The 57,671-nt window shown below is 34.7% G+C and carries 62 protein-coding genes and 2 riboswitches (1 of these 64 running past the window's edge); of the genes, 9 read left to right on the forward strand and 53 right to left on the reverse strand.

The genetic code is table 11. The annotated features are described in order from the left end of the window. Positions 1 to 178 precede the first annotated feature (178 nt). Positions 179 to 276: riboswitch (purine riboswitch) on the reverse strand. 80 nt (positions 277 to 356) lie between these two features. The 4 genes from groL to J2Z80_RS06585 all read right to left on the reverse strand — a co-directional run bounded on the left by groL (position 357) and on the right by J2Z80_RS06585 (position 4,293). Further along, positions 357 to 1,982, reverse strand: coding sequence for a chaperonin GroEL (gene groL / locus J2Z80_RS06570; protein ID WP_209453692.1), 1,626 nt, complete (start codon positions 1,980 to 1,982; stop codon positions 357 to 359). A 13-nt stretch (positions 1,983 to 1,995) separates the two neighbouring features. Then, the gene (gene groES / locus J2Z80_RS06575; protein WP_013298561.1) at positions 1,996 to 2,280 is read right to left on the reverse strand and encodes a co-chaperone GroES; all 285 of its coding nucleotides are present in this window, start codon (positions 2,278 to 2,280) and stop codon (positions 1,996 to 1,998) included. A 199-nt stretch (positions 2,281 to 2,479) separates the two neighbouring features. Continuing rightward, positions 2,480 to 3,550 carry a hypothetical protein gene (locus J2Z80_RS06580; protein ID WP_209453693.1) on the reverse strand — a complete coding sequence of 357 codons (1,071 nt, stop codon included), beginning with the start codon at positions 3,548 to 3,550 and terminating at the stop codon, positions 2,480 to 2,482. Between the two features lie 557 nt (positions 3,551 to 4,107). After that, a complete protein-coding gene (locus J2Z80_RS06585) occupies positions 4,108 to 4,293 on the reverse strand; it encodes a hypothetical protein (protein WP_013787494.1) in 186 nt (61 codons plus the stop codon). A 298-nt stretch (positions 4,294 to 4,591) separates the two neighbouring features. Here J2Z80_RS06585 and J2Z80_RS06590 point away from each other — a divergent pair, with 298 nt between their 5' ends. Further along, a complete protein-coding gene (locus tag J2Z80_RS06590; RefSeq protein WP_209453694.1) occupies positions 4,592 to 5,833 on the forward strand; it encodes a S8 family peptidase in 1,242 nt (413 codons plus the stop codon). A gap of 13 nt (positions 5,834 to 5,846) precedes the next feature. On the opposite strand, the gene J2Z80_RS06595 is transcribed toward J2Z80_RS06590, so the two are convergent. From J2Z80_RS06595 to J2Z80_RS06610, 4 genes are all read right to left on the reverse strand, one after another. Continuing rightward, positions 5,847 to 6,386: a hypothetical protein gene (locus J2Z80_RS06595; RefSeq protein WP_245301195.1), complete on the reverse strand. Its 540-nt coding sequence runs from the start codon at positions 6,384 to 6,386 to the stop codon at positions 5,847 to 5,849. A gap of 73 nt (positions 6,387 to 6,459) precedes the next feature. Next, a complete protein-coding gene (locus J2Z80_RS06600) occupies positions 6,460 to 7,251 on the reverse strand; it encodes an ABC transporter ATP-binding protein (protein WP_209453695.1) in 792 nt (263 codons plus the stop codon). Positions 7,252 to 7,266: 15 nt separating this feature from the next. Next, positions 7,267 to 8,127 carry an ABC transporter permease gene (locus J2Z80_RS06605; RefSeq protein WP_209453696.1) on the reverse strand — a complete coding sequence of 287 codons (861 nt, stop codon included), beginning with the start codon at positions 8,125 to 8,127 and terminating at the stop codon, positions 7,267 to 7,269. 25 nt (positions 8,128 to 8,152) lie between these two features. Continuing rightward, on the reverse strand, positions 8,153 to 9,142 hold the full coding sequence (locus J2Z80_RS06610) for an ABC transporter substrate-binding protein (protein WP_209453697.1): 990 nt from the start codon (positions 9,140 to 9,142) through the stop codon (positions 8,153 to 8,155). Between the two features lie 310 nt (positions 9,143 to 9,452). Here J2Z80_RS06610 and J2Z80_RS06615 point away from each other — a divergent pair, with 310 nt between their 5' ends. The 5 genes from J2Z80_RS06615 to J2Z80_RS06635 all read left to right on the forward strand — a co-directional run bounded on the left by J2Z80_RS06615 (position 9,453) and on the right by J2Z80_RS06635 (position 14,049). Further along, a complete protein-coding gene (locus J2Z80_RS06615) occupies positions 9,453 to 10,634 on the forward strand; it encodes an ABC transporter substrate-binding protein (protein ID WP_209453698.1) in 1,182 nt (393 codons plus the stop codon). 78 nt (positions 10,635 to 10,712) lie between these two features. Then, the gene (locus J2Z80_RS06620; RefSeq protein ID WP_209453699.1) at positions 10,713 to 11,597 is read left to right on the forward strand and encodes a branched-chain amino acid ABC transporter permease; all 885 of its coding nucleotides are present in this window, start codon (positions 10,713 to 10,715) and stop codon (positions 11,595 to 11,597) included. A gap of 9 nt (positions 11,598 to 11,606) precedes the next feature. Then, complete coding sequence (locus J2Z80_RS06625; RefSeq protein WP_245301196.1) at positions 11,607 to 12,563, forward strand: branched-chain amino acid ABC transporter permease; 957 nt, start codon at positions 11,607 to 11,609, stop codon at positions 12,561 to 12,563. Next, positions 12,544 to 13,344: an ABC transporter ATP-binding protein gene (locus J2Z80_RS06630; RefSeq protein ID WP_209453700.1), complete on the forward strand. Its 801-nt coding sequence runs from the start codon at positions 12,544 to 12,546 to the stop codon at positions 13,342 to 13,344. The genes J2Z80_RS06625 and J2Z80_RS06630 overlap by 20 nt, the downstream gene beginning before the upstream one ends. A 3-nt stretch (positions 13,345 to 13,347) precedes the next feature. After that, entirely contained in the window at positions 13,348 to 14,049 is a 702-nt protein-coding gene (locus tag J2Z80_RS06635) for an ABC transporter ATP-binding protein (RefSeq protein WP_209453701.1), read from the forward strand. Positions 14,050 to 14,085: 36 nt separating this feature from the next. Here the strand turns inward: J2Z80_RS06635 and J2Z80_RS06640 are convergent, their stop codons facing one another. From J2Z80_RS06640 to J2Z80_RS06690, 11 genes are all read right to left on the reverse strand, one after another. After that, positions 14,086 to 14,502, reverse strand: coding sequence for a HutP family protein (locus J2Z80_RS06640; protein WP_209453702.1), 417 nt, complete (start codon positions 14,500 to 14,502; stop codon positions 14,086 to 14,088). A gap of 47 nt (positions 14,503 to 14,549) precedes the next feature. Continuing rightward, positions 14,550 to 15,236, reverse strand: a complete 687-nt coding sequence (locus tag J2Z80_RS06645) for a DUF554 domain-containing protein (RefSeq protein WP_209453703.1) — start codon at positions 15,234 to 15,236, stop codon at positions 14,550 to 14,552. Continuing rightward, positions 15,237 to 16,133 carry a DNA-3-methyladenine glycosylase family protein gene (locus J2Z80_RS06650; RefSeq protein WP_209453704.1) on the reverse strand — a complete coding sequence of 299 codons (897 nt, stop codon included), beginning with the start codon at positions 16,131 to 16,133 and terminating at the stop codon, positions 15,237 to 15,239. A 97-nt stretch (positions 16,134 to 16,230) separates the two neighbouring features. Beyond that, positions 16,231 to 17,079 (reverse strand): Asp23/Gls24 family envelope stress response protein, encoded by an 849-nt coding sequence (locus tag J2Z80_RS06655; protein ID WP_209453705.1) that lies wholly within the window; start codon positions 17,077 to 17,079, stop codon positions 16,231 to 16,233. Positions 17,080 to 17,194: 115 nt separating this feature from the next. Further along, the gene (locus J2Z80_RS06660) at positions 17,195 to 17,338 is read right to left on the reverse strand and encodes a hypothetical protein (protein WP_209453706.1); all 144 of its coding nucleotides are present in this window, start codon (positions 17,336 to 17,338) and stop codon (positions 17,195 to 17,197) included. A 178-nt stretch (positions 17,339 to 17,516) separates the two neighbouring features. Next, complete coding sequence (locus J2Z80_RS06665; protein ID WP_209453707.1) at positions 17,517 to 18,368, reverse strand: sensor histidine kinase; 852 nt, start codon at positions 18,366 to 18,368, stop codon at positions 17,517 to 17,519. 21 nt (positions 18,369 to 18,389) lie between these two features. Next, on the reverse strand, positions 18,390 to 19,121 hold the full coding sequence (locus J2Z80_RS06670; protein ID WP_209453708.1) for a LytR/AlgR family response regulator transcription factor: 732 nt from the start codon (positions 19,119 to 19,121) through the stop codon (positions 18,390 to 18,392). Positions 19,122 to 19,399: 278 nt separating this feature from the next. Then, positions 19,400 to 20,659 (reverse strand): Nramp family divalent metal transporter, encoded by a 1,260-nt coding sequence (locus J2Z80_RS06675; protein WP_209453709.1) that lies wholly within the window; start codon positions 20,657 to 20,659, stop codon positions 19,400 to 19,402. A gap of 41 nt (positions 20,660 to 20,700) precedes the next feature. Then, positions 20,701 to 21,360 (reverse strand): redox-sensing transcriptional repressor Rex, encoded by a 660-nt coding sequence (locus J2Z80_RS06680; RefSeq protein ID WP_209453710.1) that lies wholly within the window; start codon positions 21,358 to 21,360, stop codon positions 20,701 to 20,703. A 79-nt stretch (positions 21,361 to 21,439) separates the two neighbouring features. Then, positions 21,440 to 22,162 (reverse strand): OmpA/MotB family protein, encoded by a 723-nt coding sequence (locus tag J2Z80_RS06685; RefSeq protein WP_209453711.1) that lies wholly within the window; start codon positions 22,160 to 22,162, stop codon positions 21,440 to 21,442. Beyond that, a complete protein-coding gene (locus J2Z80_RS06690; RefSeq protein ID WP_209453712.1) occupies positions 22,149 to 22,967 on the reverse strand; it encodes a motility protein A in 819 nt (272 codons plus the stop codon). Before J2Z80_RS06690 ends, J2Z80_RS06685 begins: the two co-directional genes overlap by 14 nt. A gap of 126 nt (positions 22,968 to 23,093) precedes the next feature. Here J2Z80_RS06690 and J2Z80_RS06695 point away from each other — a divergent pair, with 126 nt between their 5' ends. Then, positions 23,094 to 24,986, forward strand: a complete 1,893-nt coding sequence (locus tag J2Z80_RS06695) for an ABC transporter ATP-binding protein (RefSeq protein ID WP_209453713.1) — start codon at positions 23,094 to 23,096, stop codon at positions 24,984 to 24,986. A 9-nt stretch (positions 24,987 to 24,995) separates the two neighbouring features. On the opposite strand, the gene J2Z80_RS06700 is transcribed toward J2Z80_RS06695, so the two are convergent. The 29 genes from J2Z80_RS06700 to J2Z80_RS06840 all read right to left on the reverse strand — a co-directional run bounded on the left by J2Z80_RS06700 (position 24,996) and on the right by J2Z80_RS06840 (position 50,938). Further along, positions 24,996 to 25,946 (reverse strand): D-2-hydroxyacid dehydrogenase, encoded by a 951-nt coding sequence (locus J2Z80_RS06700; protein ID WP_209453714.1) that lies wholly within the window; start codon positions 25,944 to 25,946, stop codon positions 24,996 to 24,998. A gap of 154 nt (positions 25,947 to 26,100) precedes the next feature. After that, a complete protein-coding gene (gene tsaD / locus J2Z80_RS06705; protein ID WP_209453715.1) occupies positions 26,101 to 27,114 on the reverse strand; it encodes a tRNA (adenosine(37)-N6)-threonylcarbamoyltransferase complex transferase subunit TsaD in 1,014 nt (337 codons plus the stop codon). 11 nt (positions 27,115 to 27,125) lie between these two features. Beyond that, positions 27,126 to 27,572: a ribosomal protein S18-alanine N-acetyltransferase gene (rimI, locus tag J2Z80_RS06710; RefSeq protein WP_209453716.1), complete on the reverse strand. Its 447-nt coding sequence runs from the start codon at positions 27,570 to 27,572 to the stop codon at positions 27,126 to 27,128. A 19-nt stretch (positions 27,573 to 27,591) separates the two neighbouring features. Beyond that, positions 27,592 to 28,275, reverse strand: a complete 684-nt coding sequence (tsaB, locus tag J2Z80_RS06715) for a tRNA (adenosine(37)-N6)-threonylcarbamoyltransferase complex dimerization subunit type 1 TsaB (RefSeq protein ID WP_209453717.1) — start codon at positions 28,273 to 28,275, stop codon at positions 27,592 to 27,594. Next, positions 28,275 to 28,733, reverse strand: coding sequence for a tRNA (adenosine(37)-N6)-threonylcarbamoyltransferase complex ATPase subunit type 1 TsaE (tsaE, locus tag J2Z80_RS06720; protein ID WP_209453718.1), 459 nt, complete (start codon positions 28,731 to 28,733; stop codon positions 28,275 to 28,277). The genes tsaB and tsaE overlap by 1 nt, the downstream gene beginning before the upstream one ends. 123 nt (positions 28,734 to 28,856) lie before the next feature. Continuing rightward, positions 28,857 to 29,441: an ECF transporter S component gene (locus tag J2Z80_RS06725; protein WP_209453719.1), complete on the reverse strand. Its 585-nt coding sequence runs from the start codon at positions 29,439 to 29,441 to the stop codon at positions 28,857 to 28,859. Between the two features lie 62 nt (positions 29,442 to 29,503). Further along, positions 29,504 to 29,630, reverse strand: a riboswitch (FMN riboswitch). A 63-nt stretch (positions 29,631 to 29,693) separates the two neighbouring features. Continuing rightward, on the reverse strand, positions 29,694 to 30,650 hold the full coding sequence (arcC, locus tag J2Z80_RS06730) for a carbamate kinase (protein ID WP_209453720.1): 957 nt from the start codon (positions 30,648 to 30,650) through the stop codon (positions 29,694 to 29,696). Positions 30,651 to 30,760: 110 nt separating this feature from the next. Then, positions 30,761 to 31,702 carry an ornithine carbamoyltransferase gene (gene argF, locus J2Z80_RS06735; protein ID WP_209453721.1) on the reverse strand — a complete coding sequence of 314 codons (942 nt, stop codon included), beginning with the start codon at positions 31,700 to 31,702 and terminating at the stop codon, positions 30,761 to 30,763. A gap of 38 nt (positions 31,703 to 31,740) precedes the next feature. Then, positions 31,741 to 32,898, reverse strand: coding sequence for an amidohydrolase (locus J2Z80_RS06740; protein WP_209453722.1), 1,158 nt, complete (start codon positions 32,896 to 32,898; stop codon positions 31,741 to 31,743). Positions 32,899 to 32,991: 93 nt separating this feature from the next. Then, positions 32,992 to 33,669 carry a TVP38/TMEM64 family protein gene (locus J2Z80_RS06745; protein ID WP_209453723.1) on the reverse strand — a complete coding sequence of 226 codons (678 nt, stop codon included), beginning with the start codon at positions 33,667 to 33,669 and terminating at the stop codon, positions 32,992 to 32,994. A gap of 36 nt (positions 33,670 to 33,705) precedes the next feature. Beyond that, positions 33,706 to 34,449 (reverse strand): bis(5'-nucleosyl)-tetraphosphatase PrpE, encoded by a 744-nt coding sequence (gene prpE, locus J2Z80_RS06750; RefSeq protein WP_209453724.1) that lies wholly within the window; start codon positions 34,447 to 34,449, stop codon positions 33,706 to 33,708. Between the two features lie 36 nt (positions 34,450 to 34,485). Next, entirely contained in the window at positions 34,486 to 36,624 is a 2,139-nt protein-coding gene (locus J2Z80_RS06755; RefSeq protein WP_209453725.1) for a Tex family protein, read from the reverse strand. Positions 36,625 to 36,704: 80 nt separating this feature from the next. Then, positions 36,705 to 37,803, reverse strand: a protein-coding gene (prfB, locus tag J2Z80_RS06760) for a peptide chain release factor 2 (protein ID WP_349292585.1) whose coding sequence is annotated in 2 segments (ribosomal slippage) — positions 36,705 to 37,733 and positions 37,735 to 37,803 — 1,098 coding nt in all. Because the reading frame shifts where the segments join, the coding sequence is not laid out codon by codon here. A gap of 25 nt (positions 37,804 to 37,828) precedes the next feature. Further along, positions 37,829 to 40,516, reverse strand: a complete 2,688-nt coding sequence (gene secA / locus J2Z80_RS06765; protein WP_209453726.1) for a preprotein translocase subunit SecA — start codon at positions 40,514 to 40,516, stop codon at positions 37,829 to 37,831. A 171-nt stretch (positions 40,517 to 40,687) separates the two neighbouring features. Next, positions 40,688 to 41,095 carry a bacteriohemerythrin gene (locus J2Z80_RS06770; protein WP_245301198.1) on the reverse strand — a complete coding sequence of 136 codons (408 nt, stop codon included), beginning with the start codon at positions 41,093 to 41,095 and terminating at the stop codon, positions 40,688 to 40,690. Positions 41,096 to 41,152: 57 nt separating this feature from the next. Continuing rightward, positions 41,153 to 41,665: a transcription repressor NadR gene (locus J2Z80_RS06775; RefSeq protein ID WP_209453727.1), complete on the reverse strand. Its 513-nt coding sequence runs from the start codon at positions 41,663 to 41,665 to the stop codon at positions 41,153 to 41,155. Between the two features lie 43 nt (positions 41,666 to 41,708). Next, entirely contained in the window at positions 41,709 to 42,272 is a 564-nt protein-coding gene (locus J2Z80_RS06780) for a DUF5317 domain-containing protein (RefSeq protein WP_209453728.1), read from the reverse strand. Then, a complete protein-coding gene (locus J2Z80_RS06785; protein WP_349292583.1) occupies positions 42,262 to 43,530 on the reverse strand; it encodes an HD-GYP domain-containing protein in 1,269 nt (422 codons plus the stop codon). The genes J2Z80_RS06780 and J2Z80_RS06785 overlap by 11 nt, the downstream gene beginning before the upstream one ends. 213 nt (positions 43,531 to 43,743) lie before the next feature. After that, on the reverse strand, positions 43,744 to 44,385 hold the full coding sequence (locus J2Z80_RS06790) for a hypothetical protein (RefSeq protein ID WP_209453730.1): 642 nt from the start codon (positions 44,383 to 44,385) through the stop codon (positions 43,744 to 43,746). Between the two features lie 126 nt (positions 44,386 to 44,511). After that, positions 44,512 to 45,051, reverse strand: coding sequence for a ribosome hibernation-promoting factor, HPF/YfiA family (gene hpf / locus J2Z80_RS06795; RefSeq protein ID WP_209453731.1), 540 nt, complete (start codon positions 45,049 to 45,051; stop codon positions 44,512 to 44,514). 153 nt (positions 45,052 to 45,204) lie between these two features. Further along, on the reverse strand, positions 45,205 to 45,927 hold the full coding sequence (locus tag J2Z80_RS06800; protein WP_209453732.1) for an amino acid ABC transporter ATP-binding protein: 723 nt from the start codon (positions 45,925 to 45,927) through the stop codon (positions 45,205 to 45,207). Then, a complete protein-coding gene (locus J2Z80_RS06805; protein ID WP_209453733.1) occupies positions 45,914 to 46,576 on the reverse strand; it encodes an amino acid ABC transporter permease in 663 nt (220 codons plus the stop codon). The genes J2Z80_RS06800 and J2Z80_RS06805 overlap by 14 nt, the downstream gene beginning before the upstream one ends. Before the next feature lie 27 nt (positions 46,577 to 46,603). After that, positions 46,604 to 47,380 carry a basic amino acid ABC transporter substrate-binding protein gene (locus J2Z80_RS06810; protein ID WP_209453734.1) on the reverse strand — a complete coding sequence of 259 codons (777 nt, stop codon included), beginning with the start codon at positions 47,378 to 47,380 and terminating at the stop codon, positions 46,604 to 46,606. A gap of 192 nt (positions 47,381 to 47,572) precedes the next feature. After that, positions 47,573 to 47,767, reverse strand: coding sequence for a zinc-ribbon domain-containing protein (locus J2Z80_RS06815; protein WP_209453735.1), 195 nt, complete (start codon positions 47,765 to 47,767; stop codon positions 47,573 to 47,575). A 143-nt stretch (positions 47,768 to 47,910) separates the two neighbouring features. Beyond that, a complete protein-coding gene (gene flgN, locus J2Z80_RS06820) occupies positions 47,911 to 48,378 on the reverse strand; it encodes a flagellar export chaperone FlgN (RefSeq protein WP_209453736.1) in 468 nt (155 codons plus the stop codon). A gap of 6 nt (positions 48,379 to 48,384) precedes the next feature. Beyond that, entirely contained in the window at positions 48,385 to 48,771 is a 387-nt protein-coding gene (gene fliS / locus J2Z80_RS06825; protein ID WP_209453737.1) for a flagellar export chaperone FliS, read from the reverse strand. Positions 48,772 to 48,807: 36 nt separating this feature from the next. After that, on the reverse strand, positions 48,808 to 50,337 hold the full coding sequence (gene fliD / locus J2Z80_RS06830) for a flagellar filament capping protein FliD (RefSeq protein WP_209453738.1): 1,530 nt from the start codon (positions 50,335 to 50,337) through the stop codon (positions 48,808 to 48,810). Positions 50,338 to 50,348: 11 nt separating this feature from the next. After that, complete coding sequence (locus J2Z80_RS06835) at positions 50,349 to 50,678, reverse strand: flagellar protein FlaG (RefSeq protein WP_209453739.1); 330 nt, start codon at positions 50,676 to 50,678, stop codon at positions 50,349 to 50,351. A 77-nt stretch (positions 50,679 to 50,755) separates the two neighbouring features. Continuing rightward, positions 50,756 to 50,938 carry an aspartyl-phosphate phosphatase Spo0E family protein gene (locus J2Z80_RS06840; protein ID WP_209453740.1) on the reverse strand — a complete coding sequence of 61 codons (183 nt, stop codon included), beginning with the start codon at positions 50,936 to 50,938 and terminating at the stop codon, positions 50,756 to 50,758. A 215-nt stretch (positions 50,939 to 51,153) separates the two neighbouring features. Between J2Z80_RS06840 and J2Z80_RS06845 the strand changes: the two genes are divergently transcribed. Continuing rightward, positions 51,154 to 52,428, forward strand: a complete 1,275-nt coding sequence (locus J2Z80_RS06845; protein ID WP_209453741.1) for a putative DNA modification/repair radical SAM protein — start codon at positions 51,154 to 51,156, stop codon at positions 52,426 to 52,428. 35 nt (positions 52,429 to 52,463) lie between these two features. After that, on the forward strand, positions 52,464 to 53,198 hold the full coding sequence (locus tag J2Z80_RS06850) for a TIGR03915 family putative DNA repair protein (RefSeq protein ID WP_209453742.1): 735 nt from the start codon (positions 52,464 to 52,466) through the stop codon (positions 53,196 to 53,198). Here the strand turns inward: J2Z80_RS06850 and J2Z80_RS06855 are convergent, their stop codons facing one another. The 5 genes in view from J2Z80_RS06855 to neuB are tightly spaced (at most 35 nt apart) and all read right to left on the reverse strand, a layout consistent with a single transcriptional unit that may run on beyond the window. Then, positions 53,199 to 54,500 carry a C40 family peptidase gene (locus tag J2Z80_RS06855; RefSeq protein ID WP_209453743.1) on the reverse strand — a complete coding sequence of 434 codons (1,302 nt, stop codon included), beginning with the start codon at positions 54,498 to 54,500 and terminating at the stop codon, positions 53,199 to 53,201. A 35-nt stretch (positions 54,501 to 54,535) separates the two neighbouring features. Then, positions 54,536 to 55,246, reverse strand: coding sequence for an acylneuraminate cytidylyltransferase family protein (locus J2Z80_RS06860; protein ID WP_209453744.1), 711 nt, complete (start codon positions 55,244 to 55,246; stop codon positions 54,536 to 54,538). A 1-nt stretch (position 55,247) separates the two neighbouring features. Beyond that, complete coding sequence (locus J2Z80_RS06865) at positions 55,248 to 56,309, reverse strand: nucleotidyltransferase family protein (protein WP_209453745.1); 1,062 nt, start codon at positions 56,307 to 56,309, stop codon at positions 55,248 to 55,250. Continuing rightward, positions 56,309 to 56,971, reverse strand: coding sequence for an acetyltransferase (locus J2Z80_RS06870; protein WP_085111710.1), 663 nt, complete (start codon positions 56,969 to 56,971; stop codon positions 56,309 to 56,311). Before J2Z80_RS06870 ends, J2Z80_RS06865 begins: the two co-directional genes overlap by 1 nt. A 32-nt stretch (positions 56,972 to 57,003) precedes the next feature. Beyond that, a protein-coding gene (gene neuB, locus J2Z80_RS06875; protein WP_280953178.1) for an N-acetylneuraminate synthase crosses the window boundary here: on the reverse strand, positions 57,004 to 57,671 show its 3' portion. 394 nt of this gene lie beyond the right edge of the window; only the last 668 of its 1,062 coding nucleotides appear in the window; its start codon lies beyond the right edge, outside the window; it ends in the stop codon at positions 57,004 to 57,006.

Raw genomic sequence — 57,671 nt, forward strand, 5'->3', positions numbered from 1 at the left:
CTTCGATATTTAATTTTTAAAAAGTCATCAAAAGATGGCTTGTTTGCTATGCCATTTTATTCTTATTGCAATTTGTACTTTTAATTTCAACCTTATCCCCTTTCTTTCATTAATTATTATCTCCCTCAGCTTTATAATAAATAATGCCCGAACATAAATTTTTGTTCAGGCAAAAAAGAGTATAACAATAACTCCCCATAGTAAAGAGTTACGGCTCTTTGTAGATACTCTAGTGCCTATTCACCAGATTATATGTGGATCAAAATTATAAAATTATTAAATTATTAAACAATATAACAGATTTAAGTGTCTATGTCAACAGGACAAAAAAATAACCGGGGATTACCCGGTTATTTTTACATCATATCCATTCCTGCTCCTGGAGCTGGTGCTGGCGGATTCTTCTCTGGTATGTCTGCAACAACTGCTTCTGTTGTCAGTATCATCGATGCAACAGATGCAGCATTTTGCAGTGCTGATCTTGTAACCTTTGTTGGGTCAACTATACCTGCCTTTAACATATCTACAAAGTCTTCTTTGTATGCATCATAACCAAAGGCAGGGTCTTTTGACTCTTTAATCTTTTCAATGATTACTGAGCCATCTACGCCAGCATTTCTTGCAATTTGTCTTACAGGTTCTTCTAATGCTCTCAGCACGATCTGAGCGCCTGTCCTGAAGTCGCCTTCTAATGAATCAACTACTTTTTGTACTTCTGGTATGACATCTAACAGTGCTGTGCCACCGCCAGGAACTATACCTTCTTCTACAGCAGCTCTCGTAGCTGAAAGAGCATCTTCTATTCTGTGTTTCTTTTCTTTAAGCTCTGTCTCTGTAGCAGCACCAGCTTGAATTACTGCAACACCGCCAGAAAGTTTAGCCAATCTTTCTTGCAGTTTTTCTCTGTCATAATCTGATGTAGTCTCTTCAATTTGAACTTTTATCTGATTTATTCTGTTCTTTATGTCTGCAGCATTTCCTGCACCATCAACTATTGTAGTGTTTTCTTTTGTCACTTTTACTTGTCTTGCGCGACCAAGCATGTCTAATTTAGCTTCTTTGAGATCAAGACCTACTTCTTCAGATATTACTTGGCCACCTGTCAAGATAGCTATGTCTTGCAGCATTTCTTTACGTCTGTCGCCAAATCCTGGAGCTTTTACAGCAACACATGTAAATGTGCCTCTTAATTTATTTACAACTAATGTTGCCAGTGCTTCACCTTCAACATCATCTGCAATAATCAAAAGCTTCTTTCCTTGCTGTACTACTTGTTCAAGCAATGGCAGCAAGTCTTGAATGTTTGACAATTTTTTGTCTGTGATAAGTATTAGTGGATCGTCTAAAACTGCTTCCATCTTGTCTGTATCAGTTACCATGTACTGTGAAATATATCCTCTGTCAAATTGCATACCTTCAACTATTTCAATTGTTGTGTTCATTGATTTTGATTCTTCTACTGTTATTACACCATCTTTGCCGACTTTATCCATTGCTTCTGCTATCAAGTTACCGATCTCTTCATCAGCAGCTGAAATTGCTGCAACATGTGCAATAGAATCTTTACCTTCTACAGGCTTTGAAATATTCTTTAATCCTTCAACGGCAGCATCTACAGCTTTTGCCATACCGCGCCTTAAAAGCATCGGGTTAGCTCCAGCAGCCAAGTTTCTCAAGCCTTCTAAAACCATAGCTTGTGCCAGTACTGTAGCTGTTGTCGTACCATCACCTGCAACATCATTCGTCTTTGTTGCAACTTCTTTTAAAAGCTGTGCACCTTGATTTTCAAAGGGATCTTCTAATTCAATTTCTCTTGCTATTGTAACACCATCATTTGTTATAGTTGGTGAACCGTACTTCTTATCTAAAACAACATTGCGGCCTCTTGGTCCCAATGTAACTTTTACTGTATTAGCAACAGCATTAACGCCTCTTTCAAGAGCCTTTCTTGCATCTTCACCGTATAATATTTTCTTCGCCATTTTTTCTACCTCCTTATTCAACTATAGCTAATATGTCGTTTTGTCTTAAAAGAAGATATTCTTCACCGTCTAATTTAACTTCTGTTCCAGCGTATTTTGAGAATATTACTTTATCTCCTACTTTAACTTCCAGCTCGACTCTTTTGCCATCTATGTATTCTCCAGAGCCGACAGCAAGCACTTCGCCTTGTTGAGGTTTCTCTTTTGCAGTACCAGGCAATACGATACCGCCCTTTGTAACTTCCTCAGCTTCAGTAACTTTTACGACAACTCTGTCACCAAGTGGTTTTAATCTCATAATATCCCTCCTTGAAATTTATTAGCACTCATCATGCGTGAGTGCTAATCATCACACTTTTTATATTAGTTTAATTACAAGTTCATGGCAAATCTCAAATTTCACCGTTTTTCATTGTTTTAAGCGATTATAATAGATTTTTCCCATTTATCTTTTATTTATACCGTTAATATTCAATTTACATAAAAAAATGCAGGTTTTAGCCACCTGCACCATCTACATCTTTTCTGTCATTCTCATTATTCTCAAAGTTACCATCTGCACTTTGCTGTTTTAAATAATTAATCATATTGTACATAAACTGCTGCTGTTCCTTCGTAAGCATTGATTTCAGGCTATCTACAACAGCCGACTGCTGTGATGTCAAACCTAGATTTTGTTTTCCGTCATCTTCATTGCCATCGTCAGCATCCTCCAGGCTATCTACAACTTCTTTTAAATTATTTACATCTGACTTAATTTCTTCTGCTTTTTCAATATTTTTATTATTTACATCTGATTCAATTTCTTCTGATTTTTCAATGTTTTTAGGAATATCCACTGAATCACTCCTTGTATTAGATTCCGTATTGCTTTCTTTTTTATCTTTATCTGCACTGTTTTTTGAATTCATTATGCTTTCTGCCTTATTTAAAGCCTCTACAAGTTTTATGTTTTTTATTATCTTCTCAGCCATGTCCTGTTTATCATCCGGAATAACTGGTTTTAAGGCTTCAAATATATCTAAAATCTTATCTATAACATTGTTTTTATTATCTTCCATCTCATATTTTTTCATCTTTTCATTAAGGTTTTGTATTCCTTCATGAAGCTTAATAAATTTATCTATTATTATTTGCTTGTCTTGTTTCATATAAGGCTTTACTGCTTTAAGCATTCCTATTTGGTCGAAATTGTCTTCTTGAATTTCTGTTCCTTGATTTTGATATTCAATCAACTGCTTGTGGCACTCTAGTATTTCTGCTATCTTTGTAAAAATGTCTATGTAATACTGTTCTCTTCTGTGCAAATATGGTTTTACACTTCCCATAAAGTTTTTCCCTTTTTCAATAATCTCAAATATATCTAAAGTATTTTCTCTTTTGTCTTTTAACATATTTTCGTATTCATGTAGATTAGTTTCGTCATATTCGATTATCTCGTCTTCTTCTTTTTTCTTTAAAAGCAGCTTTTCTTCCTCAAAGCTTAGCCCTTCAAAAATTTGAAACCTAATAAAAAAAATTATAAACAGTTCAATTATCAACACTTTTAATAATCTTTCTTTATCCACAACCAATCCCCCACTTTTAAAATTATCTTCATAACTTAATATATGTATAGGGCAGGCTCATTATCACCTGCCCTATACTTTTTATTTCTTATCCACCACAAATACGCCTGGGACCAGCAAGAAGATTATCAGTATCACTATTATAATCCAGATCCATCCGCCGCACCATGATGCTCCTTTTCCTTCAGGCATATAAATACCCCCTTTATTTTTTGGCCTCATGGACCTAATACATTATACGTAATGCCATAAATATTGTTACTGAAAGTTCATGGTGGCCAATGACCATAAGAATCGTCTTGCATGTTTGCGAGGTTTGTCTTGCTGCAATACTACTAGTAGCAAGAAAAAAAACAATAAATCTTCAAATTCAAACTTAACATCCATCACAACCGTCAATATAACAAAGAAAAAAAGCAGTGTATTTCCTGATATAGTCATAAAATCAGCTCCATAAAATTTACTTTAATTCATTATATTCTAATCATTTCATTATTGATATTGATTTAATTTTTATGTAACAATAAATGGTCCTACCATAAGATAGGACCACTTATTTATTTGACTTGATTTAGGAATAATCCCATTCCACCGTCCATAATTATGACTAATAGTACGAAGAAGAACAGCAATGTTTCCATTGACCATGCTCCGCCAAACCATCCGCCGCCCATCAGGACAACGAGTATTAAGAAGAAGAACAGCAAATTGCTTTCGCCAAATACTGAACTTGTTCCAGCCATGATAATCCTCCTTTTAAATTTTAAAATTTACATCAAGCCTTAGGCTCTTCTACTATAAAACCAGGTACAAACAAGAAGATAAGAAGTATTATAATTATTATCCAAATCCATCCACCGCCAAGCCATGATGCACCTTTTTCTGTGGGCATATTAATATCCCCCTTTCGCAAGAATATATGTCAGGTCTTTATGACCTAATACATAATATGACATCATCAAAATTTGTGACACTTATTATTTTAAAAACTATCAAAAATTTGTCTTGAACATATTCTGATATAAGAAAGGGGGATTCTATATGGATATAATTTCTGCGCTTATTTTATCAGGTGCCATTAAAAACCTTTATCCCAAAAGCAAAATTGACAGTAGATTGCTTAAAAAAGCAACTATATATAGAAACGAATGTGTAAGTGCAATTGTGTATTCCAACTTGCCGTACGAAACTCTTAAAAAAAAGATAGAAGCAATAGGAGGAACGATAAAATACGAATTACCCATAATAAATGGCTGGGCTGTTAACATACCATGCAACAAATTAAGCAACGTAGCATCAAACCGTGGAGTCAAATTTATCGCTGAAGATTCAACTGTCAAAACACAGTTAAACATTGCTACGCAGGAAATAAAATCAAGAGAAGTAAACGAACAGGGCTATACCGGTAAAGGCGTCACAATTGCCTTTCTGGATACCGGTATTTATCCTCACGCAGATTTTACCAAACCAAAAAACAGAATAATTGCCTTTCATGATATTGTAAATGGAAAAAAGAATCCATACGATGACAACGGTCATGGAACACATGTAGCAGGTGATGCCGCTGGAAGTGGCTATATGTCAGATGGTAAATACAAAGGGGTTGCACCTGAAGCAAATATAGTGTCAGTCAAAGTTCTAGATTCAAGAGGTAGCGGTTCTACATCTGATATACTGACAGGTATGCAATGGATACTGGATAACAAAGATAAATACAAAATAAGAATAGTATCATTGTCAATTGGTGAAACACCATCGTTGCCACCTTTTCTAGACCCTCTTGTTAAAGGTGTTGACAAACTGTGGAGAAACGGCATAGTCGTAGTAGTAGCAGCAGGGAATTCTGGACCAGCCATAAACTCTATAACATCACCGGGAAACAGCATGAACGTAATAACCGTAGGTGCTGTAGATGATAAGAGGACTGTCGATGTTTCAGACGATGAAATTGCTAACTTCTCAGGCAGAGGATCTGCATTTTTGCTAAAACCTGATATAGTAGCACCTGGTGTAAAAATCGTATCAACAGCATCTGGAAATGTGTCTCTTGGCGTTGATGACGGTATCCTTTTAAATAAGCCATACAGAACTGCATCTGGAACATCTATGGCAACACCGATTGTAGCTGGTGCTGCTGCACTGCTTTTGGAGAAAAATCCATCACTGACAAATTACCAAGTAAAAAATATTTTAAAGTCGACTACAACAAATGTTGACCATTACAGGTATTACTCACAAGGGTATGGAATGATAAATATAGAAATGGCATTAAAAAAAGTATGAGGGCTTTTAGCTCTCATACTTTTAAATTTATATCACTTTGTGGATCTCCTTTATCAGGATCTAAAACTTCATTTAAAATCAATGTTGGAAGACCTTTTATCAAATTAGCTGTTGCACTCGGTATAAAAGTGTATGTTAATACTGCATAAATTGCATATAGATATTGAAGATTAGAAAAACCCAACAAAGTAAAAATTGAAAACAACAAAAATCCAAAGAAAGATTCTATTGTTATCCCTTCTGGTGGAGGAAATACCAGCTTTGGTAGACTACTGCTTATATCCGGTTCTTCTAGAGAAATTGGCTCAGCTGCATAAATGTTATATATTGCTGGAAAAAATGAGACAACATCAGATGCTGCAACCAAAGCATTTAGCGCAACAGTCGATATCTTAGTATCATTTACAAGAATAAGTAAAAATACAAATAGTATAAACTTTGCTATATATATTGGCTGTGTACCATTTTCCCTATCATTTAAAATCGGCGATATAACTTCTACAAGTTTCTCTATATCAATTTCATCGTCCTTTTTAACTTCCCGAAGCCCCATTAAAACACCTCATTTCCTGTTGAATCATTTTTATTATTATATTCACAACAGAAAACAGGTGTGATTGTATCCACTATGCCAGCATTACCCTATCATCTACAAAGTCACTGCCATTAACCTCGTTAAACATCTTTAGAAGCTTTTGTACTGTTAAATTTTTCTTCTCATCTTTTAAGTCAAGAACAATTCTACCTTGGTGCATCATAATAATCCGATTTCCATATTCTAAGGCATGTTCGAGATTGTGAGTAACCATCAACGTAGTAAGGTTATTTTCACTGATTATTTTATTTGTAATTTCATTTATAATATTTGCAGTCCTAGGATCTAAAGCTGCTGTATGCTCATCTAGCAAAAGCAGATTTGGCTTTGCAAATGTGGCCATAAGAAGTGTCAATGCCTGTCTCTGACCACCTGACAAAAGGCCTACTTTAGTCTTCATTCTATTTTCAAGTCCCAAACCAAGCTCTGCCAATTTTTCTTTAAATAAATCTCTATTCTTTTTATTAAGGCCCATCTTCAAACTTAAACCTGCACCTTTTGAATATGCAATCGATAGATTTTCATCTATTGTCATGGAAGGTGCTGTGCCTAAAAGTGGATTTTGAAATACTCGTCCAATAAATTTTGACCTTTTAAACTCCGGATATGAAGTTACGTCTACGTCGTCTATCATGATGGAACCACTGTCAACAGGATAAACTCCTGCAATCAAGTTAAGAAGAGTAGATTTTCCTGCTCCATTGCTTCCGACTATTGTAACAAAATCACCATCTTCTACTTCAAAATTTAAATCTTTAAATACCTGGTTTTCATTAGGCGTATTTTTATAAAATGATTTACTTACATTTTTAAGTTTTAGCACAATTCACGCCCCCTTTCAGTTAGAGCTTATAACGATTTTCTTTAAGCCTGGCAGAGAAAGCGCTATAACTACCAGAATTGCCGTCAACAACTTAAGATCTGTCGGATTGAATCCTATAGTAAGGGCTACTGCTATTGCACCTCTATATACTATAGAACCCACAACAGCCGAAATTACCGCCCACAATATATTTCTCTCTCTAAATAAAACTTCTCCGATTATAACAGAAGCAAGACCTGCAACAAGTGTCCCTATACCCATTCCTGCATCAGCAAACCCTTGATATTGAGACACTAACGATCCTGCTAGAGCAATATAAGCGTTTGATATTATAAGGCCCAATGTTATAGTCGTATTAGTGTTTATTCCCATACTGCGAACCATCTGCTGATTGTTTCCGGTAGCTCTTAACGCAAATCCTGTCCTAGTTTGTAAAAAATAATTTGTCAAAAGCACCAAAAAAATCATAATAAGTCCGAAAAACAAAATATTTCTGTAATTACCTGCAAAACTGAAATAATCTAAGATAGATTTATTATTAAGCATTGGTATATTTGATTTACCCATTATACGCAAATTTATAGAATAAAGTGCTGTCATCGTAAGTATACCAGCTAAAAGTTCAGTTATTTTTAACTTTGTATTTAAAAAACCAGTAACAAGTCCAGCTAATCCTCCAGCTAAAAACGAAACTATAATTGAAAAAATAGGATTCACTCCGCTGGTAATAAGTTTTGCTGTAACGGCAGCTCCTAATGTGAAGCTGCCTTCAACAGTTAAATCAGCAAAATTTATAATCTTAAAAGATATATAGACACCAAGTGCCATTATACCGTAAACAAGCCCCTGTTCCAATGTTGAAATGGCAAACGACATAATATAATAACCTCCAATTTTGTCTCTATTTGATTACCTCCTGAGCTTTTTTCATTATAGAATCTGGGATCTTAAGGCCTATGGCATCTGCTTCCTTTTGATTGATTATAAGCTGCAAATCTTTGGCAGTTTCTACTTTTATATTAGCCGGTTTTTCACCTTTCAAAATCTTGATAGCCATTAAACCGGCCTGATACCCAAGATCACTATAGCTGATTCCCAGCGTCGCTAGTGAACCTCCTTCTACCATTCCCTTCTCTGCTGCTATAACAGGTATTTTTGCAGAATTAGCTACCTTTATTATAGCTGCAACAGAAGAAGCTACTGTATTGTCAGTCGGAAGCCAAATAGCATCTACCTTTCCTACCAATGATTGTGCTGCTTGATTTACTTCGCTACTGTTGGATACAGTCGCTTCTACTATACTGTATCCCAATGATGCAGCATCATCTTTTGCAATATTTACCTGTACAGTAGAATTGACTTCTCCTGCATTGTATATAATGCCTATCCTCTTTGCACCTGGCACTAAATCTTTTATTAACTTAAGTTGATCATTTATAGGCTCCATATCAGATGTGCCAGTTACATTCCCACCTGGTTTGTCAAGTGAACTTACAAGACCAGCAGCTACAGGATCTGTAACAGCTGTAAATACGATTGGAATAGTTGAAGTTGCCTTTTTAACTGCTTGTGTTGTAGGAGTTGCTATAGAAAATATTAAATCCACATTTTTATCGACAAATTTCTTTGCTATAGTCTGAGCTGTCGACATATCCCCTTGTGCATTTTCCTGTATAAATGTGACATTCTTACCTTCTACATAACCATTGTCTTTTAAAGCTTTTATAAACCCTTCTCTTGCACTATCAAGTGCTGGATGTTCCACAATCTGCGTAATACCGATTGTTATCATCTTTTCCGTACTGCCATTTGATGTTGTTTTACTTCCACAGCCAGATAGTGCAATAGAAAAAATAAAAAAAGCTGCCAAAACAAAGATAGATCTCTTCATTGAAATTCCTCCCGTTACATGGCAACAAAAAGACATACTACCATGCTACCATGCTAAATTTATATAGTGATAATAAGAAAAATTTTTATTTAATAAAATAGTATGATAAAAACATTTATTAGTCAATAAAAGTTTTTTGTAATATTTATTAGAAAATTTGAATACGGCTTAAAATAAATAATCTTGATGTAAATAATAAATCTAAAGTATAATTATAATAAATTTATTAGCAGTCTGTTTCCATTTTTTCTACCGGTAGAGAAAAATTATATTAAAATTTTATTCATTTTAAAAATGGGAGGATGTATCTATGAAAAAAACAATTAAGAGGCTGTCAATGCTTTTAGTGGGAGTAATAGCAGCTTCCATATTACTTTCTGGTTGTACGAAAAATACCAGCGCATCCAGCAGTGATAAAATAAATGTTGGTGCACTTTTCGAATTAACAGGACAAGTAGCGTCATACGGCACTTCTGAGTACAATGCTGTAAAACTGTATATAGATGACACCAACAAAAACGGCGGTGTTCTCGGCAAACAGATCAATTTAATAAAAGCCGATAACAAATCTGCAACGGATGAATCAATAAACCAAGCTACAAAACTTATTGTAGAAAACAATGTTGTGGCAATATTAGGGCCAGCTACAACAGGCAATACTAAAGCGGCTTCGTCAATTGCATTAAGCAAAAACATACCTCTTATAACCCCATCAGGCACGTCTTTTGATGTCACTGTTGATACCAATACAAACAAAGTAAAAAGCGAAATATTCAGAGCGTGTTATACAGACCCATATCAAGGCAAAGTCATGGGAGAATTTGCAGCAAAAGACCTTAATGCAAAAACTGCTGTAATATACATTGATAATAAAAGTGACTACAGTAAAGGTCTTGCAAAAAGCTTCAAAGAGCAGTTTGAAAAGCTTGGTGGTAAGGTAATCGACCAGGAGGCATATGTAGCAGGTGACCAAGATTTCAAATCGACGCTTACAAAAATAAAAGGTCTAAATGCCGATGTCATATTTATACCAGGATACTATCAAGATACGGCAAAAATAGCTAAACAAGCAAGAGACATGGGCATAGAAGTACCTTTGCTTGGTGGAGATGGCTGGGATTCACCTGATTTATTAAAAATAGCTGGTGCTTCTGCATTAAACAACGTTTATTACAGCAATCACTTTATATCAACAGACCCTGATCCAATAGTGCAAGATTTCATTAAGAAATATAAAGACGCTTACGGCACAGAACCAGATGCATTTGCCGCTTTAGCATACGACTCGGCAGGCATGTTGGTACAAGCAATAAAAGATGCTAATTCAACTGACCCTGCAAAAATAACTGATGCCTTGGCAAATCTCAAAAATTTTAAGGGTGTGACAGGAACTATCTCAATAGATGCACAGCACAATCCAATAAAGCAAACAGTAATCATAGAATTGAAGGACGGTAAACAGACACTTAAGAAAAAAATAAGTGCTGAATAAGATTTGTAAAACACGGCAATGCGGTCACATAGTGGCCGCTTATGTTCTTTTAATACTTTTTAATTTGAGGTGATATTTATGAAGACATTTATAGAGCAGCTTATAAATGGTTTATCCTTAGGAAGTATATACGCACTTATTGCTCTTGGATACACTATGGTTTACGGCATAATGAAGCTTATAAATTTCGCCCATGGAGATATATACATGGTAGGTGCATTTACAGGCTTCTTTGCCTCAACATATCTCCATCTAGGTTTTGTACCATCTCTTTTATTGGCAATGTTAGTAAGCCTTATACTTGGTGTAACAATAGAGCGTGTGGCATACAGGCCATTAAGGGATAAGTCAAAAATCTCAATATTGATTACAGCCATCGGTGTCTCCCTTTTACTGGAAAACGGAGGCATAATCCTCTTGTCTCCGCAAGTCAGAACGTATCCTCAGATTTTCAAGCAGCACATGTACTCATTTTTCAATGGAATAATCACGATATCAAACCAGCAAATCGTCATATTTGTCGTATCTATAATCATGATGGTGGGACTTCAGCTTATTATATACAAGACAAAAATCGGAAAAGCTATGAGAGCTGTCTCCACAGACCCTGATGCAGCAAAACTTATGGGGGTAAATGTAGATAGGACCGTTTCTTTCACATTTGCCATAGGATCCGCCCTTGCTGCCGTTGCAGGTGTCTTAGTTGGCATATACTACAACTCAATAGATCCCTTAATGGGTATCATGCCAGGCTTAAAAGCATTCATAGCAGCAGTCTTAGGCGGAATAGGCATAATACCAGGTGCCATGGTAGGAGGCCTTTTGATGGGTGTCATAGAAGCACTTGTCTCAGGCTATGGCAGCTCACTATACAGAGATGGCGTTTCATTTGCAATACTCATCATCATACTGCTGATTAAGCCCACAGGACTATTTGGCAAAAACGTAAGAGAGAAAGTGTAGGTGGTAAAGTTGAAGCAAATATTGAAAAACAGATTGCTGATTTTTATAGGGCTATTCGCCATTTACGGTATAATACAAATCTTGCTGTCAACAAACATATTAAACGATTATTACGAAATAAACATAGTTCTTATGGGCATAAATATAATACTTGCTGTAAGCCTTAACCTTATCAATGGATTTACAGGACAATTCTCATTAGGACACGCAGGATTTATGTCAATCGGTGCATACACATCAGCCATCATAACGTACAAATTAGGGCTTTCATTTCCATTGGCATTATTAGTAGGCGGCATATCAGCAGGAATAGCAGGAATCTTGATAGGAATACCGTCATTGAGATTAAAAGGTGACTATCTCGCCATAACGACACTTGGATTCGGAGAAATAATCAGGGTAATCTTTCTAAACACCGAATACGTCGGTGGAGCCAGCGGCCTATCCGGAATACCAAAGTACACAAACTGGACGTGGGTATTTTGGATGGCAGTCATAACCGTCGTCTTAATCAGAAACTTCATAAACTCTAGCTATGGCAGATGCTGTGTAGCAATCAGAGAAGACGAGACAGCAGCCGAATCAATGGGCATAAACACAACTTTCTACAAGACATTGGCATTCACAATAGGTGCATTCTTTGCAGGAATAGGCGGTGCCCTTTACGCTCACAACTTCTACATCATACAGCCAGAAACATTCAACTTCATGAAGTCATTCGATATCTTGACAATGGTTGTATTAGGAGGACTGGGCAGTATAACAGGATCAATACTATCAGCAATTTTCCTCACATTCGTATACGCAGTGCTGCAGGATTATGCTGCACTAAGAATGGTAATATACTCGCTCCTCTTGATCATCGTAATGTTATTCAGACCAGAAGGATTGATGGGTACAAGAGAATTTTCCCTCAAAAAACTATTTAAGAAAGGGGATGAAAGCAGTGAGTTTACTGTCAATTAAAGACGTTTCTATAGACTTCGGTGGCATAAAAGCCCTAATAGACGTAAATATAGAACTGGAAAAGGGCTCTCTTACAGGACTTATAGGGCCTAATGGTGCAGGAAAATCAACAGTATTCAATATAATAACAGGAATATACAAACCAACATCAGGAAAAGTAATATTTGACGGAAAAAACGTATCAACAAAGCCGTACAATAACACGAAGCTTGGCATAGCAAGGACATTTCAAAACATACGTCTATTTAAAAACCTAACTGTCCTTGACAATGTCAAGATAGCTGAGCACATTCACGTACAATACGGACTTTTAAGCTCATTTATTCAGCACAAAAAATACTTAGATGGAGAAAAATCACAGAATATAGAAGCAATGAATTTACTTAAAATCTTCAATCTTGACAAACACGCCTTAAACCTTGCCAAAAATCTGCCATACGGCGAACAGAGAAGACTTGAAATAGCAAGAGCACTGGCAACAAAGCCAAAGCTTCTGCTTCTGGATGAACCTGCAGCAGGGATGAATCCACAAGAGACAAAAGAGCTTACAGACACAATCAGATTCATAAGGGACAAATTTGACATAACAATACTCTTAATTGAGCACGATATGTCTCTGGTAATGGATTTATGTGAAGATATATACGTCATGAACTACGGGAAAATAATCGCCCATGGCACACCAGACGAAATCAAGAGAAACCCAGAAGTAATAGCTGCATACCTTGGAGAAGAAAGTCCTGATGAAAGTGAAATTTTATCAATAGAAGGAGGTGCTTAAAACATGTTAGAGGTAAAAGATCTCAACGTATCATATGGAATGGTCAATGCCTTAAAAGGCATAGACTTAAAAGTAAATGATGGAGAGATCGTCACTATAATAGGTGCAAATGGCGCAGGTAAAAGCACTACTCTAATGACAATATCAGGCATATTGAAGCCAAAAAAAGGCTACATCAAATTCAACGATGTAGACATAACAAAAAAACCTGCACAAAATATAGTGGATATGGGTATCTGCCAAGTGCCAGAAGGAAGAAGAATATTTGCCAACATGACTGTAATGGAAAACCTTGAGATGGGAGCATATCTCAGGAAAGACAATATGGTAAAAAGCGACATGGAAAAAGTATTTCACCTATTTCCACGTCTTAAAGAAAGGTATAAGCAGATTGCCGGCACATTAAGCGGTGGTGAGCAGCAGATGCTGGCTATAGGGAGAGCATTGATGTCAAAACCAAAAGTGCTTTTATTAGATGAGCCGTCGATGGGTCTTGCACCGATAGTAGTACAAGACATATTTAAGACGATAAAAAGCATAAACGAAGACGGCACAACTATACTTTTAGTAGAGCAAAACGCTAAAATGGCCTTATCTATTGCTGATAGAGCATACGTCCTTGAGACAGGCAATATCTCCCTTGAAGGTGCTGCATCTGTCTTAAAAAACGATGAAAGGGTTAAAAAGTCGTATTTAGGAGGATAAAAAGAGGGTTCACGATAAACCCTCTTTTTCATAAATTTAATATTTCAATGACCTATGCCCAAGTCCAATGGCAACTTCGTTTAAATTTAGCATTCCTACGGCGAAAAATGCACAGACGCATAGGTGTTCACCGTAAAATGCAATTCCAATCTTGCCACCTATATTAAGTCCCATAGCTTTATCTTTTATCTGCATTATAGCATCATGTGTTGCACCTGCAACAGCACCTTCTCCCACATGATTGTCCTCTATAACACCTTCTCTTTTTGCTGCAACAACAGCTCTTTCTATTATCTTTGATATGGAATTGATATATTCACCTCCATAATCTACTGCAGCTACTTTAATGCCTTCTTTCCCATACCTCTCCTTTAATGTAGCTTCATCCTCTCTTCTTGACATAGCCATCCTTACGGCTACCCTTGCAACATCTATGCTCCTTATATCTTTCATATTTCATAAGCCCTTTCTCACTAATTCAGGGCAACCTCCTTCGTTATTTAAAATATTTTCACTATTATTTCATACACAATAGGAACAAAAATTGACGGAAGCAGATTTCCAATCTTTATTTTCGTAAGATTTAGCATATTTAGTGATATACCAATTATCAAAATACCTCCGATAGCAGACATATCTGCAATTACGTTAGTTGTCAACAAATTTTTAAGCAGCGATGCGCACAAAGTTATAGAACCTTGATACACAAGGACGCTAATGGACGATATCATGACGCCTATCCCTAATGTAGATGCAAATATTATAGATGATATGCCATCAAGCATGGATTTGGCAAAAAGTATACTGTGATCACCTTGTAAACCGTCTTTTAATGCACCCACAATCGCCATCGCACCAATACAGTATATGAGGCTTGCTGTCACAAAGCCTTCGCTTATCTTATTTTCACCGTTTCTCGATAATTTTTTCTCTAAAAAGTCGCCAAATTGGTTAAGCTTTTTCTCTATGTCCAGCAGTTCACCTACAATGCCGCCTATCGCTAAACTTATTATCACTAATAGCAAATTTTTATATTTTAAAGCGCTATCAAATCCTATTATCAATACACTTAAAGATATGGCATGCATAACTGTTGTTTTTACTCTATCAGGAATACCTATTTTAAATAAAGTGCCTGCAATACTTCCTGCAACTATAGATGCTGCATTAACAAGTGTTCCTATCATTTAATTTTTCCTCTCTTTAAATATATCTTTTGAAACATGATCTTTTGCATAGTTAAATAGATACTGCTGCGCGAATCCAGATAAATCACCAAACTTTTCCTTTGCAAAATTCTGTACATCAGAATTATTTGTCTTCCTCTTTAGGTATAAAAATTCTACAACTCGTTTTATCCATACATCTGTCGGAAATGCCTCATATCTTCCGATGGAATAAAGAATTACGCAGTCTGCAACTTTAGGCCCAACTCCTCTTATGCTCATAAGCATATTACGCACATCGTAAGTATCGTAAAGCTGCAACTCAAAAAGATTGATTTCATCATTAAACACTTTTAACGCTGCATCAATTATATATTTTGACCTAAATCCACACTTGCTGTTATTTAATGATTCTTCGTCTGCCATTATGATATCCTGCACTTTTGGAAATGTATAATAAGTCTTATTTTTATATACGATAGGGTGTCCAAATGCCCTGCTTAAATTTTCTATGACTTTTTTAATCTGAGGTATCCGATTGTTTTGAGATATAATAAATGAAATAAGCGTCTCCCAAGTATCTTGCCTCAAAATTCTTATCCCTTCACCATGCTTTATAGCCGCTCTTAAGATTTCATCTTGCGAAAGTGTCTCTTTGATCTTTCCATAGTCTCTGCCCAAGTCAAAATAGTCATACCATATATCATTAAAATCTGCTAATGTCGTATTATCAATCGTCAATATATCACCATCTAATTTCACATTTATTACTCTATCAAAAGCAACCCCCGTATAACTTCCATCATCTTCTTCATTCCATCTAAAACATTGTCCACATTCTAATGTCTCTTTAAGGTTAAAGTCTTTAATTCCATGCACTATAACCTTAGAACCGGACATTTCTACTAAATATTTCATATCTCCTCACCCACATATAGGTTTTTTAATGCCTTACTACATAATATTTACGACCCTCTACAAATATTATATAATTTTTTGAAGATAAAAAAAAGGCTTATTTGCCTTTATCAAATATTTCTCGGGTTTTAAATATTTTATCACTATCTCTTATATAAAGTGACTTCACGTGAATTTTTATATCCAACACATTTAAAGACGTCATGTATTCAACGACACTCTTTATCTTCTTTATAGCTCCTCTTAAAACGCCGTTTATTGATGTACCGTGTACCATGACAATCTCTATTTTTATTATTATCCCCTCAGTGTAGTTCTCTGTTATCACCTTATTTATTTTATAAATGCCATCAAATTTTTTTGCTTCATTAAATACAATGCTGTTGATTACATTCTCAGAAATTGTGTACTTGCCAAGATAACTGTAGTATGGCCTTACTACCGTCTTTTCAAAATCTATCTCTTTGCGCCGAAATATCCTTAGTGGGTCTATAAAATATCCAGAAAAATGCTTTTTTACTTCAAATGTTGGCACTGGTATTACATGCTTTCCTTCTTCATACCTTTTTTTTCTGGCCACCTCTATTTCTTCAGGTGATAAAATATTTTCTACATAAATTCTCTCTGACACAGGCGGCAGCGATAGCCTTTCAGCAATCTTGTCTACCATTTTATCTGATGTTCCAAGTATCAATATTTTGTCCGGTTTAAGTTCTTCCAACGATTTTTTTACTTCTTTTACATGTTCTTCTTCTGCAAATATCGCTCTCCTTATAGCTGACAGCTTCGTCTTTTCCCTTTTTGCTGAAAATCCTGATACGATCCTGTTTTCGCATATCAATAGACCATCATCGATGATGTACTTTATGCCGTATTTTCCTGCAACAGAAGATGCATGATGGCTTTTACCGCTTCCACTAGCACCGACAAAAGAATATACCTTCAATTGATACCCTCCAAAAATTAAAATAATGACTATAGGATATATTATACGGCAATTATTACGTTTTTCAACAATAATTTAAGACAACTCCTGTGACAAAAATTGTGACAATAATTTTTTATCTTTTCTTTTTTATTCTTAATTTTATTAAGGTCTGTAGAAATTTAACTGCAAATTCCATATCTATGTTGCTTTTAGAAAATGTTATTATAAATATTAGAATGACTAAACTGGAGGCGATTACAGTTAACTGCATATCCATGATTTCACCTCACCTTCGCATAAAAACAGTAAAAATTGGAATGTTAAAAATATATAAGTGAACTATAATGTTTTGGCATATCTGAAATGATATTTGTGCTTTCATCTAAATTATATACCTTTTTTATAAAAAAATGTGGACATAGGAATTAAAATGCTATCTTCAGGAACAAAAATGATTATTTCTCATTTAATTTGTAAGATGGTATTTCAACTGTCACATCGAAATATTTATTATCAATCTTTATGTTAATATCTCCATTATATCTATATACTATGTCTTTAACAATAGATAATCCAGTTCCTCTTCCATAACCCTTTGTTGTAAAGCCACCATTTAAAATATTTCTTTTTACATCTTCACTAATTTCAACACATGTATTTTTCACTATAAAAATGTAGTCAACTGGATCGCTTTTAATCACTACTTCTAATCTCTTATTATTCTTTAACCTATCACATTCTTCAATAGCGTTATCTAACAAATTTCCCAAAACTGAACAAATATCATTTGTTACTTTTTTTGAGCATTTTAAATCAACCATACATATAAAGTTCACCGAAATATTTTTCTCTATAGCAGAGCTTATTTTTGAATATAACAGCAAATCGATTATATCGTTTCCAGTATCTACTTTAATAAGGCTGTTGTTTATATCATCTATATAATCCATTAAAAACTCTTGGGCATCCTCATACTTCATCTGTCTTATCAATCCATATAAGACTAAAATCTTATTTCTCAATTCATGTTTATTTTTCCTGTATAAGTTGTTTTGTTCTTCTATAAATCTTAGTTTAAAATCATTTATAATGTATTGATACTCGTTTTTACCATTTATATAAATCATCCTTATAATCGTAAAAACCAAGACATTTATAACTACAATCGTAAAAAATAAAAACGATTTAAAATCAGCCGGTATAATAATTTTCTGCCGATAATACATGCTATTGTTAAACATTAACGTTATAAAAATCATGTACATAAAAAATATCGCTATTATTTTGTTTAAACTTTTTCTTATCATGGCATCACCCACAAAATTTCCCTAATTTGCTTCCATTTCAACCGGCTGGTTTAATATATCTTTAAGGCGATTCCTAAATTCATAGTACAGCTTCTTTGATAGATACGCTTTTTTATTTTTATTTCTAAAACTTATTTCTAAAGACGTTCTATTTACAGATTTTATAGAATATACCTTATACAAATTTACAATATAAGATCTGCTTGTCTTGAAAAAAATTTTTTTATTCAAGATTTTATAAACATCACTTAGGGAAGTATTTGACAGAAAGTCCTCATATGTAGTGTAGAAAAAAGTCTTTTTTCGATTAGCTTCAATAAAGTATATATCATTTGCATTGATAAGTTTTATATCATCACCACATCGTACTTCTATGAAATCTGAAGAATCGTTAAATTTTCTTTTTATTCTTTCTATCGTATTAAATAACCTATCATAGTTTATAGGCTTTATTATATAATCAGCAGCATATAATTTCACCGCATCCTTTATATATTCCTCATATGACGTTATAAATATTATCTCTATGTTTGGAAGCAGGTCCCGTACATTTTTGACAACTTCTAAACCCGTCATTTTTGGAAGTTTTATATCTAAAATAGCTAATTCAGGTTTTACCTTTAATATAGCATTTAACAAATCTCTTCCTTCGTCTGTGATGTATTCAACTTTCACATCGCTTATCCCCATAACTTTTCTGCTTATCTCTTTTCTAAGGGAATCTTCATCTTCAGCTATTACCGCTCTAATCATAAAATCACATCCTTTTACAAATTCTCGAATAATATAAATATTCGATATTCTTAAAAAAAATCCTTCAAAAATACCAATTTATGAAAAAATGAGAACAAGTCATACTCATTCCCATTTTTCTCGTGTAGTATATATTAATTTTTATATATTTTACTTTTGCCCTTTTATTGTGTATAAAATATATCTTTCTATATCAAATTATATTACAATATTAGCAGAATTTTATGTATCCGGAACAAAAATGTATCTGTAGGGTACGAAAATGCAACATAAAAATATCAAAATATTGTATCTATGAATAATTTTACATTTAATGCAGCTATAATTATTCCTAAGGATATCAGTATTGCTTTACTGAATTTCCCATTTGCGTATTCATTCATAACCTTCTTTGAAGAAGTCAGATAAATCTGTGTAAATACTGTTATTGGTAGCTGAATACTCAGTATCATCTGAGACAATATAAGCCCCTGAAACGGATCTTTCAATAAAAATATCACAACAGTTGCAAGTATTAATGTAATAAATATTCCCATCTTAGTATGTTTATCTTTTATATTGTATGGTTCTTTAAATATACCTGCAAAAATAGAACCACCCGCCATACCAGATGTGACAGTTGATGAAAAACCAGAAAACAAAAGGGCAATCGCGAATACAACTGATGCTCCACTGCCAACGATTGGCTTCAACAACACTCCTGCTTGTTCAAGTTTATCAATGACTATCCCGTTCTCGAAAAATGTAGCAGCAGATAGAAGAATCATGGCACTATTTATGGCCCATCCTATCACCATTGAAAACAGAGTATCAAGAAACTCATATTTAAGCTGCTTCTTTATAATAGATTTATCCTTTAGATTCCACTGTCTGCTTTGAATTATCTCAGAATGCAAAAATAAGTTATGCGGCATGACAACTGCCCCCAAAACGCTCATGATAATCACTATAGAGTCTTTCGGAATAACCGGATTTACCCAGCTTAATACAGCCGTATTCCAATTGATTTTGACCAGATACAGCTCAAATAAAAATGAAAGACCTATAATGGAAACAAATCCAATTATTATTTTTTCAAGCCGTTTATACGAATTCGAATATAAAACAAAAGAAATCACTATTACTGATATGACTGTACCAACCTTTATTGGTATTTTAAACAACATGTTAAGTGCTATTGCAGTACCCAGAAGTTCTGCTGTAGATGTAGATATTGATGCAACTACGGCAGACAGCAAAATAATCTTTGAAAGCTTATTGTTTATAAAAATAGATGTAGCTTCAGAAAGACAATAACCTGTAGCTATTCCAAGGTGTGCCGCATTGTGCTGCAAAATGATAAGCATTACCGTAGACAATGTTATAACCCACAACAACTTATAGCCATACATTGACCCTGCAGAAACATTTGTAGCCCAATTGCCGGGATCTATAAATCCTACCGTAACCAATATTCCTGGGCCAATGTATTTCATAAAATCGATAAATGGAACGATGTTTTGATCTTCTTTTAAAAGATTATTTATGATTTTTTTCATTTGAACCTCCAATATAAAAAAATAAACGGCTTAAATACCATTTATTTTTCTTCGACTTTATTTTTAAGCAATTTATCTTCATTTAAACGATAAGATAATGTCAACAAGCTGTCGCTTAAATGAACATTTTCTAGTATTACATCGTCAGGAACATCCAAATCTATCGGAGAGAAGTTCCATATAGCCTTAATTCCTGCTTTAACCAATCTATCTGCCATAATCTGCGAGTTATCCTTTGGTATGCACAATATTGCAATATCTATCTTATTTTTAGACAAAAAATCTTCTAACAATTCCACATCCATTATCTCTATATCTCTGATCTTAAGTCCAAACAATCTTGGATTAATATCGAATATTCCTTTTAAATTGAACCCGGTTCTTTCAAAATTTGTATAATTTGCAATAGCCTGTCCTAGATTACCAGCACCAATAATAATTGTACTGTACGTCTTATCAAGACCTAGTATCCTAGTCAAAGTATTGTACAATTCTTCTACATTATATCCGTACCCCTGCTGTCCAAAACCGCCGTAATTATTGAGATCCTGCCTTATTTGTGATGCTGTAACACCCATCTTTTCACTTAATTCTCTGGATGAAATCCTTTTTACATCATTCTTTAATAATTCTTCTAAATATCTATGATATCGCGGTAGCCTTCTTATTACCGGCATCGGTACTATTGGCTTTTTAGTCATAAAATCACCCCAGATAAAATCCTAATAATGAAATTATATTACATTGTAAATAATATGTCAACCTGGAAATATCTATTTTTTACTTGTTAGACTCCCATTTATCATAATCACTATTCATAATAACAATGTCAACTCTCCTGTTAAGCTGTCTGTTTTTATCGCTATCATTTGGCACTATAGGCCTATACTCACCATAGCCTACGGCAGATATTTTAGCCGGATCAATCTTAACATCATTTACAAGTATCTCCACAACGTTAGTAGCCCTTATGACTGACAGTTCCCAATTTGAATGAAACTGACTATTATTTATAGGTACATCATCTGTATGTCCCTCAACACGGATGTAATTTGGCATCGTCTTTAATATATTACCGATTTTTATTAATGTAGCTTTTTGATCTGGTTTTACATCTGCAGAACCAGTATCAAATAGTAAAGTATCGTTTAAACTTATTACAAAACCTCTCTCCTCAACTTTGTATGTGACCATGTCCTGCAGGTTGTTCTGCTTAATAAGCTTGTCTAATTGAGACTCTATTGTATTGTTAGTGTTTGCATTATTTGCCGTTTTTATGCTATCAAGAATGCTATTTCCACTGTATTGTCCAACTACATAATTAGTACCATCAAAAGTTTTCCCTAAAGATGCAGCAATTTGTTGGAACTTTTGTGAGTTAACTGTACTTATGGTGTACAAAACTATAAAAAATATCATAAGTAATGTTATCATATCAGAATACGTAAGCAGCCATCTTTCACTATTTTCTTTCTTTTCTTCATCATCATCATGCCTTATCATCAGCAATTTCACCTTTCACGCTTTGTTCTTTTGAATTTGATTCAGATTCCCTTTCCACTACAAATGTTAACAACTTTTTCTCCACTATTTTAGGATTTTCACCAGCTTGCAACGAAAGACTGCCTTCCAAAATTATTTCCTTCTCTGTCCTCTTTATTTGAGCCTTATTTTTAAGTTTTTCTCCTATAGGTAGCCAAACAAGGTTTGCCATACTAACGCCATATAATGTGGCTATAAAAGCTACAGCTATTGAGGGACCCAGCTTATCTGGTTCACTTAAATTTCCCAAAACATGGACAAGTCCCATAACTGTACCTATGATACCCATAGTAGGAGAATACCCACCGGCTGCTTCAAACATGCTGGCTTCTTTCTTCAATGCTTTATCTTCTATGTATATTCTGTTTTCCATAGTAGTTTTTATTAACTCGATGTCAGCACCATCTATAACTAGCTCTATACAATCTTTTAAAATGGGATCGTAATTTTTTATCTCATCAGACTGCAACTCCTGCTCCAAGCTCAATAATCCTTCGCTTCTGGCCTTTTGAGAAAGATAAACAAAATACTTAATTATATCTAAATACTTATTGCCTTCTTCTTTAAAAGCCTTGCCAATAAGTTTTGGCAATTTCAATATATCTTTCATTGAAAATGAAGTCATAGTAGCTCCTATAGTTCCGCCTAAAACTATAATTGCTGCCGATAAACCAATAAGAGATGCTACACTCCCACCTTCCAATACAAACGCAAAAATAAGTGAACCGAACCCTACAATTATTCCTAGTAATGTTGATAAATCCATACTCATTCACCTCGTTAAATTTGACATATATAATATCGGCAATGAATTAAGAAAAATTAAATCCCATTTACACTTTAAATTATATATAATCTTTGATATATTATATTATAACAGGAGGAATTTCAAATGGCTATAATAACAGCAAACAACGTAAGTTTATCGTACGGAATAAATACAATTCTAGAAAATATATCTTTTATCGTAAATGAAGGCGATAAAATCGGTGTTGTTGGAGATAACGGAGCTGGAAAATCAACGCTTTTTAAACTGATAGTAAAAGATTTGCAACCTGACAGTGGGAATATATCAATGCCTTCAATAACCGCAGGATATCTTGAGCAAAACGCTTATATAGTAAGCGACAAGTCAATTTACGATGAAGTTAAAACGGTTTTTTTAGACATTATAAATCTTGAAAAGAACATCAAAGATTTAGAAAAGGAGATAGCCAGCACAAAAGATGAATCTAAACTAAATAAATTGCTTAATGATTATTCAAAACTTACAGATGAGTACAACAAACGAGAAGGATATTCCATTGACAGCAGAGTTAGGGGAGTATTAATCGGGTTAGGATTTCAGCCTGTACAATTTGATACACCTGTTTCAGTATTAAGCGGTGGACAAAAGACAAGACTTATGCTGGCAAAAGCACTACTTAAAAATCCAGATGTGCTTCTTCTTGACGAGCCTACAAACCATCTTGACATACCTTCGATAGAATGGCTAGAGCAATACTTAAAGTTTTATAGAGGTACTGTTTTAGTCATATCTCATGACAGATTTTTTCTCGATAGGATCGCAAACAGAATATTCGAAATTGAAAATAAAACATTAAGATCGTATGAAGGTAATTATTCTGAATACATAAAGAAAAAAAATGAAGAGCTAAACGCCAAGATAAAAGCCTATGAAGAACAGCAAAAGGAAATAAAAAGAATTCAAGAAATGATAATGATACAAAAAAATCGGCGCCGTGAGAAATCTGTAAAAATGGCTGAAAGCAAACAGAAGCTCCTTGACAAAATGGAGAAAATCGATAAACCTGTAATAAATAATGACACAATTAAACTTTCGTTTGACTTTGATGAAAAAAGCGGAAATGATATATTGAAAGTTTCAAACCTCTCATTAAGTTTTGACAGGCCTATATTTCACGATATAAGCTTTGAAGTGTACAAAGGTGATCGAATTGCCATTCTAGGCCCTAATGGAGTAGGAAAAACATCCCTCCTTAAAATCATAGTTGGTGAATTAAAGAATTACGAAGGCCTCGTAAATCTGGGCACAAACGTCATCATCGGTTATTACCAGCAGGAATTTACAGATTTAAATGATAATAAAACAATAATAGATGAAATATGGGATGAAAACCCTTATCTTTCTCAGACAGAAATAAGAACTTTGTTAGGCTCATTTCTGTTCAGCGGCGATGACGTATTTAAAACAATAGGTACATTAAGCGGAGGCGAAAAGGCCCGCGTATCATTGTTGAAACTTATACTGTCAAAAGCAAATTTTCTCCTGCTGGATGAGCCTACAAACCACCTTGATTTAAAATCAAAAGAAGTACTTGAAAAGGCATTATTGGATTTTGGCGGTACGCTTTTATTTGTATCACACGATAGATACTTTATAGACAAAATAGCAACAAAAGTATTGGAACTATCAAGTGATTCTATAAAAGAATATTACGGAAATTACTCATACTATGTGGAAAAGAAAAATGAGAATAATACATCTGAAGAAGAGCAGGAAAAAAAGACAAAGACGCAAATTAAAAATGAAAAAATCCGGGAAAGGCTAAAACAAAAAGAGGCCAAAAAGCAAAAAGAATACTTATCAAGTATTGAAAATGAAATAATCGAGACTGAAGATATGATAAAAGAACTGGAAGAAAAAATGTGCGATCCTGATATATATAAAAGCGGAGAAATCATTGATACGCAGTCAAAATACAACATGTTAAAGGAAAAATTAGAAAATCTATATGAAGAATGGGAAAAATTAAGCGGGTAAGTACCCGCTTTAATATTGCTTTTCTAAATCGACTCGATTTACAAAGTCTCCGTCACCTAAATAAGCTTTTATGTTATGCTTTATTATCTCAATTCCCCTTTCCATGTAATGAGGTGATATGCCAGCAGTATGTGGCGTTATAATGACATTCTCCATATCCCAAAGAGGACTTTCTTTTGAAAGAGGCTCTTCCTCAAAAACATCCAGTGCAGCACCCCTTATAGTCTTATTTTTCAATGCATCTATCAAAGAAGATTCATATACGACTTTTCCTCTGCCGATATTTATGAAAACAGCGTCATTTTTCATATTTTTAAAGAAATCTTTGCCCAGCAGATGATATGTGTCATCAGTCAATGGAAGGGCACAAATTACATAATCAGCTTTTGAAACTGCAAAAATCATATTTTCATTTGTATACATTTTATCCACAAACTGACTTGCCTTACCTGACTTTCTGACACCTATTGTCTTCATTCCAAACTCTCTGGCTATTCTTGATATTTCTTCCCCTATGCTTCCGACACCCAGTATACAAACAGTCTTGCCATATAATTCTGAAACTCTTACAGACTTGTCCCATTCCCTGTTCATTTGCTTTCTAATAAAGTAATTTAATCCTCTTTCAAACAAAAGCATGTATCCTAAAACTTGCTCCGATATTTGATACTTATGGATTCCTTTTGAATTAGTCAATATGATTTTGCGCTCTTTTAATACATCAAACGGCATTGCATCAGCACCAGCGCTTAACAGATGAATCCATTTAAGATTTTCGGCGTTATGTATAAATTCAGCGTCTGCATCACCATCAAAACAAACTAATACTTCTGTGCCTTTTATATACTTGTAAGCATCTTTTTTATCATCCAAGCAAATCACATTAAACTGTGGTGCAATTTTTTGTATTTCTTCTATATACCTGATATTTACTTTTGATAAAAAGAGTATGTCTTTCATCATAAACGCTCCTTTCTAATTTCCATTTCATTACATAATATCCAATGTATTTAAGTTAGTCACAGTATCCACAAAGTTATCCACAATTATGGAACACCAATATCCAATATTTAAAGACAATTTTCCACAATATACACAGATTTTTCGTCAACAATCAAAAAAGTTTTAAATATGGAATGGCATTCAAGTCTAATCCTGAAACTTTTCCACGAATATAGTCAAAATATCCAGCACTGGCTATCATTGCGCCATTATCAGTGCAATATACTTGTTTAGGAAAGTGAATCATAAATCCTTCTTCGTCTGCTAATTTTAAAAGCCTTTCTCTTAAAAGGCTGTTGGAAGCAACACCTCCTGCTATAGATATCTTATTTATGTTTTTATATCTGGCAGCCTCTATAAGCTTTGAAGACAGTACATCCACAACATTCATTTGAAAACTTGCAGCATAATCTGCAATGTTTACCTCATTTCCATTTTGTCTCTCTTTGTGCAGTTGATTTATGACTGCCGTCTTTAAACCACTGAAGCTGAAATCAAAGTTGTCTTTTTCCATGAAAGATTTAGGAAAATTATATTTATATGGATCTCCATTTTTAGAAATCTCATCAATCTTGGGACCTCCAGGATAACCCAGTCCTAATGCTCTTGCCACTTTGTCAAATGCCTCTCCTGCTGCATCGTCTACCGTCCTTCCTAAAACTTCATATTCGCCATAATCTTTTACAAAGACAATGTGACTGTGACCTCCTGACGCTATCAGACAAATAAACGGCGGTTCAAAATCGCCATCAAGATAATTAGCTGAAATATGACCTTCTATGTGGTTTACGCCTACAAAAGGTATTCCTTTTCCATATGCCAGTGCTTTTCCATATGAAAGGCCCACCAACAATGCCCCCACAAGTCCAGGACCATATGTCACCGCAACAACATCTATATCGTCAAGAGTTATAGATGCCTCATCAAGTGCCTCCTTTACTACATTTCCAATCACTTCTATGTGATTTCTAGATGCTATCTCTGGAACAACACCGCCAAATTTCTTATGGATATTTATCTGCGAATATATGACATTAGACAATACCGCTTTGCCGTTTTTTACCACACTGGCTGATGTCTCATCGCAAGATGTTTCAATTCCCAAAACAACTGTATCTTTATTCATATAATCTCTCCTTACATGTCGTACTTCCACATTATTATCGCATCTTCATTGTTATCCTGATAGTAACCCCTTCTCCTGCCTACAGGTTTAAAGCCGTATTTTTTGTAAAGGGATTGCGCAATCAGATTTGATGCCCTGACTTCCAACGTCATAGATGTTATGCCTTTTTTCTTTGCCAAATCAATAAGTCCCTCAACAATTGCAGATCCAACACCTTTCCCTCTGAAATCAGGATGAACAGCAATGTTTGTTATATGACCTTCATCTATTACAACCCAGAATCCACCGTATCCAGCTATTTTCTCATCTGCTTCTGCAACTATATAGTAAGCACATTTATTCTTTGTGACTTCCATTGTAAAAGATTCTTTAGACCATGGGACAGAAAAACTTAAGTTCTCAATTTCAATCACATCATCTATATCGCTTTTTGTCATAGGGCGAATTTTTATAACCATATATTAACCCCCAACAATATTAATTGGCATTTTCCAACGGTGCAGGCTTTCTTATATAATATGGCTTAAAATCAATATATGTGCTTAATTCGCCCTTTGCTATTTTTTCAAATGCCATCATACCAATTGATGACGCCCTTGAGATATTGTTTATAGGTGATGCAAAAAACACCTCTTTTGAAGATACATTTTTTAAGACATCTTTGTATGGTATTATGCCATCTCCTATGTATACCACATCATCACTGTATTTATTTACAATATCCGGAAGTTCACCAGCTTTCTTCAAAGTCACATCTGACAAGGAAATTAATTCAGCACCGCCTCTATATAAAGATGTATAGACGTAGCCTCTGAGGGCGTCAACTATAGGACATATGATTCCTCTAAATTCCCTCACATTAAATGCAAGTCCATCTAGAGAAGAAACTCCCACAATCGGAATATTTAAAGACTGAGCCAAGCCTTTTGCAGTAGCAGCACCTATTCTTAAGCCTGTAAAAGATCCTGGACCTTTACATACAGCAATGTGAGTTATTTCTTCTTTTTTTGTCTCAGCCATTTTTAAAAGCTCATCAATCATAGGCATCAATATAATAGAATGCCTCAAGTGATTTATAGAAAATTCACCTATTAAACCATTTTCATCCACAAGTGCAACTGTCGCCGTATTTGACGATGAATCTATTGCAAGTACCTTCATCACTTCATCTCCTTAATTACTTCATCATATTTTTCGCCATGTGATTCAATCTCTATGATTCTCTCATCGTAAGAATCGCCTATGTCAATGCGTATAAATATATTCTCCTCTGGAATAAGAGGCTTTATTTTTTCAGGCCATTCAATAACACATACCCCATCTCCATAAAAATACTCCTCATAACCTATATCGTATAATTCCGTATAATCATCTATCCTATAGACATCAAAATGATACAGTGGAATATCTCCCAAATGCTCATTTACAATCATAAATGTAGGACTTGTCACATAATCATCAATTCCCATTCCTTTAGCTATCCCTTTCGTTAAAACTGTCTTTCCCACACCTAATTCTCCAGATATTAATACGATGCTGCCTCTTTTTAGTAAATTTCCTAATTTAAAGCCTATCTTTTCTGTCTCAATAGGACTTTTTGTTTTAAATGACATTTTCATTCGTAACACCACCGTGAAATTTATACAATTATTATATACCAAGTATACCATAAAACAAACGCATAGTAAGTTAGTATTTAAGGCAAAAAAAATAACGGATTTATTTCCGCTATTTTAAACACATTACATTTTAAGCATTGGTGACAATTTCTTGTAAATTAGAAATGTTATAATAGATATTACAAACCCTTTTAATATGTTGAATGGGAAAATACCATACGCTATCAATGTCCTTAAATCAACTATATGGCTGTTTACTGCTTTCCCCATTCCAACAATAGCGCTTAATGGCCATCCCATTATCTTCTGGTATAAAGGTAAAAATACGTAGTAATTCAAGACTGATCCCGCAATAGCCATAACAACTGTTCCAATAATCATTGAAAATATTGCTGATTTCTTTGATTTGTTTCTCATGTATATTACACCTACTGTATACACGTAAATGGAACCAACCACAAAATTTGCTACTTCCCCAATACCAGCAGACTGGCTTACAGGCAAGTGTATCACGTTTTTTACAATTTCTACAAAAATCCCGTATACAGGTCCTAATGCAAATGCTGCTAGTAGTGGCGGTATATCACTGAAATCAAATTTTAAAAAGCCTGGAAATAGTGGTAGCTGAAATTCTAGATACATAAGTACAAATGCTATTGCAGAAAGCAATCCTACAGTTACAATTACTTTCGTCTTGCTGTGTTCCATAAACAACACCTCCATAATCAAAAAATCCTGAAGAAATTATCTTCAGGACCATAACAACTAAAATAAATCTTCTTCCATCCAGACTATACTGTCGGCCTTGGAATCTCACCAAGTCCACCGCATATGCGGGTCGCGGGCTTGCTTACGCTTACCGCCGGTCGGGAATTTCACCCTGCCCTGAAGATATTCTTCACAAATATTAAGTTCTAAATAATATGATGTCATAAAAATATCAATTTGTCAAGAAATTTTTTAGTCTTTAGCTGTTTTCTCTACGATAACAGTACCTGTTTTTCCACATAAAGCATCATATGCTTTTTCAAGAGATGTTATTATTGCACGCCTTCCATGCTTTGAATTTGCAAACCTCATTGCAGCCTTAACCTTTGGCAACATGCTTCCTGGTGCAAAATGGCCTTCTTCCAAATACCTCTGTGCTTCATCACTTGAAATTACATCCAGTGCTTTTTCATCTGGCTTTTTATAATTGATGTACACTTTTTCCACAGCTGTCAAAATCAAAAGTATATCTGCATCTAAATCCTCTGCAAGCTTCTCAGACGCAAGGTCCTTATCTATTACGGCAGCAACACCTTTCAAACCTCCATTTTCTTTTACAACAGGTATTCCTCCTCCACCTGCTGTTATGACTACAACACCATTATTTTCAAGCAATTTAATTGTACTTAATTCAACTATTTCTTTTGGCTCTGGAGATGCTACAACTCTCCTGTATCCTCTGCCGCTGTCCTCCACCATTTCATATCCTTTATTTTTTATAAGCATCTCTGCTTCTTCCTTTGAGTAAAAAGGCCCAATTGGTTTTGTTGGATGCAAAAATGCAGGATCATCTTTATCTACAATTACTTGTGTTACTATTGTGGCAACACCTTTTTCTATTTTTCTCTCCTTAAAAACTTCACCTAAACACTGCTGTATCATATAGCCTATCATGCCTTGACTTTCCGCACCACATATGTCAAAAGGCATCGCAGGTATTATGTTAGAGGCTGTCTCATTTTGTATGACTATATTGCCAACCTGCGGGCCATTGCCATGTGTCAAAACCACAGAATACCCTTCTTCTATGATATCTGCAATATATGAAGCTGTCCTTCTTACCGCATTTAATTGAGATTCTGCGGTTGGCACCATATCTTTATCTTGCAGTGCATTTCCCCCAAGCGCTATAACTACTTTTCCCTTCATCATATCCTCCTACTTAAGCGAATAATAACATTTTACATTATATCATTTTATTCAAGATTTGAATAGTAGGTGATAAAAGCCAAGGCATAAAATTTACCTTGGCTTTATCACTAAAGAATTGTGGCAATCATGACAGCTTTTATAGTGTGCTTTCTGTTTTCTGCTTCATCCCAAACTCTCGATTGCTTCCCTTCTATTACTTCATATGTTACTTCTTGCCCTTTTACTGCAGGCAAGCAGTGTAAAAATATCGTATCAGATCTTTTTGTCTTCTTCATCATCTCATCATTTACTTGGAATGGCCTTAAAAGCATTTCTCTTTCTTTTTGCTTAGACTCTTCTCCCATAGATGCCCATACATCTGTGTAAACTGCATGTGCACCTTCTAATCCTTCGCCAGGTACATCTGTTATTGTAAAGCTACCTCCATTTTCTTTCGCCATATCTTTGATTTCTTTTATGTATTCTTCTGATGGCCAAAGCTCTTTTGGTGAATTTATCACATAATCCATACCCATTTTTGCACATCCGACCGCCAGCGTATTTGCCATGTTATTTCTACCATCGCCTACAAATGCCAATTTTGTACCTTTCAGATATCCAAATTCTTCTTCTATCGTCATCAAATCAGCCAAAACTTGCGTAGGATGATATTCGTCTGTAAGCCCATTGTAAACAGGCACACCAGAATATTTTGCAAGTACCTCTACAGTCTTTTGATTGAATCCTCTAAATTCTATTGCATCAAACATCCTGCCAAGGACTCTTGCAGTGTCTTCTATAGATTCTTTTGCCCCAAGCTGTATATCATCTGTCGACAAAAAAACCGGATGCCCACCTTCCTCGCCAAAAGCCGTCTCAAATGCACATCTAGTTCTGGTGGAGCGCTTTTCAAATATCAATGCAATAGTCTTTCCTAAAAATCTTTGATGAACTATCCCTGCTTTTCTCTCAGCTTTTACCTGTTTTGCTATATCAAGAAGATATCTTATCTCTTGTGGCGTATAATCTTTTAACGTCAATAGACTTCTACCTTTTAAATTAAATGCCATTTATTTTCCTCCTATCAATCGATAAAATATATAAATTATTATGCTTCATAGACTAACTGGCCATTTACAAATACAAACTTTGTCTTTGTTTTTATCTCAATTGGGCTACCGTCAAAGACGGCTATATCAGCATCTTTTCCCTTCTCAATGCTTCCTACCCTGTCAGATATGCCTACTATTTTAGCTGGATTTATAGTAATTGCTTTCAAAGCTTCCATCTCATCCATACCTTCTCTTACTGCAAGACCTGCACAAATTGGAAGATAATTTAAAGGAATAACTGGATGATCTGTCATAATAGCCACATCCAATCCGGCTTTTGATAAAATTCCCGGAGTTTTAAAAGTAAGATTAGAAAGCTCAACTTTTGACCTTTCAGAGAGTGAAGGCCCTACGATGACTTTTGCATTCTCTTTCACTAGATAATCCACTATAAGGTGACCCTCAGTACAATGATCCAGCGTTATATCCACATTAAATTCTTTTGCTATCCTTAAAGCCGTGAATATATCATCGGCCCTGTGAGCATGTGCTTTTAATGGTATTTCCCTCTTTAACACTTTAGCCAAGACTTCAAGTCCAAGGTCCCTTGATGGCCTTTTCTCATCATCGTCAGCGTACCTCTCCATATCCTCTATGTACTCTTTCGCTTTTACGAGCTCTTGCCTCAGCAGCGCGGCTATACCCATTCTTGTCATAGGCATCTTATGCTGCTCATTGTACACAGACTTTGGATTCTCACCAAAAGCTACTTTAACCGCAATCGGTTCTTTTATGATCATATCATCAATTCTTTTGCCGTATGTCTTTATGGCTGCAAATTGACCACCAATTACATTGGCACTGCCAGGACCTGTTACAGCCGTAGTCACGCCTGCCTCATATGCTTCTTGAAAATATTTATCCATAGGATTTATCCCATCTATTGCTCGCAATTGAGGAGTTATGGGATCTGTCTCCTCATTTCCATCTGCACCTTCAAAGCCAACAGCATTTTCCCACATACCTAGATGGCAATGTGCATCTATCATGCCAGGCATCACTGTAAGGCCTGAAACATCTATCACCTCAGCATCAAGCGGTGCTATTATTTCTTCTCCCACATCCAAAATCTTTCCATCGTCTATAAGAACATCTGCTTTATCGTAATTTTTTCCTGCCATCGTTAAGACTTTACCGCCCTTTAAAAGATACACTGTAAAACCCCCTGTCTTAAAAATTTATCGAAACAAAGAAGAACCTAAAAAATATTATACTACACTGATAAAAATAGTAAACATCATACATAATCAATCCATCTTTTTAATAATCTTATCTTTATTTACAACTCCGATGACGAATAAAATTACTGCAACGACTGATATTACTGCTGAAACTATGTAATTTTTATGCTCAATGTTTGCACCTATGTACGAGGAAATTACTATGCCAGGAAGCCGTGCTGTTGCTGTTATAAGAAAAAAATTTAAAAATTTCACCGGCGTCAATCCTGCGACGTATGACAAGGCATCCTTAGGGAGGCCTGGCAGTAAAAATACCAAAAAGAGTCCAAGCTCCCCTTTCTTGTTGTTTATTAAATAATCAAATTTTTTTAGCTTCTCGTCTGACAGCATTCCACGTACAAATTCATATCCCAATACCCTTGCTATTGTAAAACACAAAAGAGAACCGATAGTAATTCCAATCAGAGAATACAGCGAGCCCAAAAAAGTCCCGTAAAGGTACCCTCCAGCTATTTGAACAACTTCACCAGGTATTACAAATATCAAAACTTGCAATATCTGAATTGCGATAAAAATCAGAATACCTTTTGTGCCAAATCCCAATATCCATTTTTCAAACTTAGTAGGGTCTTTTAATAGATAAGTCAACTCATCTCCATATCGAAGCAGTACCCAAAAAAACAAAAATACAAACGCTGCAATAAATAGGCCATTTATAGCAAGCTTCTTTTTATTTCTATCCACCTAATTTATCCTCCTAAAATCCACATATTACAACATCTAGTTATCTGGGTCTCTGAATCTGCTTTCATCATAAGGCATAGAAGACTTTACGCTAGATGCCTTCATCTCAGGATAGCTTAAAGCCGTAAGAGATCCTCCAAATACGCATCCTGTATCGATATTGACGGTGTTATTTAAAAATCTTGGCTCCTTTACAGGCGTATGGCCGTAGACAATCAAAGATGAGCCTCTATAGTCCTTTGCCCAATCAAGCCTCACAGGCGTGCCATCAGGGTTTCTCTCACCTGTTATATCGCCGTACAGAACAAATCGCCTAACATTTTTCCCATAGTACCCTATGTACTTTTCCGGTATTCCCGCATGTGCTACTATTAACTTTTTATTGTCCAAAATAAGGTACATCGGTGAATCCTCGTACAATTCTTTAAAATGTGAAATAACGCTTTTTCTCTGTGAATCGTTTAAAGCATTTAACTCTTCAACAGTAGTCTCAAGTCCATGTATAATTTTAACATTGTGCCCTAACAAATACCTGTAAAGCTTATTGCAGTGATTACCTGGTGTGTAAAGAGCTTTTCCTGCTTTAACATTTTTATACACCAATTCTATAACACCTATAGAGTCAGGCCCTCTATCTGTAATATCCCCCAGAAATACAAGTTTTCTATCATCTTTATGTACATATATTCCGTCTTTACATGTGTATCCCAAAATATCGATTAATTTTGTCAGTTCTTCATAACAACCGTGAACATCGCCAATAATATCATACGCCGTCAAATTAAAACCTCCATGATATTTAGATCACACCATATATTATTTCATAGAAAGAGATATTCTATTTCTATCTATGTCCACATCAATGACTCTTACCTTTACTATATCGCCTACAGAAACAACATCTAAAGGATGTTTGATGTAATTTTGAGACATCTCTGATATGTGAACAAGGCCATCTGTATGAACGCCAATATCTACAAAACATCCAAAGTCAACAACATTTCTAACTGTCCCCATTAATTCCATGCCCGGTTTCAACTGCTCTATCGTCATCACATCTGACATAAGAATAGGCTTTGGAAGATCTTCTCTAGGATCTCTTCCAGGCTTTTTTAGTTCGCTTACGATGTCATTAAGTGTAGGAAGCCCTATGTCGTATTCTTGCGATAGCTTTTCAAGGCCATATTCCTCCAGTTTATATGCAAATTCCCTCAAAGCTTTCGTGTCCAGTTTTTTTATATCATAATCAAATTTTTTAAGAAGCTTCTCTAGTATCTCATACCTTTCAGGATGAACACCTGTTGAGTCAAATATATTGTCACCGTTTAATATCCTTAAAAATCCTGCACACTGAGTAAAAGTTGCATCGCCCAGTCTCTTTACATTCTTCAATTCGTTTCTATTTCTAAACTGTCCCACTTCATTGCGGTATTCGACGATATTTTTAGCTATAGACGCATTTATGCCTGACACATACTTTAAAAGCGATACTGATGCCGTATTTAAATCGACACCTACGCTGTTCACGCAATCTTCAACAACGCCATTTAAAGCTTCTCCCAACATCTTCTGGTTTACATCGTGCTGATATTGACCAACTCCAATAGACTTAGGATCGATTTTAACAAGCTCTGCTAATGGATCCTGCAGCCTACGAGCCATAGATATAGCACCTCTTAAGCTTACATTTATGTCAGGAAATTCTTCTGTCCCAAGCTCTGATGCGGAATATACTGATGCACCAGCTTCATTTACTATGACATACTTTAAGTCCCTGTCAACTTCTTTAATAAGCTCTGCTATAAAAAGCTCACTTTCTCTGGAGGCTGTTCCATTTCCCAGTGAAATCAAACCGACATTGTACTTTTCTATCAAATCTTTTAATATCGCTTTTGCTCCATCTACGTCATTTTGTGGAGGCGTAGGATATACGGTAGCCGTATCAAGCAATTTTCCAGTCTCATCTACGACTGCAATTTTACAACCTGTCCTGTAGGCAGGGTCAAACCCCATAACTACATAACCTTTAACAGGCGGCTGCAAAAGCAAACTTTTCAAGTTCATCTTAAATACTTTTATGGCCTTCTCCTCAGCTATTTCAGTAAGTTTATTTCGTATCTCCCTCTCAATAGATGGCTTAATAAGCCTTTTATATGAATCATTTATTGCATTGACATGATAATCTTTAAAAATTGAGTCATTAATAACATTTGATGCAACTATGCTATCTATTATTTTTTCATCATCTACATCTACTTTAACAGAAATATACTCTTCTCTTTCTGCCCTATTTATAGCCAATATTCTGTGTGGAGGTATCTTCTTTATAGATTCTTTGTAGCTATAATACATCTCATATGGGGATTTTTCATCTTTTAATTTTTCCGTCACCAAAAGTCCATTATTCCATATATATTCTCTTATGTATTTTCTTATCTCAGCATCATCTGATACGTCTTCCGCTACTATGTCCATAGCACCTTGATACGCCTCTTCTAGAGTTAAAACATTATCGTTCAAAAACTTTTGAGCATAATCATCCGGGTTTCCTTCTTTTAAGTCACCATCAGCAATTAATTTTGCTAAACCTTCCAATCCTTTTTCTTTTGCAATAGTTGCTCTAGTCCTTCTCTTAGGTCTAAATGGTCTATAAATGTCATCTATTTCCTGCAGTGTTTTACTATTCTCGATTTTTTCTCTAATTTCGTCAGTAAGTTTCCCTTGCTCATCAATTAAGCGGATTGTGTCAGATTTCTTTTCTTCTAAATTTCTTAAATACGTAAGCCTTTCATAGAAGCTTCTCAAGACTTCATCTGATAGACTTCCTGTTGCTTCTTTTCTGTATCTAGCAATAAATGGTATCGTGTTGCCTTCATCAATAAGCTTAATCGTATTTAATACCGGAAAATCCTTCAGATTGAATTCCTGTTTTAATGTTAAAGCAATCTTATCCATAAAATCTTCCTTTCAATTAATGGGCTTTAGCCTTTATCAACTAATCAAGTTTAAAATAAGGGATATCCGTAAGATATCCCTTATGACACTTTCTGCTTTAGATATGCATTGATAAATTCGTCAATGTCTCCATCCATTACAGCGTTGACATTCCCTACCTCAAAATTTGTTCTGTGGTCTTTTACAAGAGTGTACGGCTGAAATACATACGACCTTATCTGATTTCCCCATCCTGCTTCCTTGTGTTCACCTTTTAAGTCTTCGATTTTTTCCTTTTGCTCTTTTATCATAAGGTCCATCAATTTAGCCTTCAGCATCTTCATAGCTGTCTCCCTGTTTTGCATCTGAGATCTCTCTGACTGACACTGAACGATGATGCCTGTCGGTATATGAGTTATCCTTATGGCTGATTCCGTCTTATTTACGTGCTGACCGCCTGCGCCAGAGGATCTGTACGTGTCAATTTTTAAATCCTCCGGTCTAATATCAACTTTTATATCGTCGTCTATCTCTGGCAAAACCTCAACTAATGCAAATGATGTATGTCGTCTTCCTGCTGCATCAAAAGGGGAAATCCTGACTAACCTGTGTACACCAGCTTCACACTTAAGATACCCATAAGCAAATGCGCCTTTCACCATTATAGTCACACTTTTAACACCGGCATCATCACCAGGTAGATAGTCCACCGTTTCAACTTCATAATTTTTTGATGTTGCCCACCTCATATACATGCGAAGCAACATTTCAGTCCAGTCCTGCGCTTCTGTTCCACCTGCACCAGCATGTATTGAAAGGATAGCGTTATTTCTATCGTAAGGTCCGCTTAAAAGGGTCTTTATCTTCATCTCATTTATACTCTTGGTAAGAGACTTGTATTCATCGTGAACTTCTTGAGTAAGAGACTCATCTCCCTCCTCAAGCCCTAACTCAATAAGTGTATTAAGGTCTTCCCATTGTTTTTCTAAAGACTCATACTCTGATATGAGTTCTTTCAAATCTTTTAGCTTTTTAGACATCTCTTGCGATTTCTCTAAATCATTCCAAAAATCAGGTTCCGACATCTTTTTATCAATCTCTGCCACTTCTCTTTTCAATCCTTCGATGTCAAAGAGAAGCCCCCATTTCTTTTATAGTATCTATCAAATTCAAAACTTCTGTCTTATAATCTGCTAACACTAAATCATCTCCTTCACTAAAATTTTTAAAGATTTGCCCCGCAGCATTTTTTGTACTTTTTGCCGCTGCCGCATGGACATGGATCATTTCTTCCAACTTTTTTCTTCTTAACGATTGGCTTTTTAGGTTCATCGTTGCCGCTTTGATTTGTCGCAACAGGTTTCGCCACCTGCTCTCTATGTGGCATATTGTCATTCCTTATTTCTATATGATACAGGAATTTTACTGTATCCTCCTGAATGGAGTTAACCAAATCCTCAAACATATCAAAGCCAATCTTCTTGTACTCAATTACAGGATCTACCTGACCGTAAGCTCTCAAACCTATTCCTTGACGGAGCTGGTCCATTTCATCTATGTGATCCATCCACCTAGTATCGACTACTTTTAGGAGGACAACTCTCTCAATTTCCCTCATCTGTGGGCCTATCTGCTGCTCTTTCTTCTCATACTGTCTTACAGCTTCTTCATAGATTATATCTGTAAGCATCTCTTTGTCAAGCCTTCCAAAATCCACATCTATTACTACACTATCTTTTTCAAGGAATAAATCGTACAAATGGTTTAGAAGACCTTCTATGTCCCACTCCTCTGGGTATTTGCTTCCTGCTGTATATATTTCAACATTTCTTCTGATGATGTCTTTTACCATATCGAGGATGTACTGCCTTAAATCTTCACCTTCTAATACTTTTCTTCTCTCTTTGTATATTATTTCCCTCTGCTTATTCATCACATCATCGTACTCAAGGACATTCTTTCTAACGTCAAAGTTTATGCCTTCAACTTTCTTCTGTGCTTGTTCTATCTGTTTTGTCAAAATTTTATGCTCGATCGGTTGGTCATCCTCGATTCCTAAAGTATTCATCATGTTTTTGATTCTTTCAGAGCCAAAAAGCCTCATAAGATCATCTTCAAGAGAAATGTAAAATCTAGATTCACCTGGATCTCCTTGACGTCCAGCACGCCCTCTTAACTGATTGTCTATTCTTCTGGATTCGTGCCTTTCAGTACCTATTATATAAAGCCCGCCAAGCTTTACGACTTCTTCATGCTCTTTTTCCGTCTCCTTCTTTATCTCATTTAAAAGCTCCTGGTATCTCTCTCTGGCCTTTACAAGTTCTTCGCTGTGCAATGGCCCATATCCAGATGCTTCATTTATGACATCTGGAGAATATCCTTCTTCAATCATCTTTTTCTTCGCCAAAAATTCGGGATTACCACCTAAAATGATGTCAGTACCACGTCCAGCCATGTTTGTAGCAATAGTGACAGCACCTTTTCGTCCTGCCTGAGCAATTATCTCAGCTTCTTTTTCATGATACTTGGCATTTAATACCTGATGCTTTATGCCCAGCTTTTTAAGCATATTGCTTAGCTTTTCTGACTTTTCTATAGTGATAGTGCCTACAAGCACAGGCTGACCTTTTTTGTGATGCTCAACTATATCTTCAACAACCGCTTTAAATTTTGCTTCTTCTGTTTTATATATCACATCAGGATGGTCTATTCTTATCATCTCTTTGTTTGTGGGGATTACAACAACATCAAGACCATATATTGCCCTGAATTCCTGCTCTTCCGTCTGAGCTGTACCAGTCATACCAGCTAGCTTGTCGTACATTCTAAAATAATTCTGAAATGTGATTGTAGCAAGTGTCTTGCTTTCCCTCTCTACTTTTACGCCTTCTTTTGCTTCTATTGCCTGATGCAACCCTTCGCTGTATCTTCTGCCAAACATTAATCTTCCAGTAAACTCATCAACTATTATGACTTCTCCATCTTTTACAACATAGTCCTTATCTCTCTTCATTATGGCGTGGGCTTTTAATGCCTGATTTATATTGTGGGAAATCTCTATATTTTCAAGGTCTGCCAAATTGGCCAAGTTAAAAAATCTTTCAGCCTTTTCAACACCTTTTTCAGTCAAGCTTACTGCCCGGGCTTTTTCATCAATCGTATAATCCTCTTCATTTTTCAAGGTTCTTACAAAAGCATCGGCTCTTTTATAAAGGTCTGTTGATTTTTCTCCTACACCAGAAATAATAAGAGGTGTCCTAGCCTCATCTATCAATATACTATCTACTTCGTCAACAATAGCATAATTTAGATGCCTCTGCACCATTTCTTCTTTATATATCACCATGTTGTCTCTCAAATAATCAAAGCCAAATTCATTGTTTGTACCATAAGTTATGTCTGCAGCATAAGCCTTTTTTCTCTCATCAGAATCCATGTCGTGAAGAATCACACCAACGCTCATGCCAAGGAATTCGTAGATCTTCCCCATCCAGTCTCTGTCTCTTTTTGCAAGGTAGTCATTGACTGTAACAATGTGAACCCCTTTTCCTTCAAGGGCATTTAAATAAGCAGGTAATGTCGCAACAAGCGTTTTTCCTTCGCCTGTCTTCATCTCTGCTATCCTGCCCTGATGCAATACTATACCGCCTATTATCTGAACCCTAAAATGTTTCATCTTTAGAGTTCTCCAAGCTGCTTCTCTTACAACTGCAAATGCCTCTGGCAATATATCATCAAGTGTTTCACCATTTTTCAGTCTATCTTTAAATTCCTGTGTTTTTCCTCTTAGTTCATCATCTGAAAGCTTTGACATCTCTTCCTCGTATGACAAAACCTCATCTGCTATAGGTTCTATTCTCTTTACTTCTCTCTCACTGTAACTGCCAAATATTTTTTCCAAAACTCCTAACATTAACTCACCTTCTCAAGGTTATTCTTATTCAAGTATATATTATAACATTTTGACGGATATATATCAACAAAATGAATTTTTGATTTGAAATACCTGTATAAAAACACCATTAAACAAGTAAAAATAAAAAAGCCCATGTGATTTTATAACCTCAACATGGACCCTTTCATTTCAATCAATCGGATGTGCCTTTATGTATTCACCGTATTTTTTGTCTACTTTGCTTATATGATTTATAAGCCAATCGACTAACTTGCGGTTTAAAGTAGTGATTATTGACACACTTACGCCATTTTCTTTTACATCATCTTCTATCTCTTTTATGTCATTCACAAATTTCTCATGAAGCTTTCTGTGCATAGGCAGTTCTGGGTATTTATACTTTTCTAAAAGTTTTTCTTCATCTCCAAAATGCTTTACTGTGTATTCTTTTAAAAATCCCAGTATCTCATAGACTTTTTCCTGTCCCTGTTGCTTCATGCATGCATCAAAAACATCATTAACTCTCTTAAATAGCTCTTTATGCTCCTCATCTATCATGTCAATACCTACAGACAAAGATTGCTGCCACTTTATCAATTCAATTTCACCTCTCTTAGATAAAATAATTCTTACATAATAATTATATTACATTTTTTATTTAATCAAAAATCCTTTTTCTCCAAGTTTATCTTCTATCCTTTCCAATATTTCATTTGAGTCCGCCTCAATTGTATGCAAATGAACACCCTCAGTAAGAGTAGATAAAAGTAAAGCCTTACCATCCCTTACACACTCCATAAATTTCTCTACGTCGTACCTTGAAGAAAGCATCAGAAGTCCTTTTAGTTCTCCGTAGTATGGATGCTCTACAATCACATCTAGCACCTTCCCACCATTGTCTACAATGATATTTAGCTCCTCTTCCGTTCTGTCAAAATAATGCTTGCATGCTATTACTTTTTTGTATCTATTCTTTTCTGCTACATCCAGTATATATCCCTGAGGTGTTGATAAAATCTTCAAACCTTCTGCTCTCAATATCGCTATATCCTGAACTATTACCTGTCTCGTTACATTCATCATTGATGCAAGATAAGTGCCTTTAATCGGCTCTTTTGTATTTTTAAGTATTTCTTTGATCTTTTTTCTTCTATCTGTCGAATTCATAAAACATCCACACCTTACAAAAATCCATTTTACATATACTATGTCATATTTTTACTTTTTTCGAAGCTTTTATCATGGCATTTGAAACCATCAGAAAAATCCCAGTTGCTATAAATAGGTCGCCTATGCTAAAAGTTTTAGGAAGTGGATACGGCTTTGGCAAATAAAGAATATCACATAAAAATTTAAGTTTTGTTGCTGCTGTCATAGCTTGATGCGTCGGAATCACATTTTTTTGCAGTTCAGGTACCAAATAGCTGATGCCGGCTGCATTAAGAGCATTTATAGAGACGGGCATTCTCCCACCATTTACAAAAATTACAATGAAATTTAAGATAATACCAATAGCTATTACGTTCATGTACTTGTTGTGCCTATTGTACCATAAACCAATAAAAAGCATAAGGTAATCCAGAAAATGTATATATGCTCTATATGTCATTATTATCGGATACTTATCTGTTAAATTAAGAACCCCAAACTCCAATCCAAAACCTAGTATAAAAAAAATAGGCTTCTTTATGTCTATATCAGCTATACCGCTTAATTTTCCTCTCCTTATTAAAAATCCGTATATAAATGAAGCCCCAAGAGAATCAAAAATCATGCTTAAAATCCTCCTTGTTCTTTTCGTATGCTCTCTTGAAGAGTCTTATCACTCTTGGACTAAACTGTGTCCCCTCGCTGTCGACAATGATTTTGTACGCTTCCTCTCTTGTATACGCATTTCGGTATGGTCTGTCAGATACAAGAGCATCAAAAACATCAGCAACAGAAAGTATCTCAGCCTCCAGCGGTATCTGTCTTCCGCTTATGCCGTCAGGATAGCCATTTCCGTTATACCACTCATGATGATACCTTACCCAATACCTTACATTTTTTAAAAAAGGGACATCTTTCAATATCTCATAACCGCTTACAGGGTGCTGTTTGATATGGTCGTATTCTTCTTTTGATAGTTTTCCAGGTTTGTTTAAGATATTTTCAACAATGCCTATCTTGCCTACGTCATGCAAAAGCGCAGCTATACGCACCATCTCCGTATGTGCCTCGCTGAATCCAGCTTCTCTGCAAAGATAAACGGCTAATTTCTCAACACTTTTTGAGTGTCCTAAAGTATACCTATCTTTCGCTTCCAATGCTTTTGTAAGAGCGTTTATGGTGTCATAATAGGACTGTTTAAGGTCCATATTTAATTTGAACATATATCTTACCATGATAAGTGGCACAAAAAAGATTAAAAGGGCTATATAACCAAATTTAACAAAAACTGATGTCATTAGTATGCCTATGAAGGCCAGAAATAGGAAATTTTTCACCATCCAGCTAAAGTCTTTGGTCCAAGTTTTTAAAAAGGGTTTTTCTAGCAAAATCGCTATCAAAGTAGTTACTAATAAATTATTTAGAAAATAATATACAGTAGCTGCAATAATTGATTGAATAATATAATTAGGATAAACATCACTGCCTATTTTACCGCCCAAATATTCATATACAAAGCCACCAACAGCAACACTTATTGCTATTTGCGATATATTAAATAAAGTTTTATAATATGGAGTATTTAATACATATTTTATTTTCCCATTAGAATTCCTAATTAAAAGCAAATTACCAATTGAAGCTATTAAAGCGCCTTCATAAGGTCCAAACAAAAGCAATGCCATTAAATCTACTGCATAAGCAACTGAAACTGAAACGTTTGTGTTTATGTATATCGGCAATGATTCACAAACTGCAGCAAAAATAATTAAAATTACAACATCTGTAATATGATGTGGATTTACCTTAAACATGGAATAAGTTATAAGAGATAAACCACACACAACAATAAACGATATATAAAAAATTAATTTTTTACTCACTTTATCATCCTCCATAAAAATATACCCAAACCTGTATTACCCCCATGTTAAGTTTGCACCACCAGCAAGTGCTAATGCCAATAAAGCAAGAAGTACTTTTATGATTGTTGCTTTTTTCATCCTGAAACCCTCCTTTACCAAAGATGCTCTCAAGCTCTCTAGCTTCAGGCGAAACGCTACGCTTAATAAAGGTTTGGGTAAAAAGTAAGCTATTTAATTATCAAGTATTGAGATGACACGCCTGTTTAAAGCGTCTAATGTCGCTTTTATCAACGCTTCCCCATCATCTTTTTTCACAATACTGGAACCTACAAGAAGTTCTTCGTTTTGAGGTGTAGCGTGTGTGACAGCGACAACTGCAATGCGCTTTTTGGCAAAAGAATATATATCAACATCTTCTAAAATGAGATTGTGATCTTCAGGAAGTATTTTAGATACGCATTCAAGTGTAGCATTAACGATTATCCTATTTCTATTTCTCTCAGTGTTGACACCTTTGTAAACACCTTCATATATTTCTGAACCTTTTGTCAACATCACAGTAGCTTCTAAATTTACTCCATTATTGGCAAATGTAAGATTTGTAAACGCAATTCTTTCATCGTTAAAAAACCTACCGCTTGTCTCAATCTGAGCAACGCTTATTATTTTATAATTCACATCCACTTTAAATTCTGCCATCAATACTGATTGTACATCCCTTGCAATTTGTTTTGCATTTCTAGAATTATCAGCCAAAACGTGAATTTCAGCTATTTGATTATTTTCAGCAACAACTCTGCTTGAGATGACGCTTTGTACTCTATTTATCAACTCTTCCATAGAGTTGATAACTTCTTTTGTTAATTCAGTCAATGTGCTCACACTCCATTTATCCTATCCATTTTTACACATACAGGAATAATATTCTACAAAAAATTCTATTTTCCTTCTTTTACATAAAAAAATTTTGAGGGTTTTTATAACCCTCAAAATTTTTACTCACATTGTCGGCTCTATCAAGCCATATTTGCCATCTTTTCTCTTATACACAACTGTAAAATCGTCTGTATCAGAATTTGTAAAAACGAAGAAATTATGACCAAGTAGGTTCATCTGCAGTATAGCTTCCTGTACAGACATAGGTTTTACAGGAAATCTTTTTGTCTTAACTACCTCAAACTCAGTTTCTTCTGATAAATCATTTTTTATGTAATCCTGCTGAACATCAAACCGGATTGAATCAGGTGTAAAATTGTTTTTTAATTTCGTCTTGTATTTGAGTATTTGTTTTTCAAGCTTATCAACAACGTTATCTATAGATGCATACATATCATCACTTACTTCTTCAGCTCTAAATATCATTCCCTTAAAAGGTATCGTAACCTCTGCAATCTGATTATTCTTTTGAACACTCAATACTACTCGCGCTTCTGTGTCTTCCGTAAAAAACTTCTCAATTTTGCTTAAGCTTTTCAATGCCGCATTTCTTAACCCGTCTGTTATCATTATTCCATTTCTTCCGCTTACTGTTATCCTCATATGATACAACTCCTTTCTTCATGTCTATATTATTATAATTCTACATAAAGAGTAATATTCCTGCATAAGTTCCCATTATATTTTGTGAATTTTGCAAAATATAATTTCCATTTAAAATTTAATAAAAAAGGGTGCCTCTGCACCCAGTGATACTTACAGTATTTTGCTGAAAAACTCTTTTGTCCTAGGGTTCTTTGGATTTTCAAATACTTCCTTTGGTGTTCCTTCCTCAACAATCATGCCGTCATCAACAAATATAACTCTATCAGCAACTTCTCTTGCAAATCCCATCTCATGTGTTACAACAATCATGGTCATTCCTTCATTAGCCAGTTCCTTCATGACATTTAAGACTTCCTTTACCATTTCTGGGTCCAATGCCGATGTCGGTTCATCAAAAAGCATAACATCCGGCTGCATGGCCAGTGCCCTAGCGATAGCAAGCCTCTGCTTCTGACCTCCTGATAGCTTAACAGGATAAGAATCCCTTTTATCTTCAAGTCCAACCTTTTTTAGAAGATTAATTGCAATATCTTCTGCATCTTTTTTATCTATCTTTTTTACCTTTACAGGCGCTAATGTGATATTATCGATGGCTGTCATATTTGGAAATAAGTTGAAATGCTGAAAAACCATACCTACTTTTTGCCTTATCTTATTTATATCAGCCTTTTTATCGTTGATTTTTTCACCTTCAATGTATATATCGCCTTTTGTAGGCTCCTCCAATAGATTTATACATCTTAGTATTGTACTTTTCCCTGAACCACTTGGACCAATGATAACCAAAACTTCACCTTTCTTCACTTCTAAACTGACACCTTTTAAGACTTCTAAATTTCCAAAATTTTTATGGAGGTTATCAACGCGTATCACCGGACCTCAACCTCCTTTCAAACTTGCTTAAAAGCCTTGAAAATACAAGTGTCATTATGAAATATATAGCAGCTATTATTATAAGTGGTTCAAAAGCCCTATATGTCACACTTGATATTATTTCTGCCTGTCTTGTAAGATCTGCAAATCCTATTACAGATACTATAGATGACTCCTTTAACATGACGACAAATTCGTTACCAAGGGCTGGCAGTATGTTTTTTATTGCCTGGGGAATTATGACATACCTCATAGCCATGCTGTGAGACATTCCAAGTGAGCGAGATGCCTCCATCTGCCCTGGATCAACTGCCTGTATACCTGAGCGGATAATCTCTGCAACATATCCAGCACTATTCATTGATAGTGCTATTATACCTACTACAAATCCGGGAAATTTTATGCCAAACTGTGGCAATCCATTGTATATTATAAGTATCTGCACCAGAAGAGGAGTCCCTCTTATAATCTCCACATACGCTGAACCGATAAAGCTAATCACTTTCACGCTGGACATCTTCATCAAAGCTACAATCAATCCCAATACTGCACCAATAGCAACAGATATAAGTGTAAGCTCTATGGTCATTATGATGCCATTTATAAAAAGCTGAGTGTATTGTGGCATACTTGAAAAATCAAGATTCATTAATAATTTCTTCTCCTTTCAAGAGATCTATTTTCCCATCCATTTGTTCAACATCTTGTCATATTCACCGCTATCTTTGAGCTCTTTTATCACACTGTTTATTTGATTTACCAGATCTTGATTTCCCTTAGCGACAGCAACAGAATATCCGGGTACTGCTTCATTTATCTCTTTAATGTGAAGCATTTTCATATCCTTATACTCTTTTAAATACGCATTTGCTATTGTGCTTTCCATCAATATAGCATCTACCCTGCCATTTTCCAATGATAAAAACGCATCACCTAATCTATTTAATTCATTTAATTTTATACCTTTTATCTTCTTTGCTGCATTATCAGATGTAGTACCTAGCTGTACCGCAACAGTCTTTCCATTTAAGTCTTTTAGATTATTTATTGAACTGGAGCTTTTGACAACTAAAACCTGCTCTGAATTGTAATATTCATCTGAAAAATCAACGTTCTTCTTTCTATCTGGTGTTGCATTCATGCCAGCAATTGCCATATCAATCTGTCCGCTTTGTAAAGCTGGTATCAATCCAGTAAAGTCTATATCTTTTATTTCAAGCTTTACGCCTAATTTTTTTGCAATAGCATTTGCCAAATCTACATCAAAGCCCATTATGGTATCTTTTCCGTTGACAAGTTTGTGAAATTCAAATGGTGGAAAATCCGCACTTGTGCCCATAACAATGACACCCGATTTTTTGACTCTGCTTAATGTAGATTGTTTTGAGCATCCACTTAAAATGACAGATAACATAACTATCAGCGATAATGATATGATTAGACCTTTTTTCATACTTTCTCCTCCCGCTATATGGATAATTTACTTAATAATTATACTATCACATGTATAATATTGCAACATATTTTTTAATATTACAAAATAATCTTTAGCGGAAGATTTTATAAAAAATTCTATAAATGATTAAAGGGCATTCGCGATTGAATGCCCTTGATAATCCTCTTTACTTCTTACAAGTGAAGGGGATTACTTATTTGCTCCAGCAGCTCTTCCTCTTCTGGAGTTAAACTGATTGTTCCTTTGCTTTTTAGCATCTCTACATGCTTTGCACCTTACTGGTGCGTTTTGAAAACCCTTTTGTTCATAAAATTCTTGTTCACCGGCAGTCCACACAAACTCTGCTCCACAGTCTTTGCAGACCAATGTCTTGTCTTGATACATAATAAATAATCCCCTCACTTTGATTATTAATTTACTGCACAGTCCTATAGACTATACAGTAATATTATACCACCAAGAAATATTTTTATCAATAAATTTAAAAAATTTTAAAATTGCATAAATATTACCCCAAAATATATCCCTTAACGTTTTTTGTCTACAAAATAACTGCCGGGTGTGTAGTACTTTAAATATTCTATGTACCCTTTTTTCCCCTTAGACAAGTCATTTAGCTTATCTTCAAGGTTTTTAAAAGCGCTATTTATATCTTCAATGTTCTTGTCTTCTACTTCTTTTATCTTCTCGAGAGTTGACCTTATTTCAATTAATATTCCTTTCAATACGCTTTTTTCTGCATTGTTATTTGATGTGTTAAAAATGCTGTCTATCCTATTTACTTTTTTATATAAATTATACATTGGTAGAAATTCCTTATCTATTTTATCTATATTATTTATAATGTCTTGCTTTCTTCCCAATATACTTTTTATATCATCAAGATTTTGAGAATTTATTGCTTTATTTAGCTCATTATTCAATAAAAGCATGTCATTTAGATATTTTAATTTATCTTCAGCTAACTCTATAAGCTTTTTTACATCACTAATCATATTCTATCAACCTTTTGAATAAACTTTTGCTCGAACTTTATCCATCGCTTTTCCCCACGTATCTTTAAGGTCGCTTACTAATGATTCCACTTCATCCAAAGCAACTTTATCTTTTTTTAAATTGGCTTCTATAAGCCTTCTTGATAGATACTCATAAATACTATACAGATTTTTTGATATGTCATACTGCATATCAAGAGTTGACATAAGCTCCAATACAATATCCTGTGCTCTTGTTATGCTGTTATGGGCTCTTTCAATATTTTTATCATCTATTGCCTGTTTCGCTTCATTCACAAAACGGATAATGCCATTATACAGCATCATAACTAGCTCTTCCGGACTTGCCGTCATTATGGAATTCCGTTTGTATTCCAAGTATGGATCAATCATTTATCAATTCCCCTTCCTGTGTAAAGCAAATAATCTCTATCCACTAAGTTGTTGGCTTAGCCACTGGCTTTGAGAATTCATCTGTGACATGTATGTCTCTAATTGAGTAAACTGATTATAATACTGCTGCTCAAGCGTATTTAGGTGATCCTGCATATCTGACATTCTCTGATTTAAATCATTAATTTGCTGACCCAAAAAGCTGTTGTCATACAGTTGATACTGCCCCCCACCAGCTTCTTGCGTTATAGAATTAATTCCATTATTTACTATATAATAAAGCCTTGCAGCTATTCCATCACTTGAGCTTGAACCAGGTGTAGCATTTACATCTGTAGTTGATTCCGTTATTTTTGTAAAAAGATCCATGACCTCTTGAGGATTATTTTGTATCGCATCTTTAAGCTTCGTATCATCTATGTAGAGCTTACCGCCTTCATACCACTGCCCAGTAGTTATCCCAATAGAGCTTAAAGTCATCTTCGTCCCGTCAGAAGCAGTCACAGTGCCTGATATGGCATTTCTCAAAGAATAATATATAGATGTAAGTGTACTATTGCCGTTCAAATCACCGCTTCTTGCTTTCTGCTCCCACAGCGTGATATCACTATCTTTCATCTGCTCTTTCTGTGCATCTGTAAGAGGCTTATAATCATAATACCTCTCTTCAGTTAACTTTGAATTTATCTGAGTAATCACGTCATTATAAGCATCCACAAAGCTTTTTATGCTGTTGTATATCGTATCTGTATCTGTCTGAACGGAAAGAGTCGTATAACCTTGCCCTGTAAGATTTATATTGATGCCTGCAACAGACACATTGTTTGTCGAAGTAGTCATGTTGACTCCATTAAATGAAAATGAAGCATCTGTGCCTGTAACTGTAGAAGTATTTAACTTTAATGTATTTGTCAAAAAATTAAGTCCTGTAGAATCTGTACCGCTAAAATCGATCTTTGCATTTGACCCTGTTGAATTTGTTATTAAGAATAATCTGTCTGTAGTTGTATCATAAGTGGCATTGACATGAGTCGTACTTGATGCACTATTAATTGCTGAAACAATATCGTTTATGGTTACAGTCGATTGATTGATATTTTTAAAAACTTGTACACCATTTAAATATATATTTGTAATGTCAGACGTATTATATGTTTTATATGAATTACTGCTACTGTCATAAGCACCGATTGCAGAAGTGCTGGCAGAAGTTGCCCCTGTTGCTAATTGATTAACATTTAATGTATACGTTCCATTGACAGCATTTACACCTGCTGTCGCTGTCGCTATAGATGTATTTGATGAAACCGTCTTTGCAAGATACGTCCCTTGCAGTTTCATCTTAAACAAGGTGTTATCCCTAAGGGACAAAAGCTTTGTATTTATGTCCTGAAGATCTTCTTGCTGCCACTGAAGCCACTGCTTTTGCTGTTCCAATTCATAAAGTGGCTGGCTTGCAGCCGTCATAAGCTGCTTCACTATAGAATCCGTATCTATACCTGATGCAAGGCCGCTTATTCTCAATAAATTGCTTGTAGTAGAATTTTGCAAGCTAATAGGATCCATAATATTACCTCCTATACTTTTCTATCGACAAATAGACCTGCTATTTTCCACAAACCCGCCACTAAATCTAATATTTTTTCCGGCGGTATTTCGTCTATAACTTGATTTGTTTTACTGTCTACAATTTTAACTACAATTGTATTTGTCGGTTTATGCACAGAAAATTCAAAATACGTCCCATCGCTAGTCTTTATCTTATTGTTAACGTCATTGATTTCATCTTTGATAGATTTCTCGTCAACTGGTTTTTTTAAAATATTTTTTACATCATTTAGATTGTCTGCCGATAAACTGTCATTGAACTTTGCCTTTCCTCCTTCTAGCGAAATACTTTGAATCATACATAATACCTCCCAAAAATATTTACATTAGTACGTTATTTTCTATATCGGCAAAATATTTGAAAAAATTAGCGAATTCACTTTGAGCTTTTCTTTGTATCACTAGACATATATTCTACAATAAGCTTGTCCAGTTCTTGGCTTATTTCAAGCGCTTTAGGCTTATCGACGATATGCTTATCCAGTTCATTTTTTAATAACTTTATTTTCTCCTCAACAAAATCATTTTTATAATAGTGTTCTTTTATAACCTTTGCCATTTTCCCCTCCATATAAGCTAGTTTAACATTTATCCCAAATCTATATATCGGCTTTAAAACAATATTTATTAAATCTTTATCATATTTTTTGATGCTTATTTCAAGTATACTATTTCCAAGAAATTTATCAATGCTTACTTTATGCAAATTGTTATTTTGTTGAACGTATGTTTGTGTTATAATATTTATATAAATTTATGTTAGAGGTGCGAAATATGGAACTTCATGATAAGATAAGGATATTAGCTGATGCTGCAAAATACGATGTATCTTGTTCATCCAGCGGAAGTAATAGAGAAAATAAAAATGGTGGCATCGGAAATGCATCGTTTTACGGAATATGCCACAGTTGGTCTGACGATGGAAGGTGCATATCACTTCTTAAAATATTATTTACAAATGTCTGCATCTACGACTGCTCATATTGTGTCAATAGATGCTCAAATGACATAGAAAGGGCATTATTCACACCTGATGAACTGGCAGACCTTACGATAAATTTTTACCGCAGAAACTACATAGAAGGACTATTTTTAAGCTCAGCAGTTTACAAAAGCCCGGACTATACAATGGAGCTTCTGATTAGGACAGTCAAAAAACTTAGAGAAGATTATAATTTTAATGGTTACATACATTTAAAAGCCATACCTGGAGCAGACATAAATCTGATAAGATTAGCAGGGCTTTATGCCGACCGCATGAGCGTGAATATCGAGCTTCCATCCGAAAAATCTCTAAAGCTATTGGCACCTCAGAAAACAAAAGAATCAATAATAAAGCCAATGAGCTTCATACACAGTAAACTTTTGGAAAAGAGTGAATCAAAAAAGCTGATGCGCCACACAGATAAATTTGTGCCTGCAGGGCAGACGACACAGCTTATCATAGGTGCAACACCAGAAAGTGATAGGACTATATTAAAATTATCAGAGAATCTGTATAAATATTATGACCTTAAAAGAGTGTATTACTCCGCATACATTCCCGTTTTTAATGGAAACAACCTTTTGGGAGTATCATCACCACCTCTTTTAAGGGAGCACCGCTTGTATCAAGCTGATTGGCTTTTAAGGTACTACAATTTCAAAGCTGATGAATTGCTGACTGAAGAAGAGCTGAATTTCGATGTATTACTAGATCCAAAAATCAACTGGGCCATGAAAAATCTAAACCTATTTCCTGTCGAAGTAAATACTGCAGACTACAACATGCTTTTACGAGTACCAGGCATAGGTTTAAGGACAGCAAAGCGGATTGTGAAGGCGCGGAAAGCTGCTAACCTTAACTATGATTCACTTAAAAAGCTGGGTGTCGTATTAAAAAGGGCAAAATATTTTATAACATGCAATGGAAAATACTACGGTGGATGCGAAATAGAAACTAATAAAATAAAAAATAAACTTTTGCCAAAAAGCAATGTCTTAGAAGGCCAGCTTAGCATATTTGACTCAATTTACAAAACAGAAAGTAATTTGCCTATCCTCGTATGATTTAGATACTATATCTTAGATGGGAGTATGTAAACATGGTAAACTACATTTTTGATGGGACATTTGACGGGCTTATGACAGTCATATATGTGTCATATTATAATCGTCAAATACCAAATGATATTTTATCAGAAAACAGTTATCAAAAAAATTTTCTCGGAGATGACATATACATTTCAACGGATATAAATAAATCCGATAAAGTGCAAAATGCCATTACAACAAAAATATCAAAAGAAGCTCTCAAAAATATTTACTACGTTTATCTGTCTGAACTAGAATCATCATACATGTTGATATATAAATATGTAAGATTGGGATTTAAGATAGGACGAAAAATTAATTATTTTCTTCAAAATGACATAGTGAACGATGTGATTAAATTAAGTCAAAGAATTAATCATGAAGCCTATAAAATGATAGAATTAATAAGATTTAAAGAGATAAAAAAGGGATTATTTTATGCCAAAATACATCCTGATTACAATGTGCTGCCTCTCATTGTGCCTCACTTTGCTGAAAGATTTCAAGACCAATATTTTGTGATACATGATGTGAAAAGAAACTTATCAGCGGTTTATGATAAAAAATCTTGGATAATAACTGACATCCCTCCTGAAATAACATTGATTACAAAAGAGGAGGAAGATTTTGAAAATCTCTGGAAGATCTACTACAAAAGCATCTCTATAGAAGAAAGAAAAAACCTAAGGCTTCAAAGACAACACATGCCTAAAAAATACTGGGATATGCTTACAGAAAAGCAATAATTACTTTTCAAACTGAATGGCAGAAGTAATTCTCTCTATGAATGGTATGCCATTTGATGTAGGTAAAAGTGATGATGTGACCATGACTTCATTAACTGGTACGAAGTCATATTCATCTCCATTTTTTACACCATACCCAGTAAAGTCGTGTATGATGTAAGGCACTCCGCCATCCATTCCAACGTATATCATAGCATGACCCGGCATGTATAAAGCTGCGCCAGGTTTAATCTTATCAAAAATCTTTATTCTTTCATCTAATGATAATCCATCAGAAAATTTATAGGCTATTCCTGGACATCTTTCCTGCTCATCAACATTTCTGGGAAGCTTAAACCCAAATATCTTGTATACATACATGATAAAGCTGGAGCAGTCTTTCCCATTGAAGCTATCTCCCCATCCATATCTATCGCCAATAAGTTTAAACGCCTGATTTAAAATATTGGCTCTCGTGTATGAGACATAGCCCCAATGGACATCTTCTTTTACCGATATAAGACCATCTTTAAATACTAAATTGCCTTTATCATCTCTTAAAGGCAGCTTAACAACATAATTGCCATAAGCAGATTGATTACCTACACTGTAAATCATATCTTTTTCCAGTGGTATTTTCGTGCCCATATCAAACTGAATTTCAGACACATCTTTATCATAAGGATTAAACTGCGTTTTGACATGGTTTCCAGTCACCATTATGAAATCATCTGTATCAAGATAATCAAACACTTCCTCTTTATCTTTTGCAATTGCTATATTACATGCCTTTACCCAACCTCTGTAATTGTAGATCTGTACAAAATACCATTTTTTATCTTTACTTTCATGCAGCACCAAAACAGGCTCTAATGCTTGGCACGATGTCTCTTGAAATCTATCAAATTCGATATCGCCTTTTCTGCTGTATACCGCTATCTCCGTAGGGAAACTTCTAAGAGATGTCTTTCTTATGGTAATGCCGTACCGTACTGGATTGACCTTTTTTATTTCAGTGATATTTAAATTACCAGTTATACAATCGTAAAAACCCTGCTTTGCTTCTTCACCATTTCTAAAATACATCTCTTTTTCTGGCAATTTATATTCTTTTATCAAAGACAACAATTCGTCGTAAGTAAGACTATCCCTGTAGCTTTTTAAATCATAGACGCTATCGCATTTTTCTACAATCTTTTGATTGAACTTCATAATATCATTTTGCGTCATTATAAGGCTATCAGCATCTGGTATCTTTTCTATCCAGTATTCGGCATCAAGCATCTCTAACCTAGTTCCAGGTATAATATAGATCACCTCCATGGATATTTAATGATTATAAAAATTTTAATATATGTCTATTTTTGTATATGAAAAGTATTCATCAAAAATTCAGCAAATTTTAAATCCAGTTCTGTATCAATATCTATAGATCTTTCATTAGGCATAATATACGCATATGTTTTTTCACCAAAGAAGCCTTTATTTTGTATTAAATAATTCCAATCCGATACATATATTGCTCCATTTATTCTATAATACTTACTTATTTCTTGCCTATTTTTATTTAAAACATCTTTTCTTAAAAAATCTTTCATACACAAATCCTCGTTTAAGACATTCATCCATAAAGGAGAATGCTCAGCCTCACAAACCGAAACCACCGCACTTGCTTTTTTTTCATACAAAATGTCAATCGCATTTTTTATGTCATACGCTTTTCTTAATGGTGATGTTGGTTGTAAAAGCATAACTAAATCATATACAGTATGATTTTTTTCTAGCCAACTCATCGCATGCAAAATAACATCTATCCCTTTTGCATCGTCAGACGCTAATTCGCCAGGCCTCATAAAAGGAACTTCTGCTCCATATTTTTTTGATATATCTGCTATTTCAGGATCTTCTGTTGAAACAATTATTTTATCTAAAAATTCCACTTGCAACGCAGCTTCAATAGTATACGCTATTAGAGGTTTGTCTAATAAGGGCCTCACATTTTTTCTTTTAACCCCTTTTGAACCACCTCTTGCAGGTATTATCGCTAGTATTGATTTTCCTTTATACATCTTATAAACTATCCACCTTTTTAAAATATTCAAGTGTATTACGATATTCTTCCCATTGTCCAACATCAAACCACTTTGAGCTTACAGGATATACACCAACTTTATATCCACATTCTTTTGACTTTAATAACAAATCCGGCATGTTAAAAGATTGTCCATCTGGAATCAGACCGATCAATTCGGGTTCTAAAACATATACACCTGAATTTATTACAAAATTATACTCTGGCTTTTCTATCATATTTATCAATTCGCCATTATTAACATTCATAACACCATACGGAATCTGCATATTTTTAACAACACCTACTATAGTAGCGTGATTCCCATTTTTTTTATGATATTTTAAAAGTTCATCGAAATCTATATCTATAATAACATCACAATTTGATAAAATAAAAGTATCATTTAGTTTATCAATTGCAAGTTTTAACGAGCCCGCAGTCCCAAGGAATTCTTTTTCTTGTACAAAATTTATATTATAACCGTCAGGATTTTCTGCAAAATATAACTTTATAATTTCAGCTTTATAATTAAGAGAAATTATGAAATCATTAAATCCGTAATTTTTAAAATTTTTCATTATTATCTCTATTATTGGCTTATCTCCTATAGGTATCAATGGTTTAGGAAGTATTTTTGTAAACGGATCTAACCTTGTACCCTTACCGCCAGCCATAATAAAAACACTGTTATTCTTATTTGAATATTCATATTTTATTCCAATAAATTCTTCCATCAGTATTAAATCGATAACTCTTTTTTCATTATCTATTACAGGAATAGTTTTTATTTTATACTTTATCATCAACTCTTTAGCAACTTCTTCTTGTCCTCTATAAACATATTTTGGTTTCTTATTCATAATGGTAGAAACAGGCTGTTCCAATGATACATTATACAATATCGCCCTTCTTATATCTCCATCTGTAACAGTTCCAACAAACCTATCATCATCATCAACAACTAAAAGAATTTGTAATCTATTTTCATTTAACTGCTTTATAGCATTTTTAATAATACATTTATCGCTAATAACAACGGATTTAACCTTATTCTCCATTATTGATTTCTCCCCATATCATACCTATATTTTTTTATTGTCCCTGGAATACCTACAACAACAGCATTATCAGGTACATCATCTAAGACAACAGTACCAGCTCCAACTAAAGAATTTTTACCTATCTTTATTCCCTCAATAATAACAGACCCAATTCCAATATGACTTGCTTCACCTATTTTAACTCCTCCTGCAATTTTAACGCCTGGAGCAATATGAACATGATCGCTTATTATGCAATCATGTTCAATAATAGATCCTGTATTTACTATCACGTTATTTCCAACTCGGGTATCAGGACCTATAAAAGTACCAGCCATTACAACATTTCCTCGCCCGAATTTTACATGCTCTGAAATAATAGCTGATGGGTGAAATGCATTAATAAAAGTAAAGCCAATCTCCTTTACTTTTTCATACAAATTTTTTCGCAAATAATTATCTCCAACACTTCCAACAACTATTAGTGCATAATTTATCTCACGTTTTAATAAATCATTTAATTGCTCATCAGTTGCAATAACCGGTACGCCTAAAACTTTTTTGCCAATCTCATCAGATTTGCCTATTAGTCCTTCAATATGTATTTTATTATTTTTTTTCAGTATATCTATCACCGCTTTTGCATGACCACCTGCACCAATTAAAATTAATTTATCCAAAAGAATTCCTCCTTGGAAAAAGCATATAATTATTATTCAAGCATAGAAAAGTCAATAATTGTATTCTTTAAAATATGAATTCTGGCTTTTTTACCAATTAAATAATCAAAAAACTTAGGAGGCAAACCAGTTCCTGGCCTTTTTGTAATTAACATCTCTTCCGTTATGACACTGCCACTGGGTATATCTTTAGCTGCAATAATTGACTTCCTTGCTACATCTCTAACATTTTTTTCATTCTCTCTACATCTTTTTATCCCATTTCCTAATGCCGCCTCTATGTTTCTAATGCTTTTAATCATAAGCTTAAGTTCGCTTGGTTCAAGTGAAGCCTTGTGATCAGGGCCTATCATTCTTTTATCAAGAGTAAAATGTTTTTCAATAATCAATGCTCCCATCGAAACTGCTGCTATTGCAACTTCAATGCCAAGAGTATGATCTGAATAACCAACAGGTAGCTTAAAAGCATTTTTCATAGTTATCATTGCATTTAAATTAACATCTTTGTATTCAGTTGGATAATTTGATGTACAATGCAATAAGAATATACTCTTATTACCAGTATTTTTAATCGCTTCTATCGCTTCTTCGATTTCACCTAAATTAGACATTCCCGTGGAAAGTATTATTGGTTTCTTTTTTTTTGCAATGTATTTTAAGAAGGGAATATTTGTAATATCACCAGAACCAATTTTAAATG

Origin of the sequence: Thermoanaerobacterium butyriciformans (genome assembly GCF_017874545.1) — a bacterium.
Lineage (GTDB): Bacteria > Bacillota > Thermoanaerobacteria > Thermoanaerobacterales > Thermoanaerobacteraceae > Thermoanaerobacterium > Thermoanaerobacterium butyriciformans.

Bases quoted from the DNA above. Each gene is read 5' to 3' on its own strand.
- groL (WP_209453692.1), bottom strand. From the start codon at position 1,982: ATGGCGAAGAAAATATTATACGGTGAAGATGCAAGAAAGGCTCTTGAA.
- groES (WP_013298561.1), bottom strand. From the start codon at position 2,280: ATGAGATTAAAACCACTTGGTGACAGAGTTGTCGTAAAAGTTACTGAA.
- J2Z80_RS06585 (WP_013787494.1), bottom strand. From the start codon at position 4,293: ATGGCTGGAACAAGTTCAGTATTTGGCGAAAGCAATTTGCTGTTCTTC.
- J2Z80_RS06590 (WP_209453694.1), top strand. From the start codon at position 4,592: ATGGATATAATTTCTGCGCTTATTTTATCAGGTGCCATTAAAAACCTT.
- J2Z80_RS06595 (WP_245301195.1), bottom strand. From the start codon at position 6,386: ATGGGGCTTCGGGAAGTTAAAAAGGACGATGAAATTGATATAGAGAAA.
- J2Z80_RS06605 (WP_209453696.1), bottom strand. From the start codon at position 8,127: ATGTCGTTTGCCATTTCAACATTGGAACAGGGGCTTGTTTACGGTATA.
- J2Z80_RS06610 (WP_209453697.1), bottom strand. From the start codon at position 9,142: ATGAAGAGATCTATCTTTGTTTTGGCAGCTTTTTTTATTTTTTCTATT.
- J2Z80_RS06615 (WP_209453698.1), top strand. From the start codon at position 9,453: ATGAAAAAAACAATTAAGAGGCTGTCAATGCTTTTAGTGGGAGTAATA.
- J2Z80_RS06620 (WP_209453699.1), top strand. From the start codon at position 10,713: ATGAAGACATTTATAGAGCAGCTTATAAATGGTTTATCCTTAGGAAGT.
- J2Z80_RS06635 (WP_209453701.1), top strand. From the start codon at position 13,348: ATGTTAGAGGTAAAAGATCTCAACGTATCATATGGAATGGTCAATGCC.
- J2Z80_RS06640 (WP_209453702.1), bottom strand. From the start codon at position 14,502: ATGAAAGATATAAGGAGCATAGATGTTGCAAGGGTAGCCGTAAGGATG.
- J2Z80_RS06645 (WP_209453703.1), bottom strand. From the start codon at position 15,236: ATGATAGGAACACTTGTTAATGCAGCATCTATAGTTGCAGGAAGTATT.
- J2Z80_RS06650 (WP_209453704.1), bottom strand. From the start codon at position 16,133: ATGAAATATTTAGTAGAAATGTCCGGTTCTAAGGTTATAGTGCATGGA.
- J2Z80_RS06660 (WP_209453706.1), bottom strand. From the start codon at position 17,338: ATGGATATGCAGTTAACTGTAATCGCCTCCAGTTTAGTCATTCTAATA.
- J2Z80_RS06665 (WP_209453707.1), bottom strand. From the start codon at position 18,368: ATGATAAGAAAAAGTTTAAACAAAATAATAGCGATATTTTTTATGTAC.
- J2Z80_RS06670 (WP_209453708.1), bottom strand. From the start codon at position 19,121: ATGATTAGAGCGGTAATAGCTGAAGATGAAGATTCCCTTAGAAAAGAG.
- J2Z80_RS06675 (WP_209453709.1), bottom strand. From the start codon at position 20,659: ATGAAAAAAATCATAAATAATCTTTTAAAAGAAGATCAAAACATCGTT.
- J2Z80_RS06680 (WP_209453710.1), bottom strand. From the start codon at position 21,360: ATGACTAAAAAGCCAATAGTACCGATGCCGGTAATAAGAAGGCTACCG.
- J2Z80_RS06685 (WP_209453711.1), bottom strand. From the start codon at position 22,162: ATGATAAGGCATGATGATGATGAAGAAAAGAAAGAAAATAGTGAAAGA.
- J2Z80_RS06690 (WP_209453712.1), bottom strand. From the start codon at position 22,967: ATGGATTTATCAACATTACTAGGAATAATTGTAGGGTTCGGTTCACTT.
- J2Z80_RS06695 (WP_209453713.1), top strand. From the start codon at position 23,094: ATGGCTATAATAACAGCAAACAACGTAAGTTTATCGTACGGAATAAAT.
- J2Z80_RS06700 (WP_209453714.1), bottom strand. From the start codon at position 25,946: ATGAAAGACATACTCTTTTTATCAAAAGTAAATATCAGGTATATAGAA.
- tsaD (WP_209453715.1), bottom strand. From the start codon at position 27,114: ATGAATAAAGATACAGTTGTTTTGGGAATTGAAACATCTTGCGATGAG.
- rimI (WP_209453716.1), bottom strand. From the start codon at position 27,572: ATGGTTATAAAAATTCGCCCTATGACAAAAAGCGATATAGATGATGTG.
- tsaB (WP_209453717.1), bottom strand. From the start codon at position 28,275: ATGAAGGTACTTGCAATAGATTCATCGTCAAATACGGCGACAGTTGCA.
- tsaE (WP_209453718.1), bottom strand. From the start codon at position 28,733: ATGAAAATGTCATTTAAAACAAAAAGTCCTATTGAGACAGAAAAGATA.
- J2Z80_RS06725 (WP_209453719.1), bottom strand. From the start codon at position 29,441: ATGGAACACAGCAAGACGAAAGTAATTGTAACTGTAGGATTGCTTTCT.
- arcC (WP_209453720.1), bottom strand. From the start codon at position 30,650: ATGAAGGGAAAAGTAGTTATAGCGCTTGGGGGAAATGCACTGCAAGAT.
- argF (WP_209453721.1), bottom strand. From the start codon at position 31,702: ATGGCATTTAATTTAAAAGGTAGAAGTCTATTGACGTTAAAAGATTAT.
- J2Z80_RS06755 (WP_209453725.1), bottom strand. From the start codon at position 36,624: ATGGATAAGATTGCTTTAACATTAAAACAGGAATTCAATCTGAAGGAT.
- secA (WP_209453726.1), bottom strand. From the start codon at position 40,516: ATGTTAGGAGTTTTGGAAAAAATATTTGGCAGTTACAGTGAGAGAGAA.
- J2Z80_RS06775 (WP_209453727.1), bottom strand. From the start codon at position 41,665: ATGAATTCGACAGATAGAAGAAAAAAGATCAAAGAAATACTTAAAAAT.
- J2Z80_RS06780 (WP_209453728.1), bottom strand. From the start codon at position 42,272: ATGATTTTTGATTCTCTTGGGGCTTCATTTATATACGGATTTTTAATA.
- hpf (WP_209453731.1), bottom strand. From the start codon at position 45,051: ATGAGGATAACAGTAAGCGGAAGAAATGGAATAATGATAACAGACGGG.
- J2Z80_RS06805 (WP_209453733.1), bottom strand. From the start codon at position 46,576: ATGAATCTTGATTTTTCAAGTATGCCACAATACACTCAGCTTTTTATA.
- J2Z80_RS06810 (WP_209453734.1), bottom strand. From the start codon at position 47,380: ATGAAAAAAGGTCTAATCATATCATTATCGCTGATAGTTATGTTATCT.
- J2Z80_RS06815 (WP_209453735.1), bottom strand. From the start codon at position 47,767: ATGTATCAAGACAAGACATTGGTCTGCAAAGACTGTGGAGCAGAGTTT.
- flgN (WP_209453736.1), bottom strand. From the start codon at position 48,378: ATGATTAGTGATGTAAAAAAGCTTATAGAGTTAGCTGAAGATAAATTA.
- fliS (WP_209453737.1), bottom strand. From the start codon at position 48,771: ATGATTGATCCATACTTGGAATACAAACGGAATTCCATAATGACGGCA.
- fliD (WP_209453738.1), bottom strand. From the start codon at position 50,337: ATGGATCCTATTAGCTTGCAAAATTCTACTACAAGCAATTTATTGAGA.
- J2Z80_RS06835 (WP_209453739.1), bottom strand. From the start codon at position 50,678: ATGATTCAAAGTATTTCGCTAGAAGGAGGAAAGGCAAAGTTCAATGAC.
- J2Z80_RS06840 (WP_209453740.1), bottom strand. From the start codon at position 50,938: ATGGCAAAGGTTATAAAAGAACACTATTATAAAAATGATTTTGTTGAG.
- J2Z80_RS06845 (WP_209453741.1), top strand. From the start codon at position 51,154: ATGGAACTTCATGATAAGATAAGGATATTAGCTGATGCTGCAAAATAC.
- J2Z80_RS06850 (WP_209453742.1), top strand. From the start codon at position 52,464: ATGGTAAACTACATTTTTGATGGGACATTTGACGGGCTTATGACAGTC.
- J2Z80_RS06855 (WP_209453743.1), bottom strand. From the start codon at position 54,500: ATGGAGGTGATCTATATTATACCTGGAACTAGGTTAGAGATGCTTGAT.
- J2Z80_RS06860 (WP_209453744.1), bottom strand. From the start codon at position 55,246: ATGTATAAAGGAAAATCAATACTAGCGATAATACCTGCAAGAGGTGGT.
- J2Z80_RS06865 (WP_209453745.1), bottom strand. From the start codon at position 56,309: ATGGAGAATAAGGTTAAATCCGTTGTTATTAGCGATAAATGTATTATT.